A 57671-nucleotide genomic window follows, 5' to 3' on the forward strand; every position below is an offset into this window, starting at 1 on the left:
AATACAAGCCTGATAACTTTTCCGTCGTTATTAGGATTAATCCCAAGATCAGAAACCTGAATTGCTTTACAGATTTCCTTCACAAGGGACGGCTCCCATGGCTGAATCTGGATCATTCTGGCCTCCGGAACCGAGATGTTAGCAACTTGCTGTAATGGCGTAGGAGTGCCATAATAATCGACTGTAATACGGTCTAACACGTGTGGATTTGCACGTCCTGCCCTGATTGTTCCAAGTTCATTCTCGAGACTTTTAATCGACTTTTCCATCTTAGAGTTACACTCTTTAATATTTGCATCCATAATCTAACATTCCCTCCCTGGCGCTTTTTAAACAGTTATTTTTGTCCCATTATTAATTCCACGTGCAGCATCTATGATTCCATCTTGTTCATTTAATAAAAACACTTGCATCGGCATGTGGTTCTCCATGCACATAATTGATGCAGTCATATCAACAACAGCAAGTTTTTCATTAATTACCTGCTGTATTGAAACCACATCATACTTTTTTGCCTCCGGATTCAGTTTCGGATCACTATCGTAAACACCGTCAACAGCCTTCGCAAGTAAGATTGAATCCGCTTCAATCTCTACTGCACGCAGTACTGCCGCTGTATCTGTAGAAAAGTAAGGATGTCCTGTGCCTCCCGCAAAAAAGACGACCCTGTTCTGATCGAAATATTCATTTACACGGTCTTTTGAAAAGATCTCGGTAAACTCTCCGCATTTGAATGGTGTCATCACAGCTGTCGCAAGTCCTTGTGACCGAAAGATTTCCGACACATAGATGCAGTTCATGATCGTCGCAAGCATTCCTATCTGATCGGCTTTTGTGCGGTCAATGTTCTCACTGCTTCGACCTCGCCAGAAATTTCCGCCCCCGATGACGACTCCAACTTTGATTTCTTCTGCCGTAAGCTTTTTTACCTGCTTTGCAACAGCAGTTACCGTCTCCTCGTCAAAGCCTGTTTTTTTTGCTCCCGCAAGTGCTTCTCCGCTAAGTTTCAGCAATACTTTTTTCATCAGGTTTTATCCTCATTCCTCAATTATTCATATCTACGGGTGATTATAACACATCCCTCACCATCTGTCCATAATCAAGGGCTGTAAAACCAAGCCTTTCATATAATCTTCTAGCACTAGGATTATCATCCGTCACCTCCAGGCGATATCTCTTTGCACCAGGGTAACTCTTAAAGATCCAGTTTAACATCTCGGTACCATAACCTTTATTTCTGGCAGAGGGATCAAAATAGAGTTCTTCAATCATAACATTCTTTCCTCCAACCTCACAGGCATAATACTCTGTCACATAGCAATAGCCGCAGATCCTTTCACCTTCCATTAATTTGTATCCATCCAGTCCCTGATCGCCAGCAACAGCTGCTTTGAAAGTCCTGGTCAGCGTCTCCTTTGACACCGTATGGCTGACAGCCGGACTGTCGTAGAAGGCCATCACCATATTCAAAACCGAATCGCAATCATTTTCCTGCATCTTTTTTATTCTAAACATAAAAACTCCTTACATTGTATTTCATTACGCCTGCGTAGTTACAAAAATATCATATATTGCTTTGATTGCCGCCTCATAATCCTTATCCTCAACTCCGATAATAATGTTCAGCTCCGATGAACCCTGATCGATCATCTTCACATTGACATGGGCATGTGCCAGTGCTGAGAAAATTCTGCCGGCTGTCCCGCGTGCTCTGCGCATCCCTCGGCCAACCACAGCGATCAAGGCAAGATCTGATTCCAGATCAATGGAGTCAGGCCTGACCAGCTTGTTCAGCTTTGTGATCACCTGCTGTTCTTTTGCTTCGAATTCTTTCTGATGAACATAGATCGAGAACGTATCTATTCCTGATGGCGTATGTTCAAACGAAAGCCCGTATTCTTCAAAAACCTGAAGAACCTTTCTTCCAAAACCAATCTCCGTATTCATCATGTCTTTTTCAATATTAATTGATACAAATCCTCTCATTCCGGCTATACCCGTAATTGTATACTTAGGTTTCGTACAAGTACTTTCCACGATCAGCGTGCCTTCATCATCGGGGCGGTTTGTATTTCTGACATTAATCGGAATACCCTCCCGCCGAATGGGCAGAATACAGTCTCCATGTAGGACCGTTGCCCCAGAATAAGAAAGTTCTCTTAGTTCTTTATATGTAATAGTAGAGATCACTTCCGGGTTTTCGACAATATGAGGATCCGTGACCAGAAATCCTGATACATCTGTCCAGTTTTCATACAAGTCAGCATGGACTGCCCTTGCAACAATTGATCCGGTTATATCAGAACCTCCCCTTGAGAAAGTTTTTATGCTTCCATCCGGTGCCATACCATAAAATCCCGGGATCACTGCCCTTTTCGTCTTATTTAGTCTTTTTCCAAGGTTGTTGTTCGTCTTTTCATCATCAAAAGATCCATCTTCCCTGAAGAAAATGACTTCAGCCGCATCTACGAATTCATAGTTCAGATAATTTGCAAGGAGTATTCCATTCAGGTATTCACCACGTGATGCCGCGTAATCTATTCCCGCATGATTATCAATCTGGCGGTGAATCTCCGAAAATTCCTGATCCAGAGATAAGTTTAAAGATAATCCATCAATAATTTCCTGATATCTTTCCTGTATCTCTCTTAATATGAGATCAAAATCCCCGCCTTTTCCGGCAACATTATAACACATATAAAGCATATCCGTAACCTTCGTGTCACCGTCATAACGCTTTCCCGGTGCTGAAGGCACGACATATCTCCTGTCATCATCTTCAAATATAATATTGCTTACTTTTTTAAACTGTGTCGCACTTGCGAGGGAACTTCCACCAAATTTCGCAACTTTTATCATCAGGTCAATACTCCTTTTTTTAGTTTTTCATATAATTTATCGCATGAAGTCGTATCCGTCAAGTTTTTTAGCGTCTGCTTTCTTTTTGACCGTAATAAGCATCCTCCCCATGTTTTCTGTAATAATGCTTATCCAAAAGCTCTTGAGGTGCCGGCTGTACCTTGGAATTAATCTGCTCACATCTTGCTGCCATCTTTGCAACTTCCTCCAATACAACAGCGTTATGAACTGCTTTTCGGGCATCTCTTCCCCATGTAAATGGTCCATGATTTTTACAGAGTACCGCCGGCATGGCCTCGTAGTTTAAATTCTTGAATAAATCCGCAATCAAGTGTCCGGTATTCTTTTCGTAATCGTGCTCAATCTCTTCTTTTGTAAGACATCTCGCACATGGAATCTCTCCATACATGTAGTCCGCATGGGTTGTGCCATAGCATGGGATTCCTCTGCCGGCCTGCGCCCAGCTGGTGGCCCACGGTGAATGCGTATGGACAATTCCTCCTATATTCCGAAAGGCTTTGTATAGTTCAAGATGAGTCGGTGTATCAGAGGACGGATTATAGTTTCCTTCCACTTTATTCCCATCCAGATCCATAATCACTATATCCTCCGGGGTAAGCAAATCATAATCTACGCCACTGGGTTTAATGGCAAACAATCCTGCCTTACGATCTATCTCACTGACATTGCCCCATGTAAATGTAACCAGACCATATTTTGGAAGTAACATATTGGCCTCGTATACACGTTTTTTTAATTCTTCTAACATACGCTTTCTCCTTTGCAAACAGATCATAATAATGTCTCTACTGCTGCTCTTTCAATTGCAAGGCCTTTCTTATAGCGCCTGGTAAATGCCTCAAAGCCGGCTGCTTCTTTTGGATCAGGTTGTATCGTTTTGCTCTCCTGACCGGTAAAGACCCTATTCTCAAGAAAAGTATCCAGACTCTCATCTTCTTCTCTATTTATCATATATGAGGCGAGCAGCGCACTTCCCCATGGCCCTCCTTCTCCGGCAGTCTTCAGGACCGAGACCGGTGTGTTCATGGCCGCAGCGAGAATTCGCTGCCCTACTTCTTTTGTCCTGAAGAGTCCGCCGTGTCCGGTCAGCTTATCGACCTTTACTCCTTCTTCTTTAAACAGAATATCTGCTCCAACCTTGAGTGCACCGAGAGCCGTAGACAGATGGACACGCATAAAATTAGCAAGATTTAAGCTATTTTCAGCCGATCTTACAAAGAGCGGACGTCCTTCTGTGAAATCCGTGATATGCTCCCCGGAATAATAATTATAGGCGAGCAGTCCGCCACAGTCAGGGTCGCCTTCTAACGCTTTTCGATAGAGGATCCCATACAGCTCATCCATATCAGGCTTTATGCCAAAACACTCTAAGGTTTCTTTAAATAGTCCCACCCATGCGTTCAGATCCGAAGTACAGTTCTGGCAATGAACCATAGCTACCGGATCACCGGAAGGAGTAGTTACCATATCTAGTTTTGAATATACCTTTGACAGTTCCTTTTCCAGCACAACCATCGCAAAGACAGACGTTCCAGCAGATACATTTCCTGTCCGCTTTGCAACAGAATTGGTCGCCGCCATCCCGGTACCGGCATCTCCTTCCGGAGGGCAAAGGGGAATTCCGCTTTGCAGCATGCCGCTGACATCCAGTAGTTTTGCCCCCTCATCTGTCAGATTTCCGGCGGCTTCACCGGCTGTCAAAACTCTGGGAAGAATCTCGGAAAGCTTCCACGAATATCTTCGGCTCTCATCCAATTGATCAAATTTCTCCACAAGATCGGGACGGAACGTCTTAAGTTCTGAGTCAATTGGAAAAACCCCGGAAGCCTCTCCGATTCCCAAAACTCTCTTTCCCGTCAGCTTCCAATGTATGTACCCCGCAAGGGTTGTCAGATAGTCAATTTTTCCAACATGATCCTCCTGATTTAACATAGCCTGATATAGGTGAGCTACAGACCAGCGCTGTGGTATCTGAAAATGAAAAACTTCCGTCAGCTTGTCCGCAGCCTCGCCAGTGATATTATTTCGCCATGTTCGGAACGGAACCAGAAGTTTTCCATCTTTATCAAAGGCCATATAGCCGTGCATCATGCCGCTGAATCCGATTGCGCCGATTGTCTTAAGAGACATTCCATATCTTTTCTTCACATCACAAGTCATCTGATAATAGCTGTCCTGAAGTCCTTTCCACACATCCTCTATGCGATAAGTCCAGATGCCATCCTCATAGCGATTTTCCCATGTCTGTGAACCGGAAGCAATCAGAGCATAATCCTCACCGATCAGAACTGCTTTTATTCTCGTGGATCCCAATTCAATGCCAAGAACCGTTCGGCCTTCCCTGATCACATCTTTCACTGAATCTTCATGATTTTTTATTTTGCTATTCTCCATTTTCTACCCTCTTCTTTCATTAAACCCGAAATACAATCTACAAACAATAATACCACGTGAAACAATCTTGCACAAGCTCATGAAACAAAAAGGACAGATGCATATACTTTCCTATACACATCTGTCTCTTTTCATATTGACAGCTATAGATTGCACCGATTCTTGTACTGCTCTTTTCCATCCTCTTTCGTATCCTTTGCAGGATGGACAAAATGGTAAAGCTGTTCATATGCCTCCAGTTCATCCTCCGAAGAAGGAGAAGATGGTATCAAACCTGTACAGTCGCTCACGGAGGATACGTAAGAATCGTCCTCTAAATCCTCTAAAAACTCTTGAAACTCTTCTTTCATCTCATCTTTCATAATAGCAGATCCCTCCTTTTCAAAAAAGAATCTGTCATCAGTTTTCCCCGGCTTCCGACTCATTATGCCTTCAAATACTTTCCTTTAATAACCAAAAGGTATGTTTCTGCTGATCATTCACGCAAAAATATATTTTTAATATAACTAAGTGTCACGTCTTCACCTTTTTCGGCGAGCATCGTAAGAAGATATTCCAGTTCCTTCTTTACTTCAGGATGAACAAACCAGAGATGGTCTTTGCTATTCCTGTAATATTCGAGCGGGTCATTTGATGAATAATTATCACCTTTGTACACTCTGGATGCACAGATCCTGTCCATCACCATCTCTGCCACATATTTTTTTGGCATCCTCATGCCTTCGATCACTGTTTTACATCCCGGATCGGCACTATAATCAATCCAATATTCGAAGTGATGTCTGTTACGGCCTTTGTGATGAAGCCATGCCTCGGAAATTCCAGTTTCTTCACGCTCGGCATTGTTCGGACTTCTGTTTCCCTGATAATATCTACATCCTCTGGAAAATTCTGTCCATGAATATTTTGACAAATCATGCATGAAACCCTGTCGGTATAATCCGATTTTAAAGCAGTACCCCATGACGAGAAATCTATGTTTTGTTATTGTCTTAAAATGTTTCCAGATGTGCATGTTCAATGACCACCCTGTTTTTTAGTTTGTCCCGATATTAAAACCATAACCGTCCGGGGCGGAACAGTTATCTTCCTTATCCCGGACACTTCCTGCTCTTTACCCGGCGGATAAAATCCATCTTTCATACTCGTATCGGCGGCAATCTTCCAGACTTCTTTTTCGCTCAGATCAGGAAGAGCCAGTTTTTGCTCACTGCTGCTCATATTCAGAGCAATATAGACCGACTCATCCTTTACATCATCCCTTTTTGTACCATAGGCACCATAATATAGAATGCCCAAAGTTTTGCTGTTATACTCCATCTGAGGAAACCAGGCCTCGTCACCGTGATACGACAGATCCGGATATCCAAGTGACTTATAATCTGTGAGTCTGGGCTCCTCGCTCTGGTGTAAAACAGGATGACTCTTTCGAAATTGAATACAGTTTTTTACAAACTTTCTCATTGCAAGGGTGTCTTTTTTTCGATTCCAATCCTGCCATCCAATTGCATTATCCTGACAATAGGGGTTATTATTGCCGGAGGCCGAATTGCAGTTTTCATCTCCGCCATAGATGAGGGGAGTTCCCTGTGCAGTCATAAGTATAAGCCACGCATTCCTCATCTGCTGTCTCCGAAGTGAACAGATTTTTTTATTCGATGCAGGGCCTTCCATCCCACAGTTCCATGTATAATTCAAATCTGTGCCGTCGCGGTTATTTTCGCCGTTACTTTCGTTGTGTTTCTGTTCGTACATTACCATGTCAGCCATGGTAAAGCCATCATGGTCTGCAAAATAATTGATCTGCCCACAACCGGTGGGATTTCTTCGAAGCTTATACGCTGCAGATTCAGCACACCCGTCATCTCCTTTCAGAAATTTTCTCATAAGATGTTCGAATGAAAGATTGTGCTCAGCCAGATTTTTAAAGGATGGCTTTACATTTTCTCCATAGATCGCTGCTGTGTCAAATCCTGTATAAATCAATTTCGTATCTCTTAAAAGAGGGTCTGCTGCAATATGATTCGCAAGAATGTGATCTCCCATCAGATGAAATCCATCTACTCTAAAGGTTAGTGTCCAATAATGAAGAATATCGAGAACCACCTCCGGCCTGATATCCGGAGTAAAAAAGAATTCAAGGATACATTCCATCTTCTCCTTGTGAAGTGCATCCACGAGATCGGCAAATTGGCTGACCAGATCAGTACGGGTATGACCAGGTAATCCATACAAAGCTTTTGGAGCATAATAAAGAGCCGGACCATATCCCCAGTAATTTCTCTTCATCTGATCCAGGTCGACTGTTTTCCTTTGTTTCTCATCCCGGATATGAAGCAGATCAAAATCTAAAATATCATAAAATTCATAGACCGGCATGAGCTCTAGTGCCGTAATTCCCAATTCTTTCAGGTATGGAATTTTATTTATTACGCCAGAAAAGGTACCTCCATCTTTCGTATTCGAACCGCGGCTCATAGTAAAGCCCCTGACATTGGTCTTATAGATAATAGAATCTTCATATGGAATTCTGGGCGGCTTTGTTGTAAGGACCGGTGTTTTAGGGATGATACACCCCTTTGTCATATCGTGCGGTATAAGATATGGTTTCCCTTGACCGCTCATCTGTGCAATCTCACATGCATAAGGATCCAAAAAGTATTTATGCCCTGACTCATAGCCGTAATACCACTGTCTGGCGTCCAGCGGCTCTATTCTTACAGAACGTATCTCCCCGATTCGTTCTGTAACAGGCAGAGGAACTCTATATACTTCTTTAGGATTCTCTTTTTTAAACAACAAAAGAGAAGCTTCCTCTTCATCAGCAATTTGCACTGTAAAACTGTATCCCTTTCCAACCTTGTGGGCTCCCATCCTTGCAGGATCGCCCGAAGAAATTTTCCATCCGGGATATGTCTTAAGCTTCTTCATGAGCAGCAGTCCTTTCACTTTATAGATTGATATCAAGTTCCACAGGGCAATGGTCAGAGCCCATAATTTCGGTATGTATCTTTGCATCCCCTATTTTGTCTTTCAGACAGTCTGAGACACAAAAGTAATCAATTCTCCATCCTGCATTATGCTCTCTTGCGCGGAACCGGTAAGACCACCAGGAATAAATCCCAGCCTGATCCGGATACAGATAACGATACGTATCCACAAAACCATGTTCCAAAAGGTTGGTGAACTTCTCACGTTCTTCATCCGTGAAACCGGCATTCTTCCTGTTAGTCTTAGGGTTCTTAAGATCAATCTCTTTATGTGCAACATTCAAATCGCCGCAGAAAATCACCGGCTTTGTCTCCTCCAGCTTTTTCAGATAAGCCAGGAAATCATCTTCCCACTTCATTCGGTAAGGAAGTCTCGCAAGCTCTGCCTTAGAATTTGGCGTATATACGGTCACCAGTGCGAACTTCTCATATTCACAGGTGATTATGCGTCCTTCCTGGTCGTGATCTTCTATACTCATCCCATAGGACACACAAAGCGGCTTTTCCTTTGTAAATACCGCCGTTCCGGAGTAGCCTTTTTTCACTGCATAATTCCAAAACTGATGATAGCCCTCAAGGTTTAGGTCAATCTGCCCTTCTTGAAGTTTGCTCTCCTGAATACAGAAAATATCAGCATCCAGTTCCGCGAAGGTGTCCAGAAAGCCTTTATTGACACAAGCCCGCAGGCCATTAACATTCCATGATACAAGTTTCATAAGCAATCGTACCTTTCTTCTGTATTTGATAAATGGATGCCTGCACAGGTGAAAACCTGATCAAGCATCCATATAAGTATATCATGATCTGATACCAGGGTCAAAAGGTCTTGCTTTTCATGCTCGCATGAAAAAGCATGACTTTGGGACCCGAACAAACATGAGAAAGCAACCCGATTAGGGTGTATTTCGAATGTTTGTAGGATTACGTGAGCACAAAGTGCGGAGTAATCCGTGTATCATAGGGTGTCAAAAGGTTATAATCTGGAGGTTACTCAGTTTTGTATCAGCAGGACCGTGTATCGAGAGCCCTTTTCGTCTGTAGTCATCTATCTGATCAAAGATCTCGTCATCAATCAGCTCTCCGGGATATATCAGCGGGATTCCGGGCGGATAAGGGACAATCATCTCCCCTGATATCCTGCCTCGGGCATCCTGCCATCTTACTGTTTCTTTTTTATGAAAATAGGCGTCACGAGGCGTTAATACTTTTTTGGGAAGTTTCATGGAAAACCGCTCCTGATCATCTCTTTTGTATTCCTGCTGATATTTGGTTTCCTTTGCAATCCGTCTGATTCCATGTACCAGTCTGTCAATATCTTCTTTTGTATTGCCAAATGTAATGACGCAGACAACGTTGTCTTCATCTGCAAGCTCCGTGCTTACACCGCTGTCCTCATACAAAAGCTGCTGCATTCGGTAACCACTGATGTGAAGTTTTCTGGCGGAGAAAACCAGCCGCAGAGGATCCAGATCATAAACCGCACTGTTGTTTTCATCTTTTTGTAGTACACTTATACCGGGAATACTGTGAATCTGATGTCTGGCGGTATCAGCAAGTTCAAGAGCCTTCTCAATCATCTCTTCTCCATGAAGAGCCAGTTCCTGTCTGGCCGCATCCAAAGATGCCATCAGTATATACGAAGGACTCGTGCTTTGAACCATCTGCAGTGCCTTCATCACCTGATGTTGCTCTACGCGATCACTGTTGATCTGCAAAAGAGAACTCTGTGTCATACTGCCTGCAGTTTTGTGTATACTCTGTGCACACATATCCACATCCTGCCGAAGTGCACCTTTTGGCAGTTTATCGGAAAAGTACAGGTGACTTCCGTGTGCCTCATCGACACACAATAGTGCCCCATGATCATGGCATACTTTGCTTATGGACTTCAGATCGCTTAATACACCATAATAGGTGGGGCTTACCAGAAAGACGGATTTGCATCCGGATGCCTCGCCTTCCAGGAGATGTTTAATTCCCAATACATCGACACTGCCCCAGACATTCCATGCATCGTCAAACTCCGGCATCACATAACAGGGATCCGCGCCACTCATAATCATTCCCATCAACAGGGATTTGTGAGCATTTCTCGGGATAATCACCTTGTCGCCCGGAGATGTCATAGAAATCACCATTGCCTCGTTTCCACATGTCGTACCGTTCACCAGAAAGAAAGTTCTTTTTGCACCCCAGAGATCTGCCGCCAGTTCCTGTGCCTGTTTGATCACACCCCTTGCCTGGTGCAGATCATCCAGACCTTCCGCCTCTGAAAGATCGCATCGGAATACTCCTTCCCCGAAAGCATCTAAAAGCCGGGGATTCACACCCCCGGCAAAACGGTGAGCAGGAATCCGAAAATACGCCGGATTTCTGCCAGAAAAATCAACTAAAGCATTGACGATTGGTAACTGATCCTGATTCATCCTATTCAATGACATGAATCCAGCCCTCAGGAGACTTAATTTCACCCATCTGAATACCTGTCAGGGTATCATAAAGTTTCTGGATCACAGGTCCCATATGGTCCATGCCGCTCGGGAAGAGAATTTCTTTTCCATGGTCATCAATTTTTCCAATCGGAGAGATTACAGCCGCAGTACCGCACATTCCACACTCTGCAAAATCTTTCACTTCATCGAGATAAACTTCTCGCTCCTCTACTTCCAGCCCCAGATACTCCTTTGCAACATGCATGATAGAACGTCTCGTCACAGATGGAAGTATACTGTCTGATTTTGGAGTTATTACTTTATCGTCTTTCGTCACAAAAATAAAGTTAGCTCCACCAGATTCCTCCACTTTCGTCCTTGTCGCAGCATCCAGATACATATTCTCATCAAAACCTCGGTTATGTGCATCCATCACGGCATACAGGCTCATCGCATAGTTTAGACCGGCCTTTACATTGCCTGTTCCATGAGGAGCCGCGCGGTCGAAATCACTGACACAGATTGAGAGCGGATTAATCCCGCCCTTATAGTAAGGTCCGACAGGCGTACAGAACATACGAAACTGAAACTCAGTTGCGGGTTTCACCCCAATTACAGGATTACTGCCAAACATATAAGGCCGGATATATAATGTTGCTCCCGATCCATATGGGGGAACGTAATCAACATTCGCCTTTACAAGCTGATCGAGCGCATCGATAAAACGTTCCTTTGGAAACTGCGGCATATATAGCCTTTCAGCCGAATCCATCATGCGGGCAGCATTCAGTTCCGGACGGAATGTCACAATCTTTCCATCTTTTGTCGTATATGCTTTCAGGCCCTCGAAACATTCCTGACAATACTGAAGTACGCAGGCACACTCATTGAGCACAACATTCGAATCGGAGGTTAGCTCTCCTTCATCCCATGCCCCGTCCTTATAATTCGAGACATAACGCTTATCTGTCTGGAGATAACTAAATCCAACATTTTTCCAATCAATATCTTTCTTCATTTCGCTTGCTCCTCTTTTCTGGGTGTAACTTTTTCTAATATTATACACCTTAACCGAAAATTTTCAAGTAGGTATGAGATATTTTCCGATTGCATTTATGAGGTGATTCTGATAAACTGTAACCAACACATGAAAGGTAAGGTATCTCAAATATGAGTGATGAGAACAAAGATTTAAACTGCGAGGGGAATTGTGATTTTTGCGAAGATGAATGCGAGGATATGGACCAGCCTACGGTTACGCTGACACTCGATGACGACACAGAGATCACTTGTGCGATCCTCACCATCTATCCAGCTGGGGACAATCAGTATATTGCACTTCTTCCACTGAATGAGGAAAGTGAAAACGAAGACGGCGAAGTATACCTCTATCGTTATCTCGAGAATGAAAACGGACAGCCTACCCTTGAAAATATCGACACAGATGAAGAATACGACATTGCTGCCGATGCATTCGATGAGCTGATGGATGAACAAGAATTCGAAGATCTGGATACAGACGACAATTTGTAATATCGGAATACAATTCTTGTCGTTTTCCAGTTCGTTCTTGAACTCAATGCCATAATTCTAAAAATGAGCCATACAGTTTTCCCCGCTGTATGACTCATTTTCTTTATTCATTCTCAGTCGGTTGATCCGGAGAAGGTTCCTCCGGCGTGTTCGTCGGCGCCGGGGGATCGGTCGGAGTTGGTGTTTCCGTCACCGGCGGATCGGTTGGCGCGGGCGTCGGCACTTTTGTCGGTGCAGGCGGTGTTTTTGTCGGTGCCGGTGTATCTTTCTTTTTCTCTTCTTTTGTCTTATCTTTTTCTTTTGTTGTATCCGAATCCTGCTTTTTTTCCTCGTCCGGGGAAGCAGTCGGTGCCTCTTTTGTTTCATCAGCCTTTTTCTCGGCAGGTGCTACATTATATGTTTCAGAGTAGTAGCAGATAATTGGCATACTCTCATCGATAATCTCATAGATAGCCTTTGCCTTCGAAAGCGGCAGATTGATGCATCCGTGAGAACCGCGATTTTTATAGATATTTGTTCCAAACTGTCCCGATGTGCGCCAGGTGGCATCGTGAAGCCCGATTCCTCCGTTAAATGGCATCCAGTAAGTTACCGGTGACTCATACTCATAAGTACCGTCCGCTCTTTTTGCTCCCCGCAAAACAGAAGGTGACTTTTTAAAGGTCAGATGGAAGATTCCCGGCGGTGTCCAGCGATCTGAGGTCATCTTTCCCGACACGCAGCCCGTATCGACTGCCAGTGCTCCATCTTTGTAGACCCATACATGCTGACGACTGAGATCAATTTCCACATAAGAATTACCAAAACCATTATTCTCATACGTCGGTGCCTCCTGTGAAAAGGCCGGTTTTCTTGTCGTTACCGTATGATTGGAAAGTTCATCCAAAAGCTGCGCTGCTTCTGCCTCCTGATTTATCTGGAATCCAAACTTTCCCTTTACAGTGATCTCACCTAACCCTGTAGCCTGAAACTTAGTATCGACATCGTAGGTGTCGACGCTCTCGGCAAGATTTTGCACATATTCTCTGATATGCTGATTCCACACATCATCATCCTTGGAGTAATTTCCGTTATCATCTACAAAAAGCCACTGTCTTAAAGTGTTCCCATCAAGGACTTGATCTCCCTGGGGCAGCTGGTAGGTAATACTGCTCGCCGTCAGTTCGTTCAACTGTGCTGCCTGGGTCTGAAGGTTTTTATCGTCCGACAAAACTTTTGGCTCTTCATATGCACCTGCTTTTTCGAGAGAAAGATTCTTCTGTCCACTGTCGATTGCTTTTTTGATGAACCCAAGGGCTTTCCCCTTATCAAGTTTATTTCCCCTGACTTCCTCTGTTACCTGGAATTTATTATCCAAGAATTCAACCTTTGCATCTTCCGGTCCCTGCATATTCTCATCCTGAAGCTGCGGAATATAGGAGACAATCTGGTCTAATTTATTCTCATCGTACGTTATGTTGGCCTTGAAATTATATTTCTTCGATCCGCCAAATATACCTTTAGGCCACAGAAAAGGACTCTGAGATTTCCTGAGATTGGTAAGGCTATCATCCGGAATATACTCAAGATCTATATCTGAACTCCTGATATCTTTTTTCTCTCCGCCTCTAAATTTCAGTTTCAGTTCATAATTTTCGACATTTTTTCGAATTTTCTCTTCTGCCTGGGATACTGTCAGTCTGCCACAATCAGTATTGTTGATAACCGTTCCTTTATAAAAGCGGTTATGATAATAATATGTAAAACCTCCGTAAATTCCAACTAACACTACGGTCAATACTAAAACCGCAGAAATTATAATTGTTTTAATTCTGTTTTTTTTGTCTCCACTTTCATCGTCATCATAATCATAATTGTCATATAACCCATCGCCATCATAATTATCTCTGCCAAATTCATCATCGTCCGGCAGAGGACCACCAACATAATTCTCAAGTTCCTTTTCTAATTTATCCTGAAAGTCGTTAACATCATATCCCATCAATCTTACTCCTAAAAATACTTTTGAAGTGTTACTGTATCCCTGTGCTGCCTAATCCTCCCCTGTTTTTTCCCATAAGCGGACCCTCTTCGAAAACAACTTTTGGCTGATGCTCGAATATGCGAAATTGACAAACACGGTCATTGAAATGAATGGCTGTATCTCTCATTGCGTAAACCGGCATAAACCACCAGTCATCCGGACCGCAATACGATTCATCAATAATCCCACAATGATTAGTCTGAATAATGCCAAAATTCTTAAAAGTAGAACTTCTGGGCACAACATGGGCTTCATACCCTTCGGGAAGCTGCATTGCAATTCCGAGGGGGATCAATCTGAATTCCCCCGCTTTCATCTCAATGTCTTCTGCAGAACGCAGATCAACCCAGTCTGACTTTCCATCTATATATCTCAAACGTTCAATTCGATCATTCAGATATTGTATCTTAATTCGTTTCACTTACGATTCAACCGCCTTTTTACTGTGCATCTGCCGGAACATCTTTGATACTGAAACTGATTCTGCCCATCTTATCTTTGCCAAGGCATACCACTTTCACAATATCCCCCAGTGTCAGCACGTCCTCAACATGATTAATACGTTCTTTTGCAATCTTGGAGATATGAACCATCCCTTCTTTGCCCGGAGCGAACTCGAGGAAGGCACCAAATTCCTTGATACTTACAACCTTCCCTGTGAGTATCTGGCCTTTTTCAAAGTCTGTCGTGATAATCTGGATATCTTTGACAGCCCGATCCATGTCCTCCTTATCGGTTCCACAGACAGAAACCGCTCCGTCATCATCTATATCAATCTTCACACCAGTCTCTTCTATAATTGTATTGATCGTCTTTCCACGTTGTCCAACCACATCTCCGATCTTTGACGGATCAATCTGAATCTGAATAATCTTAGGCGCGTACTTTCCGACTTCCGGACGAGGAGCAGTGATTGCCTTTTCCATCACCTCTGTCAGAATATACTCTCTTGCTTCCTTTGTTTTCGCAATCGCCTCTTCTATGATTGCTCTGGTCAGTCCATGAATCTTGATATCCATCTGGATTGCAGTGATTCCATCGTGAGTTCCGGCTACTTTAAAATCCATATCACCGAAAAAGTCTTCCAGTCCCTGGATATCTGTCAGCACAATATAGTCTTCGTCGTTCTCTCCGGTTACCAATCCGCAGGATATACCGGCTACTGGTTTTTTGATCGGTACACCGGCCGCCATCAATGACATTGATGATGCACAGATACTGGCCTGTGAAGTTGAGCCATTAGACTCAAAGGTCTCAGAGACCGTCCGGATTGCATAAGGAAACTTTTCAACAGGCGGAAGTACCGGTACAAGGGCGCGCTCAGCCAGTGCTCCATGACCGATTTCACGGCGTCCAGGTCCTCTCGACGGTTTTGTCTCTCCTACAGAATATGACGGGAAGTTGTATTGATGCATATAACGTTTTGATGTTATATACTCATCAAGTCCATCTACCTTCTGTGCCTCAGATAAAGGTGCCAAAGTAGTGACAGTACAAATCTGTGTCTGTCCCCTGGTGAACATGGCAGAACCATGGACTCTTGGAATAATGTCAATTTCAGCAGAAAGAGGACGAATCTGGTTGATTGCACGGCCGTCCGGACGTTTATGTCCCCTTAGGATCATCCTGCGAACAGTCTTTTTCTGGTATTGATAAACGGCATCGTCGATAAATTCCATCCATTCTTCATTGTCAGCAAACTTCTCCTGAAGACGCTTCGTAATCGCACGGATATTCTCTTCCCTTGTCTGCTTGTCATCTGTGAAGACTGCATCTTCCATCTCTTCTTCCGGAACTACTTCTTTCACAGCACTGAAAAGCTCCTCCGGAACTTCATAGTGTTCATAACTATGTTTTTCTTTACCACATTCGGCAACAATTTTATCAATAAATTTTATAATTTCCTTGTTTACGTCGTCTGCCATAAAGATCGCCTCAATCATCTTCTGCTCAGGCAGTTCGTTGGCGCCGGCTTCAATCATGATCACTTTTTCTCTGGTAGAAGCAACAGTCAGTGACAAATCAGACACTTCTTTTTCTTCCAGCGTTGGATTCACGATAAATTCTCCATTAATCATGCCCAGCTGAGTCATTGCACATGGTCCGTCAAACGGAATATCTGAAATACTGGTTGCAATCGCTGATCCCAACATAGCAACGACTTCGGGATCGCACTTCGGATCCACAGACATAACCATGTTGGAGAGTGTCACATCATTTCTGTAATCTTTTGGAAACAGAGGACGCATCGGACGGTCAATCACACGAGAAGTCAGGATCGCATGTTCGCTTGCCTTTCCTTCGCGTTTGTTAAATCCACCGGGAATTTTTCCAACAGCATACATCTTTTCTTCATATTCAACACTTAAAGGGAAGAAATCAATTCCTTCTCTTGGTTTATCAGACGCTGTGGCCGTCGACAAGACAACCGTGTCTCCATAATGCATGAAGGCAGCTCCATTTGCCTGTTTTGCAACACGCCCGATATCAACAGTCAGATCTTTTCCTGCCAGTTTCATAGTAAAACTCTTATACATAGGGTTTCTCCTTTTCAAATATAGTCCTCTGGTTGGCAGCTTTCCACCGAAACAACTGAAAAACACACTGAATTCAATGTGCTTTTCAGTGGTCTCGGAATCAGATATCCGCCAAAAGAGGGTGTCATTTACAACACAACGAAACAGGGCGGAAAATGCCGCCCTGAACTTAAAGTTTACTTTCGAAGTCCTAATTTTGCAATTAATTCACGATATCTTTCGATATCTTTATCCTTGAGATAGTCAAGCAGGCCACGTCTTTGACCAACCATCTTAAGAAGTCCTCTTCTGGAATGATGGTCCTTGTGATGAACTTTCAGATGCTCAGTGAGCTCATTAATTCTCTCTGTAAGAATGGCAACCTGTACTTCCGGTGATCCTGTATCACCTTCTGTTCTTCCGTATTCCTTCATTATTTCCTGTTTCTTTTCTGGTGAAATCATGTTCTTTCCTCCTGTTTTTCGTTAAGCCATTGATCAAGAGACGGTCGGAGACTCCGGACTCTGAATCAAGGCAGATTTCATACTTTTAAAGTATATCATAGCAAAGATACCTTGTAAACTACTTTTTACGATCATCCAATCACATCTATCGCCCATACTGCATGAGCAGAATCAAGATTCGATATACAGATTCCTTTTTTTTGATTGCTTGCATTTAGAACCTGTCCCTCACCCAGATTGATCACGACATGATAAACAACTCCCTGTCTCGCATAAAAAATCAAATCGGCAGGCTGCGCCTGATCCACTGAGATACGCTGACCCATCTTTGACTGTTCTGCGGAAACTCTAGGAAGGCTGATGCCAAAATGATTGTAGACACTCTGAACATAACCAGAGCAGTCAGCACCTTTTGTCAGACTTGTCCCGCCCCATACATAAGGATTCCCGATAAACTGACTGGCAAAATCAATCAACTGCTGACGTACCGGTGATACTTTATAAGCAACTGGCATATCAGCCATACCGGCCGTCTGGATGATTCTCATTGATTCAGCCGGTGAATACAGATAATCAGCACTCACATATCCGGTCACATCGCCAGAAGTGATAAGACACCATCCGTCCTCGTAACCATCGACCTTCATAAGACCGCAGGCAGGAATTTTTCCGACAATCTGACTAAACGGACCCGGATCCTGGCGGATATTTAATTTTGTACTAACATTTGCCACGGCAAAATGTTCCTCTTTTGTATCAGCTTCTGTCTGTGCCAGCAGATTATTTCCTACCTCGGCCTTTACCGCGGTTCCCCCGCATAGAATTACAAAAGCGGCGATCTGTGACAACAGGATAAGTTTTTTGCGGTACATAAAATCCTCCTGTATTTTACAAATCCTTGTATCATTGAAGTCAAAGGCCGTAGCCTTAAGGATAATTGTAACAGAAGGATTCCATTAGTCAAGAACATTCGTTCGACCCTAAGTCTGTTAATTCGACATACTGTCTGACTTATCGGTCCATCTCAAGCTGTGGACCGGTATTTTTGTGGTTCAATATGATTCTGTTGATTTCTTTTAGATCACTAGAAGGCAGATCTCCGGGAATCGTATTCTTAACCGCTCCGGTGGCATTGCCATACTCCAAGGCTTTCTGGCAGTCATTGTTATATGCAAGCAGGCCGTAAAGTGCTCCGGAACAATAAGCATCTCCGCTTCCGATCCGATCCACTACTTCAATATGCCGATATGGCTCTTCCTCATAGAATCTATCATCTTTTTTACTGTAGATCATGGAACCAAAGGTATGTTCCTTGGGGCTGTGAACAATTCGCTGTGTGGATGCAACGACTGAAATCGGATAGTCATCTGTAAAACTCTTCATTATCGTCTTCACATCTCCCTCTTTATGGAAAGTCAGACGGGCGGTTTCTTCTGAGCAGAAGAAGACGTCGACAAGCGGCAGGATCTCCTCGATACACACACGTGCCTCCTCGCCGGTCCACAAATTTCCCCGGAAATTGACATCGAAAGAAATCATTGTTCCGTTTTCTTTCATCCGCCTCATCACTTCTATTGCCGTATCCCTCGACTGTTTGGAAAGTGCAAGTGTAATTCCGCTGGTGTGGAAACATCTGGAACTAGTATAAAGACTTTTGGGAAGATCGCAGACATTTATCTTGCAAAAAGAGGCATGTCTTCGGTCATAGACAACCCTCGGTTTCCTTGGAAATGCGCCATTTTCATAATAATAGATTCCAAGTCTTGCGTCTGAATCTTCATCATATACCAAATAGTCATCGCTGACTCCGCAGAAACGCACTTTATTTTTCGCATAGGTCCCAAGGGGATTATCTGGCAGCTTTGAGATGATGCCTGTCCGAAGGCCAAGAAATGAAACACCGGATACCACATTGAGTTCTGCACCGCCCACCTGTTTTACGAAGGTATCTCCTCTGACGATACGCTCATTATCCGGCGGTGACAGCCGAAGAAGAATCTCCCCCATTGACAATAAATCAAACTCTCTATCCATGACTTCCTCCTTTATTTCATCTTTCGTTTTTTTAAGGGGATGCTGTATATCACAACATCCCCTTTTATTATAAATGTTCCATGGCAAAATGGGTTTTATACATTTATCGAAAATTAATTATCTCTGAACACGTCCGGAAGCGTCGCCGCCTGCAAGACGGGTAACCTCATCCATCGACACCATATTGAAGTCTCCCTCAATCGTATGTTTCAGACAGGAAGCAGCTACTGCGAATTCAATAGTCTGCTGTGGGTCATAGTTATTTAAGCTTGCACAGATCAGACCGGCACCAAAGCTGTCTCCTCCGCCGATACGATCAACAATATGAATCTTATATTTCTTGCTGAAGTAATATTCGTCTTCTGTATAGAGCATTGCAGACCAGTTGTTATCATTCGCAGAAATAGATTCACGTAGAGTGATTGCAACTTTGGAGAACCCAAAACGGTCTTTTAGTTGTTTCGCAACATCTTTATATCCTTCATGATTTACAGTACCGGTAGTAACATCTGTATTCGCTGCTTTGATTCCGAATACATCTGCTGCATCCTCTTCATTGGCAATGCAGACATCGACATATTTACAAATCTCGCCCATCACTTCTCCGGCTTTTTCTTTTGACCAGAGTTTGTTTCTGTAGTTTAAGTCACAGGAAACGGTAATTCCAAGTTTTTTTGCTGCCTTGCATGCCTCAAGGCAAATCTGAGCAGCGTCATCATTCAGTGCAGGGGTGATTCCTGTAAAATGAAACCAATCAGCACCCTTGAATATTTTTTCCCAGTCAAAATCCGATGTCTTTGCCTTGGCAATTGCAGAATCTGCACGGTCATAAATAACCTTGGACGCCCTCTGTGAGGCACCCTTCTCTGCAAAGTAGATTCCTACACGGTCTCCGCCTCTTACAATCTCAGAGGTATCAACACCGTATTTTCTCAGCGAGTTTACGGCAGCTTGGCCGATTTCATGTTTTGGAAGTTTTGTGACAAATGCAGCGTCCATACCATAATTTGCAAGTGAAACAGCAACATTCGCCTCTCCTCCGCCATAAGTAGCACCAAAGGTATCAGCCTGAACGAATCTCATATACCCTTCCGGAGCTAGTCTCAGCATAATTTCACCAAAAGTTATCACTCTTGCCATTGTTTCATCCTCTTTTCCTAGTTCTTTGTCTTATCGTATTTCTTTTACCAGAGCGACCGCTTCTTTTGTCATCTCTGTGATCTTATCAAATTCACCAGCTTCAATCAAATCAGCCTTAACCATCCAGCTTCCGCCACAAGCGAAGATCTTGTCACAGCTTAAGTATTCTTTCAGATTTTTTGCATTTACACCACCTGTAGGCATAAATTTAACATCAACGTAAGCGGATGCAATCGCTTTGATTGTCGAAACACCACCATACTGTGCCGCCGGGAAGAACTTCAGTACTTTCAGTCCCCTCTTTACACCTTGTGCAACTTCTGAAGGTGTAACAGTTCCGGGAAGAACCGGAATATCCTTTTTAAGGCAGTAATCAACAATTTCCGGATCAAATCCCGGACTGACAATAAATTTTGCACCTGCATTGATGGCACGGTCAACATTCTCTATTGTGAGCACGGTACCTGCTCCGATCAGCATATCCGGATATTCAGTTGTCATAATACGGATAGACTCTTCCGCCGCCGCTGTACGAAAAGTTACTTCCGCACAGGGGAGCCCGCCTTCGCAAAGCGCCTTTGCAAGCGGTTTTGCATCTTTCGCATCGTTTAAAACAACAACCGGAACAACACCAAATTTTGAAAGTTCTTCTAAAATTTTATTCATAGTATTCACCAGACCTTTCCATTCTATCAATCACAATCATTTTAATTTCACATTGTGAAATCAAATTTCACATCGTGATATCTCGATTCCAGTATACTTTCTAAACATCTGCTTGTCAAGAAAGAATTCCAGTGATAAAATATGATACCAGTGGCTTATCCCCTCATCTGCACAAAGATAAACAGCCCGACAGGGCAAAACCCGAATGGAAGGTAAAATTTATGGTTACAAAGAATCCAATACAAGTTGCCGACAGGCTGTTTCTCGTTCTTGAAACTCTGGCGGATACCGGTGCAGTCTCTCTGGGATTTCTCTGTGAGAAACTAAAACTGAACAAGAGCACTACTCACCGTCTTTTGAGTTCTCTGAGTTATATGGGATACGTAAAACAAGATCCAAAAACTCAGAAATATGATCTGTCATTGAAGATATTAAGTCTCTCCAATAAGATGCTCAGCCGAATGGACATTCTTGAAGATCTAAAGCCCTATCTCAAGAGACTTTCCGGGGAAACTGGAGAAACTGTGCATCTTGTGGCACTTGACGGCCTTGATGCCGTGTATATCTTCAAAGAAGAATCCTGCCAAAATTCCGTACGTATGGTATCCAAAGTGGGAAACCGGGTGCCTCTGTACTGTTCCGGAGTTGGAAAAGCAATCTGCGCAGATCTGCCCGATTCCAAGATTGAGGAGGTGTGGAAAGCGAGCAACATTCAAAAACTGACCCCCAATACAATCACTGATTATACTCTGTTCATGAAAAGAATCGAAGAAATCCGTAAATCGGGATACGCTCTCGACGATGAGGAGAATGAAATAGGCGTACGTTGTATTGCTGTCAGTATCCCTGATTATCACGGACGTTCCAGATATGCTTTTTCCATCTCAGCACCCGCCGCAAGAATGTCCGACGAAAGAATATCAGAGATCGCACATATCATCCTGAAAGTAAAAGATGAAATTGCAAGTTCACTCTAGATTCATCCGGTAATTGAGATGCTCCAGTCATTGACATAGGTCTTACCCTCGTCCAGCATAATCAAACTCTTCTGCATGGTCAACTCTTCCACTACCCCCTGCGAGGATGGCAGAGATGCCCATGGTTCCAGACAGATAAACGGAGCATCCATCTTCGGTGTATGCCAGATTCCAAGATAAGGCATATCCGGAAAATTCAAAGAAAGTACAGCATGTCTCCTTTTATCCAGAAGTATCACCGTATCTCCTGCTCCCTCAAGCACAACCGCATCCTGATCAAACAGATTATGCTTAAGATTCAGGCAATTGTCATCGCCCAGTTCAAAGGGGGTCTTCGTATTATCCACAAAACAGGTCGGAGAAAATCCGATACGAAGGGGATGAACACTCTCCTGGAACTTTAGCGAATAATCCTCGAATTTTTCTCCATCGCAGATTGGAACACGAAATCCGGGATGACCGCCGATTCCAAAGTACATCCTCTTATCATCTCTGTTTGTCACCTCATAACTAATCTCAAGCCTGCTGCCTTCCAGACGATAGCTGATCAGGTATGTAAATGAAAAAGGATATTGCCGCATCGTGCCATGATCACTATCCAGACAAAAAGTGATATAGTCGCGGCCGTGATCACAGACTGTAAGATCATAGTCTTTGACAAATCCATGAATATCCATCTGATATCTGTTTCCTTGATACGTATAACTTTTATCCGTCATTCTTCCCACATAGGGGAATAAGTTCGGGGCCTGCCCTTCCCAGAATGCCGGATCCCCCTGCCATAGATATTCTGTGTTGCCTTTCCTGATTGAATTCAGCTCCGCTCCTTTAGAATGAATCATTACAGACATTTTCTCATTGAAAATCCGATAGTTCATGTTTTTCTCCTTTTATTTTCTTTTCTGTCTTATCTATATCATACCATGAGGTTGGGGTCAAAAGTAATTTGACCCCTTATGATACACGGATTGTTACGCTCTTCGAGCTCTCACAATCCTAAAAACATTCGAAATACACCCTAATCGGGTTGCTTTCTCATGTTTGTTCGGGTCCTAAGGTCATGCTTTTTCATGCAAGCATGAAACGCAGGACCTTTTGACCCTAGTATCATACCATATAACAGTGGATGTAAAAACCTCAGATCCAATGTTTGTGCTTGCATTTTTTGTTTTCTTTTGCTACAGTAAACTGTAGACAATTCAAAAGGAAATGGAAGGTAGAAACATTATGTTTAGAATCTTAAGAGGAAAAGATTATGATGATATGAGCCGGATCGCGGCAAATGTAATTTCTGCTCAGGTTACTTTAATGCCAGAGTGTGTGCTGGGTCTGGCGACAGGGTCTTCACCTATCGGTACTTACAGCCAGCTGATCAGATGGCATGAGGATGGTTTGATCGATTTTTCCGGTGTTACTTCCGTGAATCTTGACGAATATGTCGGGCTTGACGGATCAGATGATCAGAGTTATCGATATTTTATGAATCGTCATCTGTTTGACCATGTCAACATCAATCCGAAAAATACTTATGTGCCGAACGGCAAGGCTTTCGATACAAAAAAAGAATGTGAACGTTACGATCAGATGATTCATAATCTGGGCGGCATCGACCTTCAGCTTTTGGGGCTTGGAAACAACGGCCATATCGGATTTAATGAACCGGCAGATTCATTCGCTAAGGGTACACACCAAGTTAATCTGACTGAGAGCACCATAAAGGCGAACTCCCGATTCTTTGATAAAACCGAAGATGTCCCGACACAGGCATTAACCATGGGAATCGGAAACATTCTCCAGGCCGGAAAAATCCTTATCGTAGTAAATGGCGAGGGAAAAGCAGATATTGTAAAAAAAGCATTTTTTGGACCGATTACGCCACAGGTTCCCGCCTCTATCCTGCAGCTTCATAAAAACGTAACTCTCGTCGGGGACGAAGCAGCTTTGTCTCTGATTTAATATGCTATCTGTGCACCATGGCCCGGGAGGGATTACAGTTCTCTCCCGGACAGATCCAGTGCAGCTCTTACCACTTTATCCATGTCATAATACTGGTAACTTCCCAGACGACCACCAAAGATTATATTCTTCTCTTCTTTGGCAAGTTCTTGATATCTTACATAAAGTTCGCTGTTTTTCTTATCATTTACCGGATAGTACGGCTCCATCCCCGGTTTCCATTCTGTGGAATATTCTTTCGATATGACTGTCTTTTTCTGTGATTTAAATTCAAAATGCTTATGTTCGATAATCCTTGTATAGGGAACTTTGCGTTCCGTATAGTTTACCACCGCATTTCCCTGATAATTATCACATTCCAGGATTTCCGTCTCGAAACGAATACTCCGGTATTCCAGAGTACCAAGGCAATAATCAAAATAGGAATCAATCATCCCTGTAAATACTGTCTTATCGGCGATATTCGGATGTAGTTTAACAAATTCTGAATATTCTGTATTCAGAAGCACTTCTATTCCATCAAGCATTTTTTCGACGATCTTTGTATAACCGCCGATCGGAATTCCCTGGTATCTGTCATTAAAATAATTATTGTCATACGTAAAACGAAAAGGGAGTCTCTTTATGATAAATGCAGGCAGTTCTTTGCAGTCTCTTCCCCACTGCTTTTCCGTATATCCTTTGATCAGTTTTTCATAGACATCCTTTCCTGCAAGGGACAACGCCTGTTCCTCCAGATTCTTCGGATCTTGAATTGAAAGCTCTGCAATCTGGCTGTCTATGATCTCTTTTGCCTCTCTGGGCGTCTGGATGTTCCACATCTTGCTGAACGTATTCATGTTGAAGGGCAGATTATAGAGCTCATCTTTATAAATCGCGATCGGTGAATTAATGTAATTATTAAATTCTGCAAACTGATTCATATAATTCCAGATTTCTTTATCTGAAGTGTGAAAGATATGTGCTCCGTACTGATGCACCTGAATCCCCTCTAATACTTTTGTATAGATATTACCGGCGATGTGATCTCTTTTATCAATCACCAGCACCTTTTTTCCTCTCTTTTTTGCTTCGTGGGCAAATACCGAACCAAACAGTCCGGATCCGACGATCAGATAATCGTAATTCATGATGGTTCTCCTTTGAAAAGTATTCTTGATTGTAATGCATTACTGTGCTAAACTAGTTAAGTAGGTATCGTCTGATTTTATTATAATTCATATAGGGGGTATTACACATGAGCAAATCAATTCATACCGAAGAGGTAGACCATCTTTTTGAAGGTATCTTATGTCTGAAAGATAAAGAGGAATGTTATACCTTCTTTCAGGATGTCTGCACAATCAATGAATTGTTATCTCTCTCCCAGCGTTTCGAAGTTGCAAAAATGCTTCGTGAAAAGAAAACCTACCTGGAGATCTCTGATAAAACGGGTGCATCCACCGCAACGATCAGCAGAGTAAATCGTTCACTTTCCTACGGCTGCGACGGATATGAGATGATTTTTGATCGTCTGGAAGAGAAAGACAAAAAGAATAAATCAGATCAATAATTTATGTTTCATGATACCATGGGTTGCCGGTCACCTAAGTGTTCTCACAATCCAGGTATCATTTTTTTTTATTTTTTTCGTCTGGTTCTTCCTTCTTCCCCATGCTGTCGATAATCTTTTCTATAATTCCTTTTTTTACGTAAACATCGAAACTCAAAATACAGATAAAAGAAAATTGCCTAAGGAACTCTCTGTCCTCTTCGGGCGCATCACCAAAAGTCTCTCCTGCCCGTTCATAGCTCTTTGTGATATTTTTCATGAGAATTTCCACTTGCTCTTTTTCTGCACCGAAGACCTCGTTATAGACATCTATAAGGTTCATCTCACCATCGGATTGAAAATACTTGTCTGTGAGCGGTTTTAGCAATGACTGAATATCCGTGATGGACAAAACACTTTTAAAATAATAGATGAAAACAAGTATCAGCATATGTTCACGGGAATACTTCTTTTTTATAGGAGGGGGAAGCAGATCATTCTTCGCATAATTGTTAATCATCGTTTTCGTCAGTATCTTGTCATCCGGATATCTCTTGGAATGACTAAGAGCCGCGTCCATAAATGTTGTCACCTGATCCATGTATAAATCTATGTTAGGAATATCCTCGGGTTTTACGTAATCGATATTCGATAAACTTTTTAAAATGCTCCCGAGCATGTCATTCGTATCTATCGTCATATTTCTACCTCTCATATTATGATGTTGGGGTCAAAAGTAATTTGACCCCCTAGATACACGGATTACTCCGCACTTTGTGCTCACGTAATCCTACAAACATTCGAAATACACCCTAATCGGGTTGCTTTCTCATGTTTGTTCGGGTCCCAAGGTCATGCTTTTTCATGCGAGCATGAAACGCAGGACCTTTTGACCCTGGTATCATATTATAATGTTGTCCCTGATATTAGTATATGGTTTTTAAAACTATATGTAAAGGTTTTAATTGTTTTTTATTTGTTTTTGATTTTGTATTGTGTGTATGCTATACTGATTTTATGGAAGAAAGGGGTATGTATTATGATTGAATCACCTTTAACTCTTTATAAGCTGATTATCCTCTATATGTTGAATAAAGTCACATTTCCTCTGTCGAATTCACAGATTTCGGAATTTGTTCTGGGAGCCGAATACACAGATTACTTCCATCTTCAGCAGGCTCTGAATGACCTGAGGGATTCTGGCCTTGTTACCACACAGAGAGTCCGGAATACAACGAATTATCACATGACGGAAAAAGGACTTGATACTCTTGAATTCTTCAAAGGCGAAATTTCTAATGATATCAAGGCAGATATTGATACTTACCTGAAGGCAAATGCCTATGAACTTCGCAACGAATCGTCAACGCAGGCTGACTACTATAAGACGACTTCTCACGAGTTTGAAGTTCACTGCACCGTGACCGAACAGACAGAGAAACTGATTGAAGTTGTTCTGACGGTTCCGACAAAGGAAGCTGCAGAGGACATCTGTGATAACTGGTCCGGTAAGAGTCAGGAAGTATATGCATTTTTGATGAAAACCCTGATGAACTGACACCTCATGGCTGTTTTTTGTCCCTGCTGTGTAAAAAGGACAGATATTCTCGTATCTTTTGCTCATATCCCATATCAGTCGGCTCATAGAATACGGATCCTTCAAGCTCGGATGGCAAATACTGCTGCTTTACATAGTGATATGGGAAATCATGGGCATATTGATATCCTGTGCCATGCCCAAGTTCCCCGGAGCCTTTATAATGAGCGTCCTGAAGATGAGATGGAACAGATGTTTTCTTATTCTTCACGGAATCCATCGCACCAAAAATTGCCTGCGAAGCTGCATTACTTTTTGGTGCACATGCCACATACGTCACAGCCTGCGATAATACAATGGCAGCTTCCGGCATTCCGATCCTCTCTACGGCAAGTGATGCCGAAACTGCAACGTTCAGCGCCCGGGGATCGGCGTTTCCCACATCTTCTGATGCACAGATCATAATTCTTCGGGCGATAAATTTGATGTCTTCCCCTGCATATAACATTTTAGCAAGATAATATACGGCTGCATCCGGATCTGAACCCCGCATGCTTTTAATGAATGCGGAAATCGTATCATAATGCTGATCCTGATTCTTATCATACCTGACCACTCGCTTTTGAATACACTCGGAAGCCGTGTCAAGATCGATATGAATCTTACCGTCCGCCTGCGGTTTTGTCGTCAGCGCTCCAAGTTCCAGAGCATTCAGAGCTAAGCGTGCATCTCCTCCCGAAATATCAGCCAGAAACTTCTTCGCATCATCAGTAAGTTCCACCGACAGATTCCCCAGACCTCTTTCTTTATCACCCGCAGCACGCTCCAGAAGCACTTCAATATCTCGCACTTCAAGTGGCTTTAGTTCAAATATAACAGATCTGGAGATCAGAGCAGAATTCACCTCAAAATATGGATTTTCCGTGGTGGCTCCAATCAGTACCAGCGTTCCGTCTTCCACATAAGGTAAAAGATAATCCTGCTGCCCTTTATTGAATCTATGAATCTCATCCACAAACAAAATTGTCTTTTTCCCATACATTCCCAGTCTCTCTTTTGCCTCTTTTACAACCACTTCCATATCCTTTTTTCCCGAAGTTGTCGCATTAATCTGTGTAAACTCGGCACTGGTTGTATTTGCAATTACCTTAGCAAGTGTTGTTTTTCCTGTGCCCGGCGGTCCATAAAACAGAACAGAACTTAGCTTATCCGCCTTAATTGCACGATACAGAAGTTTATCTGTGCCGATGATATGTTCCTGCCCGACCACCTCTTCCAGCGTTCTCGGGCGCATCCGAAGGGCCAGAGGGGCCTGGGTTTCTTTCTTTTTCTCTGCCATGTAGTCAAACAAATCCATACTGTCTTTTCGTACCTCTCTATCTTATTAATCCGCAATCATTTCATCCACAGTGACAAGTTCATACCCATCCTGCTTCAGACGATCCACAATCTGAAGTGCTGATTCCACAGATGTTTTAAAACAGTCGTGCATCAAAATGATGTCGCCGTCCTTCACCTGTTTCATGACATCATTTACAATAACAGGTGTGTTCTGTGTATACCAATCTCTGGAGTCAACTGTCCAAAGCACAGGGATCATCGTCACATTATAGTCAAGACCTCTCTTCCATACCCCGAAAGGCGGACGGATATAGGAGGTATAAATTCCTGTTATTTTATAAATTGCATTGCTTGTGGATACAACTTCCTGTTTTGCCTGTTCATCCGAAAGCTTTGTCAGCTGTACATGATGAAAGGTATGGTTCCCGATCAGATGACCATCCTCCTGCATCTGTCTTATAGTTTCTTCTCTACCCTCGATACACTGTCCTTGAAGGAAGAATGAGGCTTTTACACCACGTGCTCTCAGACCATCCAGAAGAGTAATTGTATAATCGCTTGGTCCATCATCAAAGGTCAGAGCAACCCGCGGACTTTCTCTTGCCGTCTCTCCGGTAGTTTCCCGGGCACATCTTTCTTTTGCTGGAGCAGCAGCGGTTATAAAAAATGCCGCTGCCAAAAAGCATATTACTATTAAAATCAGACGAATTCTCCGCTGCATCATATTTACTCTTTTTTATTAATCTATGCCATCTGATTCACTTTTATCAAATATGTTAAGCCTTTCTCTTGTTTGAATTCATCATCTTCATAAACAATTACACCCAGGTTTCGAAGAAGCTGGTCATTGAGTCTCGAATATTTCTCCCTCTCATACTGTCCGACATAGATATAACACACATTATATTTCTTCAGTAGGTCCAAAACGCGTCCGGTATCCTGCGAGGTATAGATTGTCTCTATATCTTTGGCACGCATATCCAGATCAGCGGGATCGCTCCTCCACAGCCATTCATGTACATACCATCCCAGGACTGTTGGCAAGCCTGTCATGGCAGAAACACGGCAGTAGTCACTATAGCTGTCCCCATTCGCCTCCAGAACCACAGGATTTCCCTTAATATTTTTATTCATCCAGCGGATGGCGGCAGCGTCACTTTCGAATGTATTCTCGATGTAGCTAGTCGCATTCAGACATTGGTACTGTTTTGGATCTTTCACATCTCCAAACCAGGATACAGAAGCATTATGAAAATATCCAAACGTAGACACTACAAGGACAAGTGAAACAACCCCGGCGGCTTTTAAAATTCTGCTCTTTTTGCCCGTGAGAAATCTGACAATAATATAACCAACTGAAAGTCCAAACAATATAAACGCCTGATAAGTCAGTTTAAACATCGTATTCGACCGGGCATAGCCGTCTTCATAGATGTCTCTTATGTAGAAAACCTCCGGAATGAGTACCAGTCCAAGTGCACACATTCCCATGATGAACGCAAAAACATCCGAGGTCCTTCCGTTTCGGAGAAACTTTAAAAAGCCTTTATAATGAACAAATACACATATCGTAAACAACAGGACAACAAAGGCCGGCAGCCCCCAAAGAATCAGCCACTGATGAATCGGCGTATGATGTTTTACAATACCAACTCCGGATACCATGTTCTTAAAATGTAAGGCAAACGGCAAGGCTGTAATCTCCGCTATAAGAAACAATTCCACTGACTGAATGATCGTGTATCTTATGACCGATTTTATGCGGGCATGCCTGGAGCGAAACAGATTCACGTAGATAAGACAAATAATAGCAAGGGTAACATATATCACAAAATCCCAGTAGTTCATAAACTGGAAGAGTCCGACAAGAAAACCTGCAGTCAATACATGCGGATCAAAGAAAAAATGCTTAAAGTCCCATCGATAATCTTGTTCTTTCTCGTCTTTTATCTTTAAAACCCAGGAAAGCAAAAGTCCAATAATCAAAGATACAAACATCGTATTCACAACATGAGCATGTAGATCACCCAGCACAAATGAATATGCCGGGAATTCATGAATACACTTGTCATTTGTCTCGGGATTGTAACCGATGTAACGCGTGGAATCCGGAAAGAAATAATCTGCAGAGGAGTTCCAGCCAAAAAACTTACCAAAGACACCATAGATTAGATAGTGTAAATTCCCGGCAAAAACAACACAGCCTGCTGAAAGCAGACCGGACAAACAAGAGATAATCTTCTTAAACTTAGGATTTTCTAGTATCTGCAGGCCCCGCATCAACTGGCTGACAATCGAAAATGACATGCAAAAAAGCAGTGCCGCGACCAGTGCCCGCATCAGATTATATGTATTCTCCACACTTTGAGCACTTAATTTCGTAAGAAATACAGCATAATATTGTCCGCCATAATAATAATTGATCTCTTTTCCTGCATACCAGATATCAGCTGCCGGAAGTTTCTTGCTTCTCATCATGGCTGCCATAAAGCCATAGTCCATAAACTTTTCAGTTCCATGTGCTTCCGGGCGAAACCCGGAAAGATAGGTCCATAATAAAAACACCATCAAAAAGAGCAGTTCTTCACCCAGAATCAGATTCCCGTCGAACTTAAACTTGGCAGCATTGCCCCGATGGATCTGGTAAATCCTGATCCCCCAGCATAAAAGTGCACCGAAGATAACAGCACCCAGACAGGACGCCCGAGTAAAGTTTACAAGATCCATACTGGCAAGAGCCCACACAACAAAACCGGATATCGCGATTCCCAGCGCTTTCGAAAATATCCAGCCCCGGTCTGCAAATTGCTCAAACAGACAATAAGAAAGGGGCAAAAAAGCTACTCCTATGACCAATACCATCAGCCACCAAACGATAAAGATAACATGATCCTGTTTGATCAAAGGCAATGTGCCGAATAAAATTCCAATAATAAAAAAAATATATACTATTCCTCTTCTGCTGATCTTCATCTGATTACCTGGCAGGATACCTCCCTCACTTCGCACCTTGATCTTCATCTCCCTTTCTGTTCATACTATCTATTGTATAATATCCCAAGAAAGTATGCAACCACCGTTAAACGCCAAATTAAGAGATCATAGGCCTTTTGGAAATCACAAAAAGGATATCTGACTGCCATATAATCTATCGGCAGTCCCATATCCCTTTATCATAGTGATCATATGATCCTGGCATTCGAAATATATTTATAATTTCTACAGATCAAACCTTGTTTTTCTATATGCGAGTATCATATTTTTGCATTTTTCGAATCCAAGTTTCTCGCTGTCGAGACAAAGATCATAGTTCCCCGCATCTCTCCAGTCATGTCCGGTGTAATGTTTATAATAGTCTCCACGGTATTTTTCCGTCTTATGAACATATTTTTCAAGGTCATGTCCAGTCAGTCCCATCCTTTTCCCCGAACGCCTGATACAAAACGCGGGGCTTGCATGAAGGAAAACGCTCATAACATTTGGATAATCTTTGAGTATAAAATCGGCACATCTTCCCACAATCACGCAGGATTCCGTCTCTGCCAGCTTTTTGATGACCTTTGCCTGATAGTTGAACAGATTTCTCGTCGAAACGAAATCATTGGAATCCGGCGGAATCAGTTCACCATTATATACACTTTTAGATATCTTAAAAAGGGTTGAACCTTTCAGCTTTTCGTCTGCCTCGAGAAATAACTCCTCATTGATTCCACTGTCATCTGATGCGAGGCGCATGATCTCACGGTTGTAAAAATGAATGCCCAGTTCATCTGCCAGCATCTCTCCAATTTCATTTCCACCGCTTCCGTACTGTCTTGCAATCGTAATCACAATATTGTCCACACTAACACCTCCACTTATTCTCCCAGATAGGCCTTCTTGATCGAATCATCCTCAAGCATTTTGTCCGCGTCACCGCTAAGAACTATCTTCCCGGTCTCCAGCACATAAGCACGGTCTGCAATGCTAAGAGCTTTGTTGGCATTCTGCTCTACAAGCAGAACGGTAGTTCCATCCGCACTGACCTCTTCTATAATCTCAAATATCTCATTGACGAATATAGGTGAAAGACCCATGGATGGCTCATCCATCACAATCATCTTAGGTTTTGACATGAGTGCGCGTCCCATGGCCAGCATCTGTTGCTCGCCGCCCGAAAGCGTTCCTGCCCTCTGATTTTTTCTCTCTTCCAGTCTTGGAAATCGATGATACACTTTTTTCAGAGTTTCACTGATTTCAGATTTATCATTGCGGGTATACGCTCCCAAAATAAGGTTCTCATAGACAGTCAGTTCAGAAAAAACACGGCGTCCCTCAGGCACATGAGCAATTCCCATCTCCACAATTTTATGTGCGGGAACTTTTGTGATTTGCCTTCCCTCAAACTCAACAAAGCCTCTCTGTTTTGGGATAAGTCCCGTCAAGGCATGAAGTGTAGTAGTCTTCCCTGCACCGTTGGAACCGATCAGGGCAACTACCTCACCCTGATTCACTTCGAAGCTAATTCCCTTCAGCGCTTGTATCACGCCATAATATACATGCAAATCTTCGACACGTAACATTGCCATCTTAAACTCTCCTCCTATTCGCCCAGATAAGCTGTGACAACCGCCGAGTCATTCAAAACGACATCGGTTTTTCCCTCAGCCAGGATCCTGCCGAAATTCAACACCGTCAAGGCTTCACAGATTCCGCCTACCAGTTTCATATCATGCTCGATCAGAAGAATTGTCATATTAAAATGCTCTTTTACAAAACGGATGGTATTCATAAGTTCAAGTGTCTCATTGGGATTCATGCCTGCAGCCGGCTCATCCAGTAAAAGCAATTTCGGCTTTGTAGCCAATGCTCGGGCAATCTCAAGTTTGCGTTGTTTTCCATATGGGAGGTTTCCTGCCATATAATTCTTTTCCCCATCAAGGTCAAAAACTTTCAATATTTCAACAGCCTTCTCATCCATAATTTTTTCTGTCTTATGGTAAGACGGAAGTCTTAAAATTCCAGAGAGTGAAGAGTACTTATAATGATTATGCAGCCCGGCTTTGACATTGTCAAGTACACTCATCTCCTGAAACAGCCGAATATTCTGGAAGGTTCTGGCAATGCCGGCTTTATTGATCTCCAGGGTGTTTTTTCCGATCAGGTTCTCACCATCCAGCTTAATAAGCCCTTCCGTCGGCTTATAAACTCCTGTCAGTAAATTGAACACCGTGGTTTTCCCTGCCCCATTCGGTCCGATCAGTCCGTACAACTGCCCTTTTTTAATATTCAGATTAAAAGCACTTACGGCCTGGAGACCACCGAATGCGATGGATAAATTATTTACCTCTAACATATCCGCCATCATTTACGCCTCCTTACCTTTCTTTCGTCTGCCACAGAGAGCTTTGAATCGGGCCTTTAATCGGTCTTTTAATCGTTCTCTGACATTCACAGCTGCAGGAGCCCAGTTAAACAGCATCATTATGATCAGAACAATGGCATAGATCAGCATGCGATAGTCCGAAAGTCCGCGCAGCATTTCCGGGAGAGCGGTTAAAATCACCGCTGCAATCATAGAACCGCGTATATTGCCGATTCCTCCCAACACGACATATACCAATATCATAATGGATGTATTATAATCGAATTTTTTAACCGTCAGTGTTGAAAGATTATGTGCATATAAGACACCGGCCACACCTGCAAGCGAGGCCGAAACTGTAAATGCCATCAATCTGTATTTTGTAGAATTGATTCCGACAGATTCAGCCGCGATGCGATTATCCCGGACCGACATGATTGCACGACCGCTTCTTGAATGAACCAGATTCAGTACAATTAACAGCGTGATTAAAATCAAAACCACACCAATGGTGAACGAGGAATCTTTTGGAGTCCCCGTAATGCCGAGTGCTCCGTTGACAATCACCTTCCCGCCTTCTTCCATGCCAAGAGCAGACGCGTCACCTGTCGCAAAATGCAGACCGTGACTGTCTTTACCTATATAGAGTATATTCATCAGGTTCTTGATAATTTCCCCAAATGCAAGTGTCACAATAGCCAGATAATCCCCATTCAGCCGCATAACTGGAATGCCGATAATGATACCAAAAAGTGCTGCAGCAAGAGCACCGATCAGTATCGCCAGAATAAATCGCACCGGGGAGGGCATCGTATCTCCCATAAGATTTGAAAAAAAAGCACTTGAGTATGCTCCCACACACATAAAGCCTGCATGTCCAAGACTTAGTTCACCAGAGATACCAATCACAAGATTGAGGGAGACTGCTGCAATCACATATACACAAAGAGGAACAAGAAGGCCCGAAAGAAGGCTGGAAACACTTCCTGTAACGGTCATGATCTGCATTACAATATAGAAAAGAACCACAATTCCATACGTAATCAGATTGTCTTTTTTCACTGCCATATTCCCACTACTATTTTTCTTCATCGCAGCCACCTCACACTTTCTCCTGAATATTCTTTCCGAACAAACCCGTTGGTTTTACAAGCAGCACGACAATCAGGACAGCAAAAACAATTGCATCTGCCACCTGGGAAGAGATATAGGCCTTTCCCAGTATTTCTATGACGCCGAGCAGAACTCCGCCAATCATGGCACCGGGTATTGAACCGATTCCTCCGAATACTGCAGCGACAAAAGCCTTGATTCCGGGCATTGCACCTGTATAAGGGGTAAGGGTCGGATATGCGGAACATAACAGAGCCCCTGCAATTGCCGCAAGGCCTGATCCTATGGCAAAGGTCAGTGAAATTGTAGCGTTCACATTAATTCCCATCAGTTCGGCGGCTCCGCGGTCCTCCGATACCGCCTGCATTGCACGTCCCGGTTTTGTTTTATTGACAAATAAAGTCAGACCAAGCATAATGACGAGACTGACTATAATTGTAACTGCTGTCGTACCCGTGATTGTTAGTTTCCCGCCCGCCATCTTAAGGTTCGGAAAAGTCACCACATTTGAAAATGATTTTGCACCTGCGCCGAAAATAAGCAGTGCGAGATTCTGAAGCAGATAACTGACACCAATTGCAGTGATTAAAACAGCCAATGAAGATCCTGCATTTCTCAGAGGTTTATAGGCTATCTTTTCGATCACAACTCCGAGAAGTGTACAAACAACTACAGAAATTAAAATAGCCAGGAGCGGGTGTAACCCGGCTCCTGTCATAAGTGTAAAAATTACATATGCTCCGATCATAATTATATCGCCATGAGCGAAATTGAGCATTTTTGCTATTCCATAAACCATCGTATATCCGAGAGCAATAATTGCATATACACTGCCCAGACTGATTCCATTAATTAAATAAGAGAGAAAACTCATCATGCACCTCCGAATGCACCTTACATTGCAACATAGGTACCATTCTCGATGACTACAGCCTTAGGTTCCTTTTCAGGTTCGCCATTTTCAGACCAGTCAATCTTACCTGTCACACCGTCTACTGTAATATCTACCATTGCCTTTTTCATCGCATCGCCGATATCGGAAACCGACATATCCGGTGTGAGCTTTGCCTGATCACCCGCCGCCTTGATTGCATAGAGTGCATCATATGCATCTGCTGCAAACTGGATCGGTGTCTCTCCATCATATTTATCTTTGTAAGCTTTGACAAACTTCTGAGTCGTCTCATCCTGTGCATCTGCGGCGAATGGCGTCAACAGCATCACACCTTCCGCAAGTTTCGAATCAAAGTTTTTAACTCCGAGAAGTCCGTCCAGTCCGTCACACCCAAAAAATTTTGTATTGATTCCCATATCAGAGGCCTGTTTTAAGATCAGTGAGGCCTCAGTATAATAGATTGGGAGGAAGATCAGTTCCGCACCGGCATCCTCTGCCTTCTGCAGCTGAACTTTAAAATCAGATTTACTGTCCGCCGTAAAGGCTTCCGCAGCTACGACATCAATGCCATTGTCTTTGGCACCCTTCTTAAAGCTCTCGTAGATTCCTGAAGAATAGGGACTAGAGCTGTCATAGATCACAGCTACTTTTTTGGCTATATTGTTTTTTCCGATATACTCTGCAGATTTGTTACCTTGCGCCGGATCTGAAAAACAGACACGAAAGGCATTATCTGGAGCTATACTATCCACAGATGTTGCAGAGGGTGTCAGCAGAAACATATTGTCATTTGCCGTTTCCGTTGCAACTGCGATACAAGGTGCGCTTGTCACAGTTCCGACCAGCATCTGCATACCCCAGTCTTTTAATGTGTTGTAAGCATTGACAGACTTTTCCGCATCACTTTCATCATCCTCAAACTTAAACTCCACCTTATTTCCGTTGATCCCACCGTCCTTATTGATTTCCTCTGCGGCGAGTTTTGAAGCCTTTTCAACGGCATCTCCATAAGCGGCATTATCACCTGTTGTCGGCCCAATGCCTCCGATTTTGAATACTTTCTTATCATCCGAGGGTGTATTATCACTGCTTCCACAGCCTGCAAAAGCAGTAGCCGCCATCGTAACTGTAAGTGCAAGACTCACAAGCATTTTCTTCTTTAACATATCTACTCCTCCTTGAATTGACGATTGTTCTGTTACCTGAATTCTCATGGTAAATGTTTTGTCTTATCATTTTATTCGCCAAAATAATTAATCTAGTTTCATATGTTACCCTTAAAATGTTTGTTTGTCAATCACTATTTTTATTATCACACTGTTTTCGCCTTAATTCCATAAATTTTTCGGATATAGGCCACTCTTTTTCATCTCGCTAATTGCATCGGCCGCAGCCGCTTTATTTTCGCTGTTTATGCCGCCATACCAATGTTCATCGGAGGGCAGAACCGCAACATCTGCTTTACCTTCCCTGATCAGTTCATTTACAACCGCTGGGAGAAAATATTCAGCATTTAGCGGAGCTTTTTGCACATCTTTGTTCAGGAACTTCAAAAAGCGAGACTGAAGTTCATCTAAGAAGCTATCTGTAAAACCCCAAAAATTCATGGAAACTATCACATCTGCTGAAATTAGTCTGAAACTGTCTCCGCCGTCTTGCGTATATAAGAATCTTCCGTCTTTTTTCTCGATGAAATGATACTCATTGATCTCATTTAGATAACCGTTCTGATCCAACTGGCAGATTCTTCGTGACACTGCCCCAGCTTTCGTCAGTGCGTTTTTGAGACGATATCCTACCATGGCATAATGATATTGATCCAAGTCGTCCTGTCGGGATGAAAGCTGATCATACATCAGTGTAAACGCCTGTCTCCCATAAAAATCATCTGCATTGATCACTGCAAAAGGTGCACCTTTCAGCTCATAGATACAGCTAAGCACTGCATACCCTGTTCCCCATGGTTTTTTGCGCCCCTCAGGAACCAGATACCCTTCCGGCAGATCATAGAGTTCCTGATAGACATAGTGCACTTTCACATATTTGCTGATTGTACGATCTATCTTTGAGCGAAATCGCGATTCATTCTCTCTGTTTATAATAAAAACAATCTCGGAAAAGCCTGCCTTTATGGCATCGTAAACAGAAAAATCCATAATGGCATTTTCCTGGCTGTCAACGGGATCTATCAGTTTTAATCCATCATGCCAGCTCTTCTGCCCAGCTGCCATTACCACTAAAACCGGCTGTTTCATACTTTTAATTATCCTCCTCCGTCATAATATAAACTTGACGTTTTCTGGCCATCTCATCACTTTCCAGATATTCATCGTAGGTGGTAATCTTGTCAATCAGTGATCCGCCCGGAACAATTTCCATAATACGGTTTGCTGTTGTCTCAACAAACTGATGATCATGTGAGGCGAACACAATCACACCTGAAAATTTGATCAATCCATTGTTCAGAGCTGTAATAGACTCCATATCCAGATGATTCGTAGGCTCATCCAGTAAAAGAACATTCGCACCCGAAATCATCATCTTTGACAAAAGGCAGCGAACTTTTTCTCCTCCGGAGAGGACTCTTACCTTTTTCACTCCGTCTTCCCCTGCAAAAAGCATTCGTCCCAAAAATCCTCGGACGTATGTGACATCTTTAATCTCTGAATACTGGGTAAGCCAGTCGGCAATCGTAAGATCGCTGTCAAATTCCTCTGTGTAATCCTTTGGAAAATAAGCCTGAGATGTCGTCACACCCCATTTATAAGTTCCCTCATCCGGCTCCATCTCGCCCATAAGAATCTGAAATAAAGTCGTCTTTGCCAGTTCATTCGCACCCACGAGTGCTGCCTTGTCTTCTCTTCCAAGAGTAAATGAAATATGATCCAGAATCACCTGTCCGTCGATTATCTTTGTCAGGTTTTCGACCTGAAGCACTTCATTTCCAATTTCACGGTCGGGACGAAAGTCAATATAAGGATATTTACGGCTCGAAGGTCTGATCTCATCCAGCTGGATCTTTTCCAGTGCTCGTTTTCTTGATGTCGCCTGTTTGCTCTTGGATGCGTTCGCACTGAAACGGCGGATGAAGTCCTGCAGCTCTTTAATCTTTTCTTCTTTTTTCTTATTTGCCTCTTTCATCTGTTTTACCAGAAGCTGACTGGACTCATACCAGAAATCATAGTTTCCGGCGTACAACTGAATCTTTCCATAATCAATATCCGCAGTATGAGTACAAACTTTATTCAAAAAATAGCGGTCATGGGAAACCACAATTACTGTGTTCTCAAAGTTAATTAGGAATTCTTCCAGCCACCCAATTGCATCCAGATCGAGATAGTTAGTCGGCTCATCCAGCAGAAGAATATCTGGATTTCCGAATAACGCCCTCGCCAGAAGTACCTTCACTTTCTGGGAACCGTCGAGATCTCTCATCAAGACATTATGATATTTTGTCTCAATTCCAAGCCCATTTAACATCTGTTCAGCATCAGACTCAGCTTCCCAGCCATTCATCTCCGCGAATTCTCCCTCCAATTCACTCGCCCGGATTCCATCCTCCTCGGAAAAATCTTCTTTTGCATAAATGGCTTCCTTTTCTTTCATAATCTCATATAATCTGGCATTTCCCATGATTACCGTATCGAGAACCGGATAACTGTCATATTTAAAATGATCTTGCTCCAGAACCGATAGTCTTTGTCCGGGAGTAATTGCAACTTCACCACTGGTAGGCTCTAATTTCCCGGATAGAATTTTTAGAAAAGTTGATTTTCCAGCACCATTTGCACCGATCATACCATAACAGTTTCCCTCTAAAAATTTAATATTTACATCTTCAAACAGCGCCTTTTTGCCAAAGCGCAGCGTCACATTATTTGCTGATATCATATCCTAACCTCTGTTCTTATTTTATAATATGTCTTACGACCCCTGGTAACCATTGTATCGAAATTTTATCTTTTTTCAAGTATTAATTCTATTTTACACGAAAGAATTCATCGAGTCTTCCCGAATCTTTTGCCAGTTCGTTGTACTGCAGTGTCTCATATTCCAGCTCCAGCTTATTGTATTTGTCAGCCGCATCTTCCCACCCGGTAAACTCACCATATGTATCCATATACCCCAGATGGTTCAGTGCGGGCATGCTTTTCTCCAGGTTTTGGAGATAATAATTATAAGGTGTCATCTTAAGTCCTGTTTCAGATAACATTCTGGTTGAGAGATAGTTTGTACTGGTGAAGACATCTTCCTCTTCGGGGATGTCATAATTTGCCCAGATAAAAAACGGAGTTGCAAAATATCTCTCCTGCTCTTTCAGAGAACTGTCGTCATATTTTTTACCGGTAATCCATTCGGTAAACCGATCCGGAAGATCCGGATAATGATCACCAAACATGACAATCATTGTGGGCTCATCGTAATCTTTAAAATAGTTGATCAAGTATTTTAAGGCATCATCTGATTCTTTTAGAAGAGACAGATACTGATTCACTGCCGGGTCTGTATATCCCTGTGTCTTTACATCACTGTGATAACTCGTATCCAGGTACCCTCCGTGATTCTGCATTGTGATATCGAACAGAAAATATGGATCGTCAGGGTTCTCTTTCTTATTGACTGTCTCTATAATTTTTTCATAGTTTGCACGGTCACTGATATGCTGGCGAATTCGTTTCGAAGACGGATCAAAATCGTCTATGGTATAAAACTTGTCAAAGGAAAGCATCCGGTATGCACTGGTTCGTTTCCAGTTGCTTCCTTTATTGGGATGCATCGCCTCTGCGCGATAGCCTTGACTTTTTAACGTGCTGACCAGGGAGTACTGATCATGAGTAAAATAGCTGACGTAGGGGACCATTCCCGGAAAACGTTTCACCGAATTACCGGTCAGAAACTCATACTCTGTCTTTGCAGTTCCGCCCCCCTGTATGCAGACAAGTGTATTCCCCTTTATTGTATTTTCCTTCATGGAATCATAAAACTCCATATATGGCTGATTTACATTGAAATCGCCGAGCAGTCGATAATCTGCCCAGGATTCATTCATAATTGCGATGATATTAACCGGCTTTACCTTCCCCTCCTGGCTCTTTTGATCGGTCTTTGTCTCTTTAGCCAGTTTCTTTACTTTCCCCTCTGAATAGTCTTTTGGCGGTGTAAGTCTCATGTATTTGGCCACACATAGAAACCCTGCGGTTGTTCCATATTCTTCATAGGTTTCGTAAGGGCGGTAGAGATCCGTAAGAATTCCAAGTGCACCATTCCATCCGGTATTCAGATAAGCGATGTATATACCAATCGTCGCTGCTGCTGTCAATATTCGCATCCATACTTTGGATTTAATCTGTTTTGCTACTTTTGCGTCTGCACTCTCATAGTACACACCAATCAGACAAAGTGTCACGACGGCAGTTATCACAATCTCTCTGGTAAGGGAAAAGTCATACCCTCCTGCCACTTCCATGGCCGTTGTAATACTGAAAAGGTCAATAAACTGAAAAGGCTCACCACGGAAGAGATATACATAGTAAAACACCAGGCTGAAAACAAAAGAAAGCAGATTTCCGATCAGCATTGTTTTACGCCACGAATTCAGGAAACACAACAGAATAATCAGCATGACAAAGATAAAAGAAATGTTCAGAACCATATACTGCAGTTTCATTGATCGAAAGAGCGGATTATTAGTCAATTCAATCTGGACGAATAAATAAGCTGAATTAAGCAGGAGAATAAGAATATGCCGGATTTTCATCCTCTGTGATTCGCGCCTTTTCCCTGTTTTGCCTGGGAATTTTAATATCCAGAAAGCAGCCGATACACAGATGCAGGCTAAAAGGACAAAAAGAACAATTGTATTTCTCTTTTTTTCCGCAATATTTGTACCTACAATCAGACGACTGTTTGCAAGCAGAAACACCAGAATTAAACTCCAATACAGAGAACCAGCTGCAAACAACAGTCTCTGCCTGCCACTTGTCAGCACCTTCATCCATTTCTCCACCAGATTCACCTCTTATCCTTCTTCCTTTCGAAACTAAAACACAATCCCCGAAATCTCAATGATAATTCCCCAGATTACGCCACAGGCATAGAGAAGTGCAGTCAGTTTCAGATTTTCCTTTGTATCTTTATTGGACCGAAACAATACCAGTATTCCTACTCCGGCACCGACCAGCAGTCCCGCCATCATCTGTGCGCTTCGAAGCAGACCCTCCAGATAGAGCTGTGTGATCACAACGGAAGCCGCACAATTCGGAATCAAACCTACAAGTGCCGCAAAAAAGATACCTGCAAACGGCCGGGAGCTTACCAGAGAACCGATTTTATCCGCCCCAATCACCTCCACTGTCAATCCTATAATAAACGATATCACAAAAATAAAGAAAGTGATCTGCAAGGTATGTACTGCCGCAGATTTCACAATCCCGTCCTCTTCACAATGGCAATGATCATGTTCACATAAATCATGAATCTCTTTGTCTTTATGCATGTGATGATTATGGCCCTTTTGAATTCTTTTTTTCCATATAAGGTCAATCAAAAATCCTGAGATCACACCAAGCAAGGCTTTTACTGCAAGAATTTTAATAATTGACAGTGGCGCCACAGATTCAGAGATCAGAATCGGAAGCATCTCATCGGAAGTCGATAAAAATATCGCAAGAAGTGTCCCTGCCGAAATCACTCCGCCGGCAAAAAGACTGGCCGCTGCAGCTGAAAATCCACATTGGGGAATAATACCGACTACTCCGCCAATCAGCGGACCAAATTTTCCGGATTTTCTCATAACGGTTTCTGTTTTTCCCCCTGCCTTATGTTCCAGATACTCCATGAGAAGATAGGTCAGAAACAAAAAAGGTATTACTTTCAAGGTGTCGACAACTGTGTCTTTAAATACATCTAGTAACATATAATTTTAATTCTCCTTTAACTTATCCGGAAAACGGAGTTCCATCCAGATCATAGGGCGTTGTCTGATAAACATAATAATTCAGCCAGTTTGTATACAAGTTATTGGCATGTGCGCGCCATACCAGATTAGGTCTGATATCCGGATTATCGTCTTTATAATAATTTTTCGGGGGCTGTGTGTCAAGTCCTTTCCCTTTATCGCGTTTATACTCTTCATCAAGCGTCACTCTGTCATACTCAGGATGACCCATCACAAATATCCTCCTGCCCTCGTCCGCCATCCCAAGATAAAACCCGGCCTCATCGGACTTCGCCAGCACCGTAATCTCTTTGCATCTTTCGATGTCTTCCATCGACACCTCTGTGTGCCTGGAATGGGGTGCTAAAAAAACGTCATCAAATCCTCTCACAAGTGGTGTCTTTTTGTTCTGTACACGATGCCAGAACAACCCAAACATCTTTTCGGGAAGCATCTTTTTTGGGATTTTGTAAAAATGAAAAATCGCAGCCTGTGCGGCCCAGCATAAAAAGATTGTTGATGTGACATGCTGATCGGTCCAGTCCATAATCTGTACCAACTCATTCCAGTAATCGACCTCTTCAAATTCCATTTGTTCTACAGGCGCTCCTGTGACAATCATTCCATCAAAATGTCTCTGCCTGATCTCGTCAAATGTCTCGTAGAATTTATTCAGATGACTTGCCCTTGTATTCCTGGAATCATGGCTTTTCATGTTCAGGAAAAACACATCAACCTGGAGAGGTGTATTGGACAGTGAACGGAGCAGCTGCAATTCTGTGTCTTCTTTTAATGGCATCAGATTAAGAATCAAAATATTGATCGGTCGTATATCCTGATGTATGGCCCTGGTCTCATCCATAACAAAAATATTTTCTTTTTCAAGTATTTCTTTCGCTGGTAAGTCGCTTTGTATCTTAATAGGCATTCCCCATTGCCTCCCTTATTCATTATTTTTACTGTACACTTTGTGCAAAGCAGTCCGCAAGTATTATATCATGTACTTTTTCATTCAAGCAACTTTAAAAACTCATCTTCTTGAAGAATGGGAATGTTTAGCTGCTTTGCCTTCCGATTCTTGGAAGAATTTGAATTCACATCGTTATTGATCAGATAGTTTGTATTCGATGTCACCGTGCCTGTTACTTTTCCTCCCTGCTCTTCAATGAGATTCTTTAGCTCATTCCTGTTGGCATAATGATTTAGACTGCCTGTGATTACAAAAATCAATCCGGATAGCTTCTGTTCCTCAGACACCGAAATCTCTTCGAAATCAAGATGCGTTAATAAATGATCGAGATTTTTGATATTTTCTTCATTTTCGAAGTATCTCACAAAACTACCTGCGATTACACTTCCAATTCCCGGCACCTGACTTAGACGAGCGGCATCTGCACTGCGTATTGCCTCCAGATCCTGTCCAAACTCCAGGCAAATCAGTTTCGCATTCGCAACTCCAATATTAGGAATGCCGAGTCCATATATCAACCTTGGAAGAGTGGTGTGTCTTGCCTTTTGGATTCCTTTCCACAAACGGTTCCACGATTTTTCGCCAAATCCGTCCATCTCCCTGATTTCGTTCTTATATTGATCCAGTTCAAAGATATCTCCAAAATCATGGATCATTCCGTGAGCCATGAACTTTTTTAATGTTGCCTCGGATAATCCCTTAATGTTAAGTGCATCTCTGCTGGTAAACAACGTAAAAGACTTCATCTGTTTCGCAGGGCATAAGGGATTACTGCAGATAAGTGTCTCTACTCCGGAAATTGCAGATATATCAGCTCTTTTTCCACAAGCCGGACAAGTGTCTGGAATTCTTATACTTCCGCTTTTGGTAATATTTGCAGCAATTTGAGGGATAATCATATTCGCCTTATATACCATGATTTTGTCGCCGATTCCCAGTTGCTGTTCTTTCAGTATACTCACATTGTGCACACTGGCTCTTGACACCGTTGTTCCCTCCAGCTCAACCGGATCAAAGATTGCAATCGGGTTGATCAGTCCGGTTCTTGAAGGACTCCATTCAATCTCCGTGAGAGTGGTTTCTGCCTCTTCATCTGCCCACTTGTATGCGAATGAATTTCTGGGAAACTTTGCAGTACTGCCCAGGCTCTCTCCATATGCTATATCATCATAAAGGGCCACCAGGCCATCTGACGGAAAATCATTTTTCAAGACCTGTGCAGAAAAATACTCCATGGCCTCATCTAGTGTATCGGATGTCACTACACGTTCTTCCACAGTCTCAAAACCCTGATCCTCAAGCCAGTTCATCTGGCAAAGCCTTGAATTATTAAACTCTACTCCGTCCGCTTTTACAAGTGAAAATGCAAAGAAATGCACATGACGTTTTGCAGTGACTTCGTTATTCAGCTGTCTGACAGAACCACTGCAAAGGTTTCTCGGATTCTTATACTTCGCATCTACTCCTATAAGTTCGGAATTAATTTTATCGAAATCGGAATAAGTGATAAATGCTTCTCCCCGCAGTACGAGTTCTCCCTGATATGGGATTCGAACCGGCAAATTTTCAAAGACTCTTGCATTCGCCGTTACTACCTCACCGATGATTCCATTTCCACGTGTAACCGCTTTTGAAAGATTTCCCTCCCGGTAAGTGAGAACAATCGTCAAGCCGTCCATCTTCCACGAAAGAAGGGTTTTATGTCCGTCGATAAAGGCTCTTAATGTCTCAACATCTTTTGTCTTATCCAAAGAGAGCATCGGTTTCTCATGTCTCTCCTTCGGCAGTTCAAGGGCAGCTTCATAGCCGACCTCCTGTGTCGGAGAATTAGCTCTTACAACTCCTGTCTCCTTTTCCAAAGCTTCCAGTTCATCGTACAATTTATCATATTCCAGGTTGCTCATGACTTCCCGGTCTTCAGCGTAGTAATATTTTCTGGCCTCATTGAGCTGGTCTGTCAGTTCTCTCATTCTATCCAGCTTACTCATATTGCGCTTCCTCTTTTCATCTATGCTATTTCTGACCTTTTTCGCAGTCCTTGTGATTTTTTTTGAGCTGTCTGTCAAGCAGACTTCGCTCATCAGCGGTCAGTTCGCGGTATTCACCTGGTCTTAAGTTTCCCAGAGCGATATTCATTATGCGAATTCTCTTCAGATTTTTCACCTGATATCCAAGTTCTTCGCACATTCGGCGAATTTGACGGTTCAGACCCTGCGTAAGAATAATATGAAATTCAAATGGGCCTGTCATAAAGACTTTACAAGGCCTTGTTTTTACATTAAGAGCCGACAGATATACTCCTTGTGACAACTCGCCAAGAAATTTTGATGTAACACGTCTGCTTACTTTGACTACATACTCTTTTTCATGATAGTTCCTGGCTCTCATCATCTGATCAATCAGGTATCCGTCATTCGTCATAATCAGCAGTCCCTCAGATGCTTTATCCAGTCTTCCCGCATAGGTAAGCCGTATGGGATACGTAAAACTCTTAAGAAGGTTGTTCTTTTCTTTAGTCTCAAAAGTACAAACAATACCTTCAGGTTTATAGTATGCGATACAAACCCGGGGATTTTCTCCTGATATGGTCTTGCCATCCAGACAGACAACATCGTCTGGAAAAATTTTCATTCCCACTTTAGCTTGTTTGCCATTCACACTTACTCTGCCGGCTTCTATGATATGGTCTCCTTCGCGACGGGAACATAGACCATGATCGCTTAAAAATTTATTCAGTCGAATCATACTACCCTCATATCTTTTATTATGGTTTTCATGCCGGATGGAAAAGATGTAAAATCATAGGGGTTGTAGACGCAGAAACTCTGCCTGAACAACCCCTTTACATATTTTCCAAAGCTACCAGGTTTTAAGATACACTTCTGATCAGTGCGTCTAATTTTGCGTCCTGCGATCTTGCATTATCGTAATTCTTCTGTGTTTCATCGATAAGCTGCTCTACATCGGGACGTTTTCGAATATCTGTCATGTAATCAGTGATTCCCTTATCTTTGACTTCAGCCGCAATCACCAACTTGCCTTCCTTGTCTGTATATACATACATCTGGTTAAGTCCCGGTGCCCGGGTATCAATATTCTTATATTTACAATTATAACGCACGATGACTACATAGGTTCCCTCTTCCTGTCCATGGAATGTATAGGACTCGACATCTTCGTAGCTTTCGATACTAGATTCCCCCGATATTGATTCCTGCTCTTTTTCGGACAGATTGTCCACAAACGACTTAAGTGTTTCTATATTCTTATTGCTCAGCGCATCATAATACTGCCTCATAAATGCTGAAATCTCTGCATTGCCATCTTTTAGTAATTCCTGTGAGATTTCTTTTGTCTGATCCGATTTAGGTGTCTCGGTACTGTCTGATTGAGAGATCTTATTTTTGCTTTGTTCTTCCTTTAGAACCGGCTCTCCTCCGCTTCTCTTTTTGTCCTTTGTAAGGGCTCCTATACCAAAATATAATATGATTACGACAATCAGGATGCCAAGTATCAACAACAGATATCGCAGATTATCTGAAAGCCATTCTCTAAACCTGTCCTTTAAAGACATAGATATGCTCTCCTTTTCTCTTTGGGTTATGATACTGCGAGGGTGCCCCGCAGCCAGAAATCACTCAGAATTAAGAAACCGGATAAATAGATATTTATCCGGTTTCTTAATTCTGATCACACACCTGGAGGGATTCGAACCCCCGGCACACGGCACCGGAAACCGTTGCTCTATCCCCTGAGCTACAGATGCTTAAGTTTTATCATTCAAGCATGAAATACAAAAACTTTTAACCCTAGTATCGTATCACAGGGGCTCATAATTGTCAAGATCTGCCTGGTAAATTTGCACTTGACTTTTACGGTTTCATCGGCTATTATTATATTTACCCTGTCAGGGTAAAATTTATTTCTTTTATTCGAATGGCATACCGCCGAATATCTCACCTATGTTTATGATCGAGAGATCTTATCATCCGTTTTTAATCGCTCTGAAACATGATATCCCGTCTGATCATGCATGCAGCGATTGAATTATACATGCCCCTTATTATACGAAAGGTGGTTTAATATATGAATTTTACTGATTTTCAGACAGCTTTACTTGATGAAATCAAAGTTATCTCCGGTGAAGAATTAGAGGTTTTTCCGAAAAAACTGAACAAGAATAATGGGGTCATAAAAGACGCCATGTGTATCAGAAAAAAGGGGGAGGCAATGGCCCCGCTCATCTATCTGGAAGATTATTACAGTCAATATAAAAATGGTGTACCGCTGATCACCCTGGCTAGACACATGATAGAACTATATCAGGAAGACATCCCCAAAAAAGCTCCTACTTCGCTTAAGTCCTTCAACGACTTCGAGACTGTAAGAAACAAGATATTCTGCAGGCTTGTGAACTATGAGATGAACAGTACCCTTCTTGCACGGATTCCATATAGGAGAACACTGGATCTTGCGATCACCTATTATTACCACGTCGACGATCTTGTCTGTAAAGATGCAACCATCGTTATCACCAATGAACATCTCATAAAATGGAAGATTGGGGAAGATACACTTTATCACATTGCGTGGGAGAACACCATAAGAGAACTCCCCTGTGATGTGGAGAGAATTGAGGATACCTTGAGAGATCTTATGACTCCCGAAGAACTGGAAGAGATTTCTCCTTCGGATCATTCTGACTCTGATTTTATTCCTATGCATATCATCACCAACAGCAGCCGTTGTATGGGAGCTATAAGTATCCTGTATCCACTGAGTCTGAAAAAAACGGCTGACCATCTGAATTCCAATCTCTATATTCTGCCAAGTTCCATTCATGAATGTATTCTGATCCCCCAACACAAATCCTACTCAAAACAAGACCTTGAACAGATAGTAACAGATATAAACACGACTCAGGTGGCCCCTCAGGAAGTTCTGTCAAACAGAGTGTATTTTTACAATCGAGGTGAAGACACGATTTCTCTTTAATAATTAAAGCAGCAAAAAGGGCTGTGACACATAGCCTGTATATGTGTCACAGCCCTTAAACTTCGATTATACTCTGCTCAGATATTCTCCTGTACGGGTATCAATCTTGATTGTATCGCCTTCATCTACAAAAAGAGGAACATTTACCACTGCTCCTGTTTCAACAGTAGCCGGTTTGTTTGCACCTTGTGCCGTATCCCCTTTGAAACCAGGTTCCGTTTCCGTTATGGCAAGTTCTACAAACAGAGGCGGATCAATCTCAAATACTTCCCCCTTGAAAGAGCAGATCTTCACCATTTCATTTTCTTTGACAAATTTTAAAGCATCGCCAACCACTTCTTTTCCGAGAGCGATTTGGTCGTAATTCTCAACGTTCATGAAATTATATAAATCTCCATCTGTATACAGGTACTGCATCTCTATACGATCAATGCGAGCCTGAGGAAATTTCTCGGTCGGACGAAAAGTCTTCTCCGTAATTCCTCCATTGATGATATCTTTCATCTTTGTTCTGACAAACGCAGCCCCTTTCCCCGGTTTTACATGCTGAAATTCCACGATCTGAACCACGTTCCCATCGATTTCAAGCGTAATACCGTTTTTAAAATCACCTGCTGAAATCATCCCAATATTCCTCCTTAACATTGGTGCTGCGATCTAAACGCAGCACACTACTTCTTATTTTATAATAAATTCTTCTATATTTCAACCATTTTTTTGCTGTTTCTTGTAAAAGAACAATACGATTCGTTCCAGTTTGCGCTTAAAGACGATTTGTATCTCTTCTTTGGAATTCATGGGTTTCACCAGGATATTACGTATTCCACTTTTTTTTGCTCCATAGACATCTGTAAAAAGCTGATCACCGATAAAAATTGTATTACTGACACTTGTTCCCATTCTCCGGCAAGCCGTCAGATAATTCTTTGTGGACGGCTTATGGGCATCTTCGATAAATGCCGTACCAACAACATCCGCAAATGGCTTTACTCTGGGCAGCTGATTATTTGACAGAAGACAGGCTCGAAAGCCAATCCGGCTAAGTCTCTCGAATAACCGGACTGCTCTTTCATCCGCAGGTGCACCATGGCAGACAAGTGTATTGTCGATATCAAATATGATCCCACGATAGCCTTTTTTATAAAGTTCTTCATAATCAATATCAAACGCAGAGTCCACCCATTCATCCGGATAAAACCTGTGAAATAACCCTTTCTGTCTCATATTACCATGATTAGCGTTCATTCAGCGAAATATATTCTTCCCTTTCCTTTACAGCCATATATGCCGGACGAATAATCTTGTCTGTGTTGATCAGCTCTTCCATTCGGTGTGCGCTCCAACCGACAATTCGGGCCGTTGCAAACATAGGGGTAAATAATTCGGTAGGAAGATCCAGCATGCTGTAAACAAATCCACTGTAAAAATCGACGTTCGCACTGACACCTTTATAGATATGACGTTCCTCTGCAATTACCCTGGGAGCAAGTTTTTCAACCAGAGAATAGAGTTTATAGTCTTTTTCTCTTCCTTTTTCTTTTGCCAGTTGTTCTACAAATGTCTTAAAAATATTTGCTCTTGGATCAGATATGGAATAGACAGCATGTCCCATACCATAGATCAGGCCACGCTTATCAAAAGCTTCTTTATGGAGCAATGCCTTCAGGTACTCTGTAACCTCTTCTTCATCCTCCCAGTCATGGACATGTTTCTTCATATCAGCAAACATGTTGACAACTTTAATATTCGCACCGCCATGTTTTGGTCCTTTCAGTGAACCAAGTGCGGCTGCAATCGTTGAATAGGTATCCGTCCCAGAAGATGTAACAACATGAGTTGTAAAAGTCGAGTTGTTACCACCACCATGCTCCATGTGAAGAACAAGTGCAAGATCCAAAATTGTCGCCTCAAACTGTGTGTATTTTTTATCCGGACGCAGCATACGCAGGATATTCTCCGCAGTTGACAGCTTTTTATCCGGATTATGTATGTAGAGACTCTTCCCCTTGATATAATGATTATATGCCTGATAGCCATAGACAGAAAGCATCGGGAAAACAGCAATAAGATTCAAGCACTGACGCATGACATTGGGCAATGAGATATCATCAGCCATAGGGTCATACGAGTATAATGTAAGAACACTTCGGGATAATGTATTCATCATATCACTGCTTGGTGCTTTCATCACGACGTCACGAACAAAATTCTTCGGAAGTGACTGCTGCGAACGAAGCAGTTCCTGAAAATCCGCAAGCTGAGCCGGAGTAGGCAGAGAGCCAAATAACAGCAGATATGTGATCTCTTCAAACCCCATTCTCTTTTCACTCAGAAAACCCTTTGTCAAATCCTCGACATCAATTCCGCGATAGTACAATTTGCCCTCACAGGGAGTTTTGACACCATCCACATTCTTAAAAGAATTAATCTCAGAGATATCTGTCAGTCCTGCAAGAACCCCGTTTCCGTTGATATCTCGAAGTCCTCTTTTGACATCATATTTTCCATAAAGACTTAGATCAATCTGTGAATTGTCGCTGCACAGTTCAGTCAGTTTTTCAATTTCAGGTGTTATTGTATTTTTAAACGCCATATAAATTACCCCTTTCTTGATTTCTTATTGCTGGTTACTTCCTTTCCGTCAGTTACTTTTTCTTTCTTTTTCTTGTGATCATGATTGTCTTTACTGCCATTGACCGCATCTTCGTTTTCAAGCCGCCTGCTTACTTCGTTTTTCAGGAGTGTATATACCACAGACGTAAACGGAATGAAGATTAACATACCTGCTATTCCAAACAGGCTTCCGCCCAGAGTCACTGCAGCCAGAACCCAGATGGAAGGCAGTCCGATCGATGTCCCCACGACCTTAGGATAAATGAAATTATTCTCAATCTGCTGCACAATCTGAAACACAATGATAAATGCCAGTGCACTGATCGGGCTTTCCGTGAGAATCAAAAATGCACCAATAAAACAGGATATCCAGGCACCAAAGATAGGAATCAGTGCTGTAAATGCAACCATCACAGAGATTAAAAGTGCATAAGGGAAGTTTCCAATTGTCAATACAACAAAGAACATACTTCCAAGAATACAGGCCTCCAGACATTGTCCTGCAATAAACTTTGAAAAGATATGATGACTTAGAGTACACAAGTCAAGAATCTTCACGTAAACTTTTTCAGGAAGAAATGCTTTCAAAACTCTGTCTGACTGCCTGCCAAGTTGTTCTTTCTGGATCAGGATATAACAGGCAAAGATAAACGATATGACAAGTGATGCCACGGAACTGATCACTGTTCCCGCCATCGCAGTGGCTGTACCAAGCAGATTAGTTCCGCCATTTACGAAGAATTGACTGATCCTATTTATAATGGATTCCCAGTCTGGCCTCATGTTAAGATACGGATCCACTGCCTCCTGCACTTTCGGATAGTCCTTGAGCAGTGAATATATCCATTTCTGAAATTTCGGAAGTGCGGTCTGGATATCAGAAGTAAACTTTGTGACTGCTGTTCCAAGCTGCGGAATCACCACAAAGCTGACCATGTAAATAATGCCGAAAATGCATACAATTGTTAAAACCAGCGACACTGGACGCTTGATCTTCCTGATGATCTTTCTGTCTGAAAAGTGCTTATCTTCAAATAATGCATGCTCTATAAAAGTCATCAGGACATTAATTACAAAGGCAAGGGCCATTCCGAGCAAAAAAGGTGACAGAAGTGTGATTATTTTTTTTACCATCGACCAGATCGAGTCAATCCTAAAAAACACAGCCACCACAAGAACAGTAAATAAAACCAGTTTTTCAATATTATGCATTGTTTTCTTATCAAGGTTCATCTTTTACCTCCGGCAAAAATCAATGTATTAAACCATTATATCATTATTTCACGAATTCGTACATAACTTTTATTCTGTCTATTCGTTAATATGTTCCATTCCCTGACTGAGTATGGTGTATACATGATCGTCTGCAAGTGAATAATATACTGTCTTGCCATCTCTGCGGAATTTTACAAGCTGCATTTGCTTCAGGATGCGCAGCTGGTGAGAGATTGCACTCTGAGTCATTCCCAGAAGATCCGCGATATCGCAGACACACAGTTCATGGGTCTTCAGTGCCGATAGAATACGTATTCTTGTAGGATTTCCAAAAATCTTGAAAAGATCCGCAAGCCGATAAAGTTCTTCATCTTTCGGTATGTTCATGTCTTTCACATAGCCATGATGATGTCTGACATCGCAGACTGTCGATTTTTCTGCCGCCAATTGTGTTCATCCTTTCTTTTTTCATTTTTGATGGTATCTCTCCAAAAAACCAGCAAGCTGACCTGATGCAGTCTTTAGAGTTCTTATATCTGGAAGATACACAATTCGGAAATGATCTGGCATTTCCCAATTAAATCCTCCTCCGTGTACAATCAGAATCTGTTTTTCTCTCAGAAGATCATAGGCAAACTGTTCATCGTTCTTGATATCGAACTTGTCCACATCAAGTTTCGGGAAGATATAAAAGGCGGCTTTTGGTTTCACCGCCGACAAACCCGGAATGTCGTTCAATGCACGGTAAATATATTCCCTTTGTTCATAGATTCTTCCGCCTGGCTGAATATACTCCTCTACGCTTTGATATCCCCCCAGTGCCGTCTGAATGATACTCTGTGCCGGAACGTTGGAGCAAAGGCGCATATTTGAGAGCATATTCAATCCTTCAATATAATCTTTTCCTTTGCTCTTATCTCCGCTTAAAACCATCCATCCCACACGAAATCCTGCAACCATGTGTGACTTGGACAGACCCGAAAAAGTCGTACAGAATAAATCAGGTGCAAGTGATGCGATTGAAGTATGTTCCAAACCATCCATGATAAGTCTGTCATAGATCTCATCTGAAAAAATCATCAGTTCATGTTCCCTGGCAACCTGCACGATTTGCTCCAATACTTCCTTCGGATAGAGTGCTCCTGTCGGATTGTTTGGGTTTATAATTACAATTGCCTTCGTTTTATACGTTATCTTTCGTTTTATATCCTCAATATCCGGATTCCAGTCAGATTTTTCGTCACAGATATAGTGAACTGCCCTTCCGCCCGCCAAAGTAGCACATGCCGTCCACAGAGGATAATCCGGAGCCGGTATCAAAATTTCATCCCCGTTATCCAATAATGCCTGCATAGAAAGATTAATCAACTCACTGACACCATTACCGGTATAGATTCCGTCCATGGAGACATTGGGTATCTTTTTAACCTGGCAATACTGCATAATTGCCTTTCTGGCAGAAAAAATCCCCCGTGAATCCGAATAACCCTGTGAATCCCTTACATTCGATATCATATCTCTGATTACTTCTTCCGGAGCGGAGAATCCAAAGGGGGCGGGATTACCGATATTAAGTTTCAGAACATGTCGTCCCTCTTCCTCCATCCGTGCCGCTTCTTCCACAACCGGACCTCTTACGTCATATAATACGTTATCTAGCTTCGAAGATTTTGAAAATGTCCGCATACTTTTATACCCAGCCTTTCAGTTTTTCTAATTCAGCATCTTCTTTAGTTCATCCATAAAAGTATTTACGTCTTTAAACTCCCGATAGATTGAAGCAAACCTTACATAGGCCACAGCATCCAGATCTTTGAGACGGTTCATCACCAGTTCTCCAATGACGCTGCTGGGAATTTCTTTTTCCTCTCTGTTGAATATTTCATTCTCCACAGAATCGACCAATTCCTTGATCTGCTGGAGAGCTATGGGTCTTTTATGGCATGCCCGAAGAACTCCGGACTCTATTTTCTGCCGGTCATACTGTTCCCGGTTCTGGTCTTTTTTGATGACAATCAGTGGTATGGTATCTACCTTTTCATAAGTAGTAAAACGTCTCCCACAGGCATCGCAAAGACGGCGGCGTCTTATCGCATTGCTCTCCTCTACCGGCCGGGAATCCACTACTCTGGTATTATCCTGGTTGCAAAATGGGCATCTCATATCTATCATTCATCCCCTTTCAAGATTAGCTCTAGTATAAAGTCTAATCCTTTTGCTGTCAACATATACTGAGAAAAAAGGGGTTCTGACATGCGTGTTATCGACCTGCGGCAAAAAGAAGTAATTAATATCTGTGACTGTAAATCACTGGGCTGCCCGATAGACGTGGAGTTCAATCGCGAGACTGGAGTGATCACTGCACTCATCATCCCCGGTCCCGGAAGATTTGGCGGTTTGTTTGGTCGGGATAATGATATTATCATTCCCTGGGATTGCATATGTCAGATTGGTGATGACATCATACTTGTAAATCCTCCACGGAAACCACCCCCGCCGCCAAAACCATGCTAATGGAAGAACAAATCCATATCTCTTACAAAAACAAGGGGACAGAATAAATTCTGTCCCCTTGAATCAATAAATGGATTATGGAGTTTTGTCAAAATGACTTTACCACTATAGTATGCACTATTTTTTTCATCTTGTCAATAATTTTTTATCATTTTATAATAATTTTTTATCAGGTAGTCATAAGTGATTTTCGGGTCGATCGATATCGAACAATTCTTTCTTATTTATCACATCATAAAAGTACACATCCTCTTTGTGTGATCTGAGTACTTTTTTTCCACCTACATCCCCCTTGAGAGCCATCAATTCATCGATATATTTGTTTGAAAATATCACCGGATTTCCATTTCTATCCCCACCTCTTGGACAGCCTATGCCTTTCTTACTCATCAGATACCCTTCCAGAAATAGCTCTATCGTTTCGTGCTGTAGATAAGGCTGATCTCCGACAAAAAAACAAAAATACTCTTTTTCGTTATCTTCTTTCCCATCAGAGAGATTCCTCAGAACAAAATTAAGCCCCATCTGCAGTGAAGAGGAAATTCCATCAGCACTGTGGTTATTGCAGACAACTGAAATCTTTCTTTTTTCCATTTCCCGAACAATTTCCTGATATTGGGTCACCACGGTAAGTGTAGTTTTTTCACTTTTTATTTTTTTAATTTTGGACAGGTGATCAATCACATGCAGATATAAAGGCTTTCCCTGAAAAACTGTCAGCAGTTTGTTTTTTCCGTATCTCTTTGAGAAACCTGCTGCGAGGACAATCATATGAACAGCCAATCCAAATCCTCCTTATTCTCTCTGATCCGCCTCCATGACAAAGGATACACCAAAACCTGCGGTACATTCTTGTGTCGGTTCCACAGACTGATTACGTTCTCTGCTACTTTCTCGCCGGCAGCTTCTCTTGTCTTATCATCTGCCTGATTTAGAATCACCGCAAGGGATATATCCGGAAATTCCTCTCTCATCCTGCACAGATATCCTTTTACAATTCCCTCTGCCATCTTTTCTTCATCTAACAGGTCCTGGGAAGAAAGACCTGTCAGTTCGCAGAACAACTCTTTTCTATGACAAATTTCACTGACCGGACGGGCAAGAGCACTTAAGCCTTCTGTAACCAGAATCCTGTCCGTCTTCGGATAGATAACTGGTTCGTATGACGCGGGTATCTTAAAGGGCAGACGAGCTGAACCATCGGCTTCTATCAGAACAGCATCGGCAAAATTAAGAACTTCATCCACCGTTTCCATGGAGATTCCCTTTATCTTCCTTTCAGTGACAGAGATACCAGCAACACAAAAACCTCTCTCATCCAGCTTTCTTCTAATATCATCCACACACTCCCCTGATACAAAGTTGTTCCCATCAGGTTTCGCCATATGTGTGGTTGTAGTCACAAGCACACGAAAGCCCTTCCTCTGAAGATATTCTGCTATACAAAAAATCCCTGTCGTTTTCCCGCCTGCTCCTACAAAAGACCAGACAAAGGGTTTTCTTATACCTGTCTTTTCTCTCAATAGCATCTGAGTCCTTTCACTGCCGCGTCAACATCCGCCTGTGTATTATAATGTGAAAAACTGAATCTCACACTCCCCTGATCCTCTGTCCGAAATCTCTGGTGAAGCAAAGGTGCACAGTGACCCCCGCTTCTTGTATATATCTCACATTCTTCAGCCAGAAAATCACTCACCGCACCAGAATCTTCATCGCCAAGATTCAATGTCACAATTGGTGCACGATTCTTTGAAGAAAAATCACCATAGATGTGGACATCCGGTATCTTTTTGACCTGACTGTAAAAATCCCATGCAAGATCTTGTTCTTTTTCCCTCAACATATCAGTCTTTTGCTCCTTCAGATATAAAAGTGCAGCCTGAAGTCCTGCAATCCCATGTCCATTCATCGTTCCTGCCTCTAGCGCCGCCGGCATTTCGTTTGGATGTGTTTTTGAATAGGTCTGTATCCCGCTTCCCCCACTTAAAAGAGGTCGTATCTGAACATCTTTCTTAACGCAAAGTCCGCCAGTTCCCTGCGGCCCCATCAGGCTCTTATGTCCGGTAAAACATAGGACATCAATATGGTCCTTTTGCATATCGATCGGAAAGATGCCAGCTGTCTGAGATGCATCTACAACGAACAGAACTTTGCTTTTAGCACACCACGAACCTATTCGCCTGATATCTGTCAGATTACCGCAAAGATTCGACGCATGGGTACACACTGCCAGTTTCGGCCTTCTTTCTATGGCCTCTTTCATTGCCTTATAGTCAAGCACTCCATGATTGTCACATCCGATGATTTCGAGTTTCACCCCGCGCTCTTCCATCTCATACAGCGGCCGCAGAACACTGTTGTGTTCAAGGACTGTAGTGACAGCTGTATCACCTGGAGACAGAAGCCCCTTAATCGCTGTATTCAGGCTTTCTGTAGAATTCATCGTAAAAGCAGTCTGCTCCGGACCTTCTCCGCTAAAAAGCTCATCTATCAGGCAACGTGTCTGATAGATGATGCGAGATGTCTCCAGTGAAATTTCATAAGCCCCTCTTGAACTGTTTCCCATATGTCTGATTGCTTGTGCAACCGCCTCTGCAACCTGTGGCGGACGATAGAAACTGGTGGCCGCACTGTCAAGATAGATCATATTTTTCCTCCTGT

Annotated in this window: 58 protein-coding genes and 1 tRNA gene (2 of these 59 running past the window's edge); 7 read left to right on the forward strand and 52 right to left on the reverse strand. The window is 42.5% G+C overall.

Annotated elements, in window-relative coordinates; translation table 11 throughout:
• From frr to INP51_RS09335, 12 genes are all read right to left on the reverse strand, one after another.
• Positions 1 to 302, reverse strand: the 5' portion of a protein-coding gene (frr, locus tag INP51_RS09280; protein WP_193734585.1) for a ribosome recycling factor. 250 nt of this gene lie to the left of the window's left edge; only the first 302 of its 552 coding nucleotides appear in the window; its start codon is at positions 300 to 302; the stop codon falls past the left edge of the window.
• Positions 303 to 329: 27 nt separating this feature from the next.
• Positions 330 to 1025, reverse strand: a complete 696-nt coding sequence (gene pyrH, locus INP51_RS09285) for a UMP kinase (protein WP_193734586.1) — start codon at positions 1023 to 1025, stop codon at positions 330 to 332.
• A gap of 43 nt (positions 1026 to 1068) precedes the next feature.
• Positions 1069 to 1515, reverse strand: a complete 447-nt coding sequence (locus INP51_RS09290; protein ID WP_193734587.1) for a GNAT family N-acetyltransferase — start codon at positions 1513 to 1515, stop codon at positions 1069 to 1071.
• Positions 1516 to 1539: 24 nt separating this feature from the next.
• Positions 1540 to 2859, reverse strand: a complete 1320-nt coding sequence (locus INP51_RS09295) for an aspartate kinase (RefSeq protein ID WP_193734588.1) — start codon at positions 2857 to 2859, stop codon at positions 1540 to 1542.
• 67 nt (positions 2860 to 2926) lie between these two features.
• Positions 2927 to 3628, reverse strand: coding sequence for an L-ribulose-5-phosphate 4-epimerase (locus INP51_RS09300; protein WP_193734589.1), 702 nt, complete (start codon positions 3626 to 3628; stop codon positions 2927 to 2929).
• Between the two features lie 23 nt (positions 3629 to 3651).
• Positions 3652 to 5274 (reverse strand): xylulokinase, encoded by a 1623-nt coding sequence (locus INP51_RS09305; protein ID WP_193734590.1) that lies wholly within the window; start codon positions 5272 to 5274, stop codon positions 3652 to 3654.
• 143 nt (positions 5275 to 5417) lie between these two features.
• Positions 5418 to 5636, reverse strand: a complete 219-nt coding sequence (locus INP51_RS09310; RefSeq protein ID WP_193734591.1) for a hypothetical protein — start codon at positions 5634 to 5636, stop codon at positions 5418 to 5420.
• Positions 5637 to 5749: 113 nt separating this feature from the next.
• A complete protein-coding gene (locus INP51_RS09315; protein WP_193734592.1) occupies positions 5750 to 6289 on the reverse strand; it encodes a DUF5662 family protein in 540 nt (179 codons plus the stop codon).
• Positions 6290 to 6291: 2 nt separating this feature from the next.
• On the reverse strand, positions 6292 to 8205 hold the full coding sequence (locus INP51_RS09320) for an alpha-amylase family glycosyl hydrolase (protein WP_193734593.1): 1914 nt from the start codon (positions 8203 to 8205) through the stop codon (positions 6292 to 6294).
• A 19-nt stretch (positions 8206 to 8224) separates the two neighbouring features.
• A complete protein-coding gene (gene xth / locus INP51_RS09325) occupies positions 8225 to 8980 on the reverse strand; it encodes an exodeoxyribonuclease III (RefSeq protein ID WP_193734594.1) in 756 nt (251 codons plus the stop codon).
• Positions 8981 to 9229: 249 nt separating this feature from the next.
• Positions 9230 to 10690, reverse strand: a complete 1461-nt coding sequence (locus INP51_RS09330; RefSeq protein WP_193734595.1) for an aminotransferase class I/II-fold pyridoxal phosphate-dependent enzyme — start codon at positions 10688 to 10690, stop codon at positions 9230 to 9232.
• A gap of 1 nt (position 10691) precedes the next feature.
• Positions 10692 to 11753 (reverse strand): branched-chain amino acid aminotransferase, encoded by a 1062-nt coding sequence (locus INP51_RS09335; RefSeq protein ID WP_268885826.1) that lies wholly within the window; start codon positions 11751 to 11753, stop codon positions 10692 to 10694.
• A 113-nt stretch (positions 11754 to 11866) separates the two neighbouring features.
• Between INP51_RS09335 and INP51_RS09340 the strand changes: the two genes are divergently transcribed.
• A complete protein-coding gene (locus INP51_RS09340; protein WP_193734597.1) occupies positions 11867 to 12229 on the forward strand; it encodes a DUF1292 domain-containing protein in 363 nt (120 codons plus the stop codon).
• A gap of 103 nt (positions 12230 to 12332) precedes the next feature.
• Here INP51_RS09340 and INP51_RS09345 read toward each other — a convergent pair whose 3' ends face one another.
• The 8 genes from INP51_RS09345 to INP51_RS09380 form a co-directional block, all read right to left on the reverse strand.
• Positions 12333 to 14210: a L,D-transpeptidase family protein gene (locus INP51_RS09345; RefSeq protein ID WP_193734598.1), complete on the reverse strand. Its 1878-nt coding sequence runs from the start codon at positions 14208 to 14210 to the stop codon at positions 12333 to 12335.
• 31 nt (positions 14211 to 14241) lie between these two features.
• Positions 14242 to 14673 (reverse strand): dUTP diphosphatase, encoded by a 432-nt coding sequence (locus tag INP51_RS09350; protein WP_193734599.1) that lies wholly within the window; start codon positions 14671 to 14673, stop codon positions 14242 to 14244.
• A 19-nt stretch (positions 14674 to 14692) separates the two neighbouring features.
• On the reverse strand, positions 14693 to 16789 hold the full coding sequence (locus INP51_RS09355; protein ID WP_193734600.1) for a polyribonucleotide nucleotidyltransferase: 2097 nt from the start codon (positions 16787 to 16789) through the stop codon (positions 14693 to 14695).
• 176 nt (positions 16790 to 16965) lie between these two features.
• The gene (gene rpsO, locus INP51_RS09360) at positions 16966 to 17232 is read right to left on the reverse strand and encodes a 30S ribosomal protein S15 (RefSeq protein WP_193734601.1); all 267 of its coding nucleotides are present in this window, start codon (positions 17230 to 17232) and stop codon (positions 16966 to 16968) included.
• Between the two features lie 131 nt (positions 17233 to 17363).
• Positions 17364 to 18104 carry a C40 family peptidase gene (locus INP51_RS09365; protein WP_193734602.1) on the reverse strand — a complete coding sequence of 247 codons (741 nt, stop codon included), beginning with the start codon at positions 18102 to 18104 and terminating at the stop codon, positions 17364 to 17366.
• A 139-nt stretch (positions 18105 to 18243) separates the two neighbouring features.
• Positions 18244 to 19266, reverse strand: a complete 1023-nt coding sequence (locus INP51_RS09370) for a sugar kinase (protein WP_193734603.1) — start codon at positions 19264 to 19266, stop codon at positions 18244 to 18246.
• A gap of 117 nt (positions 19267 to 19383) precedes the next feature.
• Positions 19384 to 20406 carry a sugar kinase gene (locus tag INP51_RS09375; RefSeq protein WP_193734604.1) on the reverse strand — a complete coding sequence of 341 codons (1023 nt, stop codon included), beginning with the start codon at positions 20404 to 20406 and terminating at the stop codon, positions 19384 to 19386.
• 30 nt (positions 20407 to 20436) lie between these two features.
• Positions 20437 to 21072: a bifunctional 4-hydroxy-2-oxoglutarate aldolase/2-dehydro-3-deoxy-phosphogluconate aldolase gene (locus INP51_RS09380; protein WP_193734605.1), complete on the reverse strand. Its 636-nt coding sequence runs from the start codon at positions 21070 to 21072 to the stop codon at positions 20437 to 20439.
• Positions 21073 to 21293: 221 nt separating this feature from the next.
• Here INP51_RS09380 and INP51_RS09385 point away from each other — a divergent pair, with 221 nt between their 5' ends.
• On the forward strand, positions 21294 to 22049 hold the full coding sequence (locus INP51_RS09385) for an IclR family transcriptional regulator (RefSeq protein ID WP_193737319.1): 756 nt from the start codon (positions 21294 to 21296) through the stop codon (positions 22047 to 22049).
• A gap of 2 nt (positions 22050 to 22051) precedes the next feature.
• Here INP51_RS09385 and INP51_RS09390 read toward each other — a convergent pair whose 3' ends face one another.
• A complete protein-coding gene (locus tag INP51_RS09390) occupies positions 22052 to 22927 on the reverse strand; it encodes an aldose 1-epimerase family protein (protein ID WP_193734606.1) in 876 nt (291 codons plus the stop codon).
• Positions 22928 to 23276: 349 nt separating this feature from the next.
• On the opposite strand from INP51_RS09390, the gene nagB reads away from it, so the two are divergent.
• Entirely contained in the window at positions 23277 to 24005 is a 729-nt protein-coding gene (gene nagB, locus INP51_RS09395; protein WP_193734607.1) for a glucosamine-6-phosphate deaminase, read from the forward strand.
• A gap of 32 nt (positions 24006 to 24037) precedes the next feature.
• Here nagB and glf read toward each other — a convergent pair whose 3' ends face one another.
• Positions 24038 to 25135 carry a UDP-galactopyranose mutase gene (gene glf, locus INP51_RS09400; protein WP_193734608.1) on the reverse strand — a complete coding sequence of 366 codons (1098 nt, stop codon included), beginning with the start codon at positions 25133 to 25135 and terminating at the stop codon, positions 24038 to 24040.
• Between the two features lie 107 nt (positions 25136 to 25242).
• Between glf and INP51_RS09405 the strand changes: the two genes are divergently transcribed.
• Positions 25243 to 25557: a YerC/YecD family TrpR-related protein gene (locus INP51_RS09405; RefSeq protein ID WP_193734609.1), complete on the forward strand. Its 315-nt coding sequence runs from the start codon at positions 25243 to 25245 to the stop codon at positions 25555 to 25557.
• Positions 25558 to 25615: 58 nt separating this feature from the next.
• Here INP51_RS09405 and INP51_RS09410 read toward each other — a convergent pair whose 3' ends face one another.
• Positions 25616 to 26236, reverse strand: a complete 621-nt coding sequence (locus INP51_RS09410) for a DUF1836 domain-containing protein (protein WP_193734610.1) — start codon at positions 26234 to 26236, stop codon at positions 25616 to 25618.
• A 339-nt stretch (positions 26237 to 26575) separates the two neighbouring features.
• Here INP51_RS09410 and INP51_RS09415 point away from each other — a divergent pair, with 339 nt between their 5' ends.
• Entirely contained in the window at positions 26576 to 27094 is a 519-nt protein-coding gene (locus INP51_RS09415; protein ID WP_193734611.1) for a DUF4364 family protein, read from the forward strand.
• 4 nt (positions 27095 to 27098) lie between these two features.
• On the opposite strand, the gene INP51_RS09420 is transcribed toward INP51_RS09415, so the two are convergent.
• From INP51_RS09420 to INP51_RS09505, 18 genes are all read right to left on the reverse strand, one after another.
• Positions 27099 to 28430, reverse strand: a complete 1332-nt coding sequence (locus INP51_RS09420; RefSeq protein WP_193734612.1) for a replication-associated recombination protein A — start codon at positions 28428 to 28430, stop codon at positions 27099 to 27101.
• Positions 28431 to 28457: 27 nt separating this feature from the next.
• Entirely contained in the window at positions 28458 to 29093 is a 636-nt protein-coding gene (locus INP51_RS09425; protein WP_193734613.1) for a polysaccharide deacetylase family protein, read from the reverse strand.
• Positions 29094 to 29158: 65 nt separating this feature from the next.
• The gene (locus tag INP51_RS09430) at positions 29159 to 31435 is read right to left on the reverse strand and encodes a DUF2298 domain-containing protein (protein ID WP_193734614.1); all 2277 of its coding nucleotides are present in this window, start codon (positions 31433 to 31435) and stop codon (positions 29159 to 29161) included.
• A 198-nt stretch (positions 31436 to 31633) separates the two neighbouring features.
• Positions 31634 to 32257, reverse strand: a complete 624-nt coding sequence (locus INP51_RS09435; RefSeq protein ID WP_193734615.1) for a cytidylate kinase-like family protein — start codon at positions 32255 to 32257, stop codon at positions 31634 to 31636.
• Between the two features lie 14 nt (positions 32258 to 32271).
• Positions 32272 to 32982: an ABC transporter ATP-binding protein gene (locus INP51_RS09440; RefSeq protein WP_193734616.1), complete on the reverse strand. Its 711-nt coding sequence runs from the start codon at positions 32980 to 32982 to the stop codon at positions 32272 to 32274.
• A 14-nt stretch (positions 32983 to 32996) separates the two neighbouring features.
• Positions 32997 to 33758, reverse strand: coding sequence for an ABC transporter ATP-binding protein (locus INP51_RS09445; protein ID WP_193737320.1), 762 nt, complete (start codon positions 33756 to 33758; stop codon positions 32997 to 32999).
• 3 nt (positions 33759 to 33761) lie between these two features.
• Positions 33762 to 34850 carry a branched-chain amino acid ABC transporter permease gene (locus tag INP51_RS09450; RefSeq protein WP_193734617.1) on the reverse strand — a complete coding sequence of 363 codons (1089 nt, stop codon included), beginning with the start codon at positions 34848 to 34850 and terminating at the stop codon, positions 33762 to 33764.
• A 10-nt stretch (positions 34851 to 34860) separates the two neighbouring features.
• On the reverse strand, positions 34861 to 35745 hold the full coding sequence (locus tag INP51_RS09455; RefSeq protein WP_193737321.1) for a branched-chain amino acid ABC transporter permease: 885 nt from the start codon (positions 35743 to 35745) through the stop codon (positions 34861 to 34863).
• 20 nt (positions 35746 to 35765) lie between these two features.
• Complete coding sequence (locus INP51_RS09460) at positions 35766 to 36932, reverse strand: ABC transporter substrate-binding protein (protein WP_193734618.1); 1167 nt, start codon at positions 36930 to 36932, stop codon at positions 35766 to 35768.
• Positions 36933 to 37094: 162 nt separating this feature from the next.
• Positions 37095 to 38021, reverse strand: a complete 927-nt coding sequence (locus INP51_RS09465) for a sugar phosphate nucleotidyltransferase (RefSeq protein ID WP_193734619.1) — start codon at positions 38019 to 38021, stop codon at positions 37095 to 37097.
• Between the two features lie 4 nt (positions 38022 to 38025).
• A complete protein-coding gene (locus INP51_RS09470) occupies positions 38026 to 39657 on the reverse strand; it encodes an ABC-F family ATP-binding cassette domain-containing protein (protein WP_193734620.1) in 1632 nt (543 codons plus the stop codon).
• Positions 39658 to 39745: 88 nt separating this feature from the next.
• Positions 39746 to 41773 (reverse strand): sulfatase-like hydrolase/transferase, encoded by a 2028-nt coding sequence (locus INP51_RS09475; RefSeq protein ID WP_193734621.1) that lies wholly within the window; start codon positions 41771 to 41773, stop codon positions 39746 to 39748.
• A 33-nt stretch (positions 41774 to 41806) separates the two neighbouring features.
• A complete protein-coding gene (locus tag INP51_RS09480) occupies positions 41807 to 42682 on the reverse strand; it encodes a putative manganese transporter (protein ID WP_193734622.1) in 876 nt (291 codons plus the stop codon).
• Between the two features lie 22 nt (positions 42683 to 42704).
• Complete coding sequence (gene metA, locus INP51_RS09485; RefSeq protein WP_193734623.1) at positions 42705 to 43631, reverse strand: homoserine O-acetyltransferase MetA; 927 nt, start codon at positions 43629 to 43631, stop codon at positions 42705 to 42707.
• Positions 43632 to 43711: 80 nt separating this feature from the next.
• Positions 43712 to 45661: an NAD-dependent DNA ligase LigA gene (gene ligA, locus INP51_RS09490; RefSeq protein ID WP_193734624.1), complete on the reverse strand. Its 1950-nt coding sequence runs from the start codon at positions 45659 to 45661 to the stop codon at positions 43712 to 43714.
• A gap of 25 nt (positions 45662 to 45686) precedes the next feature.
• Positions 45687 to 46418, reverse strand: coding sequence for a pseudouridine synthase (locus INP51_RS09495; RefSeq protein ID WP_193734625.1), 732 nt, complete (start codon positions 46416 to 46418; stop codon positions 45687 to 45689).
• Between the two features lie 124 nt (positions 46419 to 46542).
• Positions 46543 to 47247, reverse strand: a complete 705-nt coding sequence (locus INP51_RS09500) for a hypothetical protein (RefSeq protein ID WP_193734626.1) — start codon at positions 47245 to 47247, stop codon at positions 46543 to 46545.
• Positions 47248 to 47366: 119 nt separating this feature from the next.
• A tRNA-Arg gene (locus INP51_RS09505) sits at positions 47367 to 47439 on the reverse strand.
• A 320-nt stretch (positions 47440 to 47759) separates the two neighbouring features.
• Here INP51_RS09505 and INP51_RS09510 point away from each other — a divergent pair.
• Positions 47760 to 48668 carry a DUF5688 family protein gene (locus tag INP51_RS09510; protein WP_193734627.1) on the forward strand — a complete coding sequence of 303 codons (909 nt, stop codon included), beginning with the start codon at positions 47760 to 47762 and terminating at the stop codon, positions 48666 to 48668.
• 66 nt (positions 48669 to 48734) lie between these two features.
• On the opposite strand, the gene efp is transcribed toward INP51_RS09510, so the two are convergent.
• The 7 genes from efp to nrdR form a co-directional block, all read right to left on the reverse strand.
• Positions 48735 to 49292: an elongation factor P gene (gene efp / locus INP51_RS09515; RefSeq protein ID WP_193734628.1), complete on the reverse strand. Its 558-nt coding sequence runs from the start codon at positions 49290 to 49292 to the stop codon at positions 48735 to 48737.
• Between the two features lie 81 nt (positions 49293 to 49373).
• Positions 49374 to 49913 carry a YqeG family HAD IIIA-type phosphatase gene (locus tag INP51_RS09520; RefSeq protein WP_230406759.1) on the reverse strand — a complete coding sequence of 180 codons (540 nt, stop codon included), beginning with the start codon at positions 49911 to 49913 and terminating at the stop codon, positions 49374 to 49376.
• On the reverse strand, positions 49903 to 51261 hold the full coding sequence (locus INP51_RS09525) for a citrate/2-methylcitrate synthase (RefSeq protein ID WP_193734629.1): 1359 nt from the start codon (positions 51259 to 51261) through the stop codon (positions 49903 to 49905). Before INP51_RS09525 ends, INP51_RS09520 begins: the two co-directional genes overlap by 11 nt.
• A 5-nt stretch (positions 51262 to 51266) precedes the next feature.
• Positions 51267 to 52514: an AI-2E family transporter gene (locus INP51_RS09530; protein WP_193734630.1), complete on the reverse strand. Its 1248-nt coding sequence runs from the start codon at positions 52512 to 52514 to the stop codon at positions 51267 to 51269.
• A gap of 78 nt (positions 52515 to 52592) precedes the next feature.
• A complete protein-coding gene (locus INP51_RS09535; protein ID WP_193737323.1) occupies positions 52593 to 52883 on the reverse strand; it encodes an ArsR/SmtB family transcription factor in 291 nt (96 codons plus the stop codon).
• Positions 52884 to 52964: 81 nt separating this feature from the next.
• Positions 52965 to 54182, reverse strand: a complete 1218-nt coding sequence (locus INP51_RS09540) for an aminotransferase class I/II-fold pyridoxal phosphate-dependent enzyme (RefSeq protein WP_193734631.1) — start codon at positions 54180 to 54182, stop codon at positions 52965 to 52967.
• Between the two features lie 27 nt (positions 54183 to 54209).
• The gene (nrdR, locus tag INP51_RS09545) at positions 54210 to 54659 is read right to left on the reverse strand and encodes a transcriptional regulator NrdR (RefSeq protein WP_193734632.1); all 450 of its coding nucleotides are present in this window, start codon (positions 54657 to 54659) and stop codon (positions 54210 to 54212) included.
• Positions 54660 to 54749: 90 nt separating this feature from the next.
• Between nrdR and INP51_RS09550 the strand changes: the two genes are divergently transcribed.
• A complete protein-coding gene (locus INP51_RS09550) occupies positions 54750 to 55010 on the forward strand; it encodes a YlmC/YmxH family sporulation protein (RefSeq protein WP_193734633.1) in 261 nt (86 codons plus the stop codon).
• Between the two features lie 177 nt (positions 55011 to 55187).
• Here INP51_RS09550 and INP51_RS09555 read toward each other — a convergent pair whose 3' ends face one another.
• The 4 genes in view from INP51_RS09555 to yqeB are tightly spaced (each overlapping or abutting the next) and all read right to left on the reverse strand, a layout consistent with a single transcriptional unit that may run on beyond the window.
• Positions 55188 to 55793 (reverse strand): nucleotidyltransferase family protein, encoded by a 606-nt coding sequence (locus INP51_RS09555; protein ID WP_193734634.1) that lies wholly within the window; start codon positions 55791 to 55793, stop codon positions 55188 to 55190.
• A complete protein-coding gene (gene yqeC, locus INP51_RS09560) occupies positions 55778 to 56539 on the reverse strand; it encodes a selenium cofactor biosynthesis protein YqeC (protein WP_193734635.1) in 762 nt (253 codons plus the stop codon). Before yqeC ends, INP51_RS09555 begins: the two co-directional genes overlap by 16 nt.
• Positions 56530 to 57657, reverse strand: a complete 1128-nt coding sequence (locus INP51_RS09565; RefSeq protein ID WP_193734636.1) for an aminotransferase class V-fold PLP-dependent enzyme — start codon at positions 57655 to 57657, stop codon at positions 56530 to 56532. Before INP51_RS09565 ends, yqeC begins: the two co-directional genes overlap by 10 nt.
• A protein-coding gene (gene yqeB / locus INP51_RS09570; RefSeq protein ID WP_230406760.1) for a selenium-dependent molybdenum cofactor biosynthesis protein YqeB crosses the window boundary here: on the reverse strand, positions 57644 to 57671 show its 3' portion. The gene runs 845 nt beyond the window's last position; the window shows 28 of its 873 coding nt (coding positions 846-873); its start codon lies beyond the right edge, outside the window — the gene reads right to left on this strand; its stop codon occupies positions 57644 to 57646. Before yqeB ends, INP51_RS09565 begins: the two co-directional genes overlap by 14 nt.

The sequence above is a fragment of the Blautia liquoris genome (assembly GCF_015159595.1).
GTDB classification, from domain to species: Bacteria; Bacillota; Clostridia; order Lachnospirales; family Lachnospiraceae; genus Novisyntrophococcus; species Novisyntrophococcus liquoris.

Excerpts from the sequence above, each read along its gene's own strand:
- INP51_RS09535 (WP_193737323.1), bottom strand. The coding sequence starts at position 52,883 with ATGAACATACCGAAAGATGAAGAACTTTATCGGCTTGCGGATCTTTTC.
- INP51_RS09405 (WP_193734609.1), top strand. The coding sequence starts at position 25,243 with ATGAGCAAATCAATTCATACCGAAGAGGTAGACCATCTTTTTGAAGGT.
- nagB (WP_193734607.1), top strand. The coding sequence starts at position 23,277 with ATGTTTAGAATCTTAAGAGGAAAAGATTATGATGATATGAGCCGGATC.
- INP51_RS09470 (WP_193734620.1), bottom strand. The coding sequence starts at position 39,657 with ATGATATCAGCAAATAATGTGACGCTGCGCTTTGGCAAAAAGGCGCTG.
- glf (WP_193734608.1), bottom strand. The coding sequence starts at position 25,135 with ATGAATTACGATTATCTGATCGTCGGATCCGGACTGTTTGGTTCGGTA.
- INP51_RS09315 (WP_193734592.1), bottom strand. The coding sequence starts at position 6,289 with ATGCACATCTGGAAACATTTTAAGACAATAACAAAACATAGATTTCTC.
- INP51_RS09330 (WP_193734595.1), bottom strand. The coding sequence starts at position 10,690 with ATGAATCAGGATCAGTTACCAATCGTCAATGCTTTAGTTGATTTTTCT.
- INP51_RS09430 (WP_193734614.1), bottom strand. The coding sequence starts at position 31,435 with ATGAAGATCAAGGTGCGAAGTGAGGGAGGTATCCTGCCAGGTAATCAG.
- INP51_RS09525 (WP_193734629.1), bottom strand. The coding sequence starts at position 51,261 with ATGGCGTTTAAAAATACAATAACACCTGAAATTGAAAAACTGACTGAA.
- INP51_RS09520 (WP_230406759.1), bottom strand. The coding sequence starts at position 49,913 with ATGAACGCTAATCATGGTAATATGAGACAGAAAGGGTTATTTCACAGG.
- INP51_RS09530 (WP_193734630.1), bottom strand. The coding sequence starts at position 52,514 with ATGAACCTTGATAAGAAAACAATGCATAATATTGAAAAACTGGTTTTA.
- INP51_RS09440 (WP_193734616.1), bottom strand. The coding sequence starts at position 32,982 with ATGGCAATGTTACGTGTCGAAGATTTGCATGTATATTATGGCGTGATA.
- metA (WP_193734623.1), bottom strand. The coding sequence starts at position 43,631 with ATGCCTATTAAGATACAAAGCGACTTACCAGCGAAAGAAATACTTGAA.
- INP51_RS09480 (WP_193734622.1), bottom strand. The coding sequence starts at position 42,682 with ATGTTACTAGATGTATTTAAAGACACAGTTGTCGACACCTTGAAAGTA.
- pyrH (WP_193734586.1), bottom strand. The coding sequence starts at position 1,025 with ATGAAAAAAGTATTGCTGAAACTTAGCGGAGAAGCACTTGCGGGAGCA.
- INP51_RS09465 (WP_193734619.1), bottom strand. The coding sequence starts at position 38,021 with ATGAAACAGCCGGTTTTAGTGGTAATGGCAGCTGGGCAGAAGAGCTGG.
- yqeC (WP_193734635.1), bottom strand. The coding sequence starts at position 56,539 with ATGCTATTGAGAGAAAAGACAGGTATAAGAAAACCCTTTGTCTGGTCT.
- INP51_RS09365 (WP_193734602.1), bottom strand. The coding sequence starts at position 18,104 with ATGTACCGCAAAAAACTTATCCTGTTGTCACAGATCGCCGCTTTTGTA.
- INP51_RS09370 (WP_193734603.1), bottom strand. The coding sequence starts at position 19,266 with ATGGATAGAGAGTTTGATTTATTGTCAATGGGGGAGATTCTTCTTCGG.
- INP51_RS09510 (WP_193734627.1), top strand. The coding sequence starts at position 47,760 with ATGAATTTTACTGATTTTCAGACAGCTTTACTTGATGAAATCAAAGTT.
- INP51_RS09450 (WP_193734617.1), bottom strand. The coding sequence starts at position 34,850 with ATGAAGAAAAATAGTAGTGGGAATATGGCAGTGAAAAAAGACAATCTG.
- xth (WP_193734594.1), bottom strand. The coding sequence starts at position 8,980 with ATGAAACTTGTATCATGGAATGTTAATGGCCTGCGGGCTTGTGTCAAT.
- INP51_RS09550 (WP_193734633.1), top strand. The coding sequence starts at position 54,750 with ATGCGTGTTATCGACCTGCGGCAAAAAGAAGTAATTAATATCTGTGAC.
- INP51_RS09345 (WP_193734598.1), bottom strand. The coding sequence starts at position 14,210 with ATGGGATATGATGTTAACGACTTTCAGGATAAATTAGAAAAGGAACTT.
- INP51_RS09305 (WP_193734590.1), bottom strand. The coding sequence starts at position 5,274 with ATGGAGAATAGCAAAATAAAAAATCATGAAGATTCAGTGAAAGATGTG.
- INP51_RS09445 (WP_193737320.1), bottom strand. The coding sequence starts at position 33,758 with ATGGCGGATATGTTAGAGGTAAATAATTTATCCATCGCATTCGGTGGT.
- INP51_RS09420 (WP_193734612.1), bottom strand. The coding sequence starts at position 28,430 with ATGGATTTGTTTGACTACATGGCAGAGAAAAAGAAAGAAACCCAGGCC.
- INP51_RS09380 (WP_193734605.1), bottom strand. The coding sequence starts at position 21,072 with ATGAATAAAATTTTAGAAGAACTTTCAAAATTTGGTGTTGTTCCGGTT.
- INP51_RS09295 (WP_193734588.1), bottom strand. The coding sequence starts at position 2,859 with ATGATAAAAGTTGCGAAATTTGGTGGAAGTTCCCTCGCAAGTGCGACA.
- INP51_RS09290 (WP_193734587.1), bottom strand. The coding sequence starts at position 1,515 with ATGTTTAGAATAAAAAAGATGCAGGAAAATGATTGCGATTCGGTTTTG.
- nrdR (WP_193734632.1), bottom strand. The coding sequence starts at position 54,659 with ATGAGATGCCCATTTTGCAACCAGGATAATACCAGAGTAGTGGATTCC.
- INP51_RS09355 (WP_193734600.1), bottom strand. The coding sequence starts at position 16,789 with ATGTATAAGAGTTTTACTATGAAACTGGCAGGAAAAGATCTGACTGTT.
- ligA (WP_193734624.1), bottom strand. The coding sequence starts at position 45,661 with ATGAGTAAGCTGGATAGAATGAGAGAACTGACAGACCAGCTCAATGAG.
- INP51_RS09415 (WP_193734611.1), top strand. The coding sequence starts at position 26,576 with ATGATTGAATCACCTTTAACTCTTTATAAGCTGATTATCCTCTATATG.
- INP51_RS09385 (WP_193737319.1), top strand. The coding sequence starts at position 21,294 with ATGGTTACAAAGAATCCAATACAAGTTGCCGACAGGCTGTTTCTCGTT.
- INP51_RS09375 (WP_193734604.1), bottom strand. The coding sequence starts at position 20,406 with ATGGCAAGAGTGATAACTTTTGGTGAAATTATGCTGAGACTAGCTCCG.
- rpsO (WP_193734601.1), bottom strand. The coding sequence starts at position 17,232 with ATGATTTCACCAGAAAAGAAACAGGAAATAATGAAGGAATACGGAAGA.
- INP51_RS09300 (WP_193734589.1), bottom strand. The coding sequence starts at position 3,628 with ATGTTAGAAGAATTAAAAAAACGTGTATACGAGGCCAATATGTTACTT.
- INP51_RS09310 (WP_193734591.1), bottom strand. The coding sequence starts at position 5,636 with ATGAAAGATGAGATGAAAGAAGAGTTTCAAGAGTTTTTAGAGGATTTA.
- efp (WP_193734628.1), bottom strand. The coding sequence starts at position 49,292 with ATGATTTCAGCAGGTGATTTTAAAAACGGTATTACGCTTGAAATCGAT.
- INP51_RS09320 (WP_193734593.1), bottom strand. The coding sequence starts at position 8,205 with ATGAAGAAGCTTAAGACATATCCCGGATGGAAAATTTCTTCGGGCGAT.
- INP51_RS09540 (WP_193734631.1), bottom strand. The coding sequence starts at position 54,182 with ATGCGGACATTTTCAAAATCTTCGAAGCTAGATAACGTATTATATGAC.
- INP51_RS09410 (WP_193734610.1), bottom strand. The coding sequence starts at position 26,236 with ATGACGATAGATACGAATGACATGCTCGGGAGCATTTTAAAAAGTTTA.
- INP51_RS09455 (WP_193737321.1), bottom strand. The coding sequence starts at position 35,745 with ATGAGTTTTCTCTCTTATTTAATTAATGGAATCAGTCTGGGCAGTGTA.
- INP51_RS09495 (WP_193734625.1), bottom strand. The coding sequence starts at position 46,418 with ATGATTCGACTGAATAAATTTTTAAGCGATCATGGTCTATGTTCCCGT.
- INP51_RS09390 (WP_193734606.1), bottom strand. The coding sequence starts at position 22,927 with ATGAACTATCGGATTTTCAATGAGAAAATGTCTGTAATGATTCATTCT.
- INP51_RS09340 (WP_193734597.1), top strand. The coding sequence starts at position 11,867 with ATGAGTGATGAGAACAAAGATTTAAACTGCGAGGGGAATTGTGATTTT.
- INP51_RS09500 (WP_193734626.1), bottom strand. The coding sequence starts at position 47,247 with ATGTCTTTAAAGGACAGGTTTAGAGAATGGCTTTCAGATAATCTGCGA.
- INP51_RS09565 (WP_193734636.1), bottom strand. The coding sequence starts at position 57,657 with ATGATCTATCTTGACAGTGCGGCCACCAGTTTCTATCGTCCGCCACAG.
- INP51_RS09460 (WP_193734618.1), bottom strand. The coding sequence starts at position 36,932 with ATGTTAAAGAAGAAAATGCTTGTGAGTCTTGCACTTACAGTTACGATG.